This window comes from Pseudobacteroides sp. (genome assembly GCF_036567765.1).
Lineage (GTDB): Bacteria > Bacillota > Clostridia > Acetivibrionales > DSM-2933 > Pseudobacteroides.
Map to the genome: position 1 here is coordinate 1 of NZ_DATCTU010000094.1, position 45,683 is coordinate 45,683.

50 protein-coding genes and 1 riboswitch are annotated in these 45,683 nt (G+C 36.7%); of the genes, 25 read left to right on the forward strand and 25 right to left on the reverse strand.

Annotated elements, in window-relative coordinates; genetic code table 11:
- The first annotated feature begins 93 nt into the window (after positions 1-93).
- Positions 94-1,164 (forward strand): HD-GYP domain-containing protein, encoded by a 1,071-nt coding sequence (locus VIO64_RS14465; RefSeq protein ID WP_331919451.1) that lies wholly within the window; start codon positions 94-96, stop codon positions 1,162-1,164.
- A 263-nt stretch (positions 1,165-1,427) separates the two neighbouring features.
- Entirely contained in the window at positions 1,428-2,075 is a 648-nt protein-coding gene (locus VIO64_RS14470; protein WP_331919453.1) for a response regulator transcription factor, read from the forward strand.
- 30 nt (positions 2,076-2,105) lie between these two features.
- Here VIO64_RS14470 and VIO64_RS14475 read toward each other — a convergent pair whose 3' ends face one another.
- On the reverse strand, positions 2,106-2,561 hold the full coding sequence (locus tag VIO64_RS14475; protein ID WP_331919455.1) for a hypothetical protein: 456 nt from the start codon (positions 2,559-2,561) through the stop codon (positions 2,106-2,108).
- Between the two features lie 311 nt (positions 2,562-2,872).
- On the opposite strand from VIO64_RS14475, the gene VIO64_RS14480 reads away from it, so the two are divergent.
- The 4 genes from VIO64_RS14480 to VIO64_RS14495 all read left to right on the forward strand — a co-directional run bounded on the left by VIO64_RS14480 (position 2,873) and on the right by VIO64_RS14495 (position 6,543).
- On the forward strand, positions 2,873-3,091 hold the full coding sequence (locus VIO64_RS14480; RefSeq protein ID WP_331919457.1) for a heavy-metal-associated domain-containing protein: 219 nt from the start codon (positions 2,873-2,875) through the stop codon (positions 3,089-3,091).
- 248 nt (positions 3,092-3,339) lie between these two features.
- Positions 3,340-3,508, forward strand: a riboswitch (cobalamin riboswitch).
- A 140-nt stretch (positions 3,509-3,648) separates the two neighbouring features.
- The gene (locus VIO64_RS14485; protein WP_331919459.1) at positions 3,649-4,590 is read left to right on the forward strand and encodes an ABC transporter substrate-binding protein; all 942 of its coding nucleotides are present in this window, start codon (positions 3,649-3,651) and stop codon (positions 4,588-4,590) included.
- Between the two features lie 76 nt (positions 4,591-4,666).
- The gene (locus VIO64_RS14490; RefSeq protein ID WP_331919461.1) at positions 4,667-5,722 is read left to right on the forward strand and encodes a FecCD family ABC transporter permease; all 1,056 of its coding nucleotides are present in this window, start codon (positions 4,667-4,669) and stop codon (positions 5,720-5,722) included.
- Entirely contained in the window at positions 5,722-6,543 is an 822-nt protein-coding gene (locus tag VIO64_RS14495; RefSeq protein ID WP_331919463.1) for an ABC transporter ATP-binding protein, read from the forward strand. The genes VIO64_RS14490 and VIO64_RS14495 overlap by 1 nt, the downstream gene beginning before the upstream one ends.
- A 165-nt stretch (positions 6,544-6,708) precedes the next feature.
- On the opposite strand, the gene VIO64_RS14500 is transcribed toward VIO64_RS14495, so the two are convergent.
- A complete protein-coding gene (locus VIO64_RS14500; RefSeq protein WP_331919465.1) occupies positions 6,709-8,850 on the reverse strand; it encodes a LamG-like jellyroll fold domain-containing protein in 2,142 nt (713 codons plus the stop codon).
- A 119-nt stretch (positions 8,851-8,969) separates the two neighbouring features.
- Positions 8,970-9,953 carry a polysaccharide deacetylase family protein gene (locus tag VIO64_RS14505; protein ID WP_331919467.1) on the reverse strand — a complete coding sequence of 328 codons (984 nt, stop codon included), beginning with the start codon at positions 9,951-9,953 and terminating at the stop codon, positions 8,970-8,972.
- A 366-nt stretch (positions 9,954-10,319) separates the two neighbouring features.
- On the opposite strand from VIO64_RS14505, the gene VIO64_RS14510 reads away from it, so the two are divergent.
- From VIO64_RS14510 to VIO64_RS14560, 11 genes are all read left to right on the forward strand, one after another.
- Entirely contained in the window at positions 10,320-10,571 is a 252-nt protein-coding gene (locus tag VIO64_RS14510) for a DUF2975 domain-containing protein (protein ID WP_331919545.1), read from the forward strand.
- 16 nt (positions 10,572-10,587) lie between these two features.
- Complete coding sequence (locus tag VIO64_RS14515) at positions 10,588-10,800, forward strand: helix-turn-helix transcriptional regulator (protein ID WP_331919469.1); 213 nt, start codon at positions 10,588-10,590, stop codon at positions 10,798-10,800.
- Between the two features lie 53 nt (positions 10,801-10,853).
- A complete protein-coding gene (locus tag VIO64_RS14520) occupies positions 10,854-11,639 on the forward strand; it encodes a DUF4153 domain-containing protein (RefSeq protein WP_331919471.1) in 786 nt (261 codons plus the stop codon).
- Positions 11,636-12,364, forward strand: a complete 729-nt coding sequence (locus VIO64_RS14525) for a DUF4173 domain-containing protein (protein WP_331919547.1) — start codon at positions 11,636-11,638, stop codon at positions 12,362-12,364. Before VIO64_RS14520 ends, VIO64_RS14525 begins: the two co-directional genes overlap by 4 nt.
- A 136-nt stretch (positions 12,365-12,500) precedes the next feature.
- On the forward strand, positions 12,501-14,756 hold the full coding sequence (locus VIO64_RS14530) for a WG repeat-containing protein (RefSeq protein ID WP_331919473.1): 2,256 nt from the start codon (positions 12,501-12,503) through the stop codon (positions 14,754-14,756).
- A gap of 121 nt (positions 14,757-14,877) precedes the next feature.
- Complete coding sequence (locus VIO64_RS14535; RefSeq protein ID WP_331919475.1) at positions 14,878-15,630, forward strand: response regulator transcription factor; 753 nt, start codon at positions 14,878-14,880, stop codon at positions 15,628-15,630.
- Entirely contained in the window at positions 15,614-17,020 is a 1,407-nt protein-coding gene (locus VIO64_RS14540; RefSeq protein WP_331919477.1) for a HAMP domain-containing sensor histidine kinase, read from the forward strand. Before VIO64_RS14535 ends, VIO64_RS14540 begins: the two co-directional genes overlap by 17 nt.
- Before the next feature lie 129 nt (positions 17,021-17,149).
- Complete coding sequence (locus VIO64_RS14545; RefSeq protein WP_331919479.1) at positions 17,150-17,605, forward strand: hypothetical protein; 456 nt, start codon at positions 17,150-17,152, stop codon at positions 17,603-17,605.
- Positions 17,606-17,628: 23 nt separating this feature from the next.
- Complete coding sequence (locus VIO64_RS14550) at positions 17,629-18,792, forward strand: ABC transporter permease (protein ID WP_331919481.1); 1,164 nt, start codon at positions 17,629-17,631, stop codon at positions 18,790-18,792.
- A complete protein-coding gene (locus VIO64_RS14555) occupies positions 18,785-19,456 on the forward strand; it encodes an ABC transporter ATP-binding protein (protein WP_331919483.1) in 672 nt (223 codons plus the stop codon). The genes VIO64_RS14550 and VIO64_RS14555 overlap by 8 nt, the downstream gene beginning before the upstream one ends.
- A gap of 9 nt (positions 19,457-19,465) precedes the next feature.
- The gene (locus tag VIO64_RS14560; protein WP_331919485.1) at positions 19,466-20,122 is read left to right on the forward strand and encodes a DedA family protein; all 657 of its coding nucleotides are present in this window, start codon (positions 19,466-19,468) and stop codon (positions 20,120-20,122) included.
- 85 nt (positions 20,123-20,207) lie between these two features.
- On the opposite strand, the gene abc-f is transcribed toward VIO64_RS14560, so the two are convergent.
- A complete protein-coding gene (gene abc-f / locus VIO64_RS14565; protein WP_331919487.1) occupies positions 20,208-21,818 on the reverse strand; it encodes a ribosomal protection-like ABC-F family protein in 1,611 nt (536 codons plus the stop codon).
- A gap of 413 nt (positions 21,819-22,231) precedes the next feature.
- Positions 22,232-22,606, reverse strand: a complete 375-nt coding sequence (locus VIO64_RS14570) for a CoA-binding protein (RefSeq protein WP_331919489.1) — start codon at positions 22,604-22,606, stop codon at positions 22,232-22,234.
- 207 nt (positions 22,607-22,813) lie between these two features.
- Between VIO64_RS14570 and VIO64_RS14575 the strand changes: the two genes are divergently transcribed.
- Genes VIO64_RS14575 through VIO64_RS14585 form a run of 3 tightly spaced genes read left to right on the forward strand, consistent with a single transcriptional unit; the run spans position 22,814 to position 25,784 of the window.
- On the forward strand, positions 22,814-23,314 hold the full coding sequence (locus VIO64_RS14575; protein ID WP_331919491.1) for a DUF6323 family protein: 501 nt from the start codon (positions 22,814-22,816) through the stop codon (positions 23,312-23,314).
- A complete protein-coding gene (locus tag VIO64_RS14580) occupies positions 23,311-24,705 on the forward strand; it encodes a DUF6179 domain-containing protein (RefSeq protein ID WP_331919493.1) in 1,395 nt (464 codons plus the stop codon). Before VIO64_RS14575 ends, VIO64_RS14580 begins: the two co-directional genes overlap by 4 nt.
- A 47-nt stretch (positions 24,706-24,752) precedes the next feature.
- The gene (locus VIO64_RS14585) at positions 24,753-25,784 is read left to right on the forward strand and encodes an alpha/beta hydrolase-fold protein (protein ID WP_331919495.1); all 1,032 of its coding nucleotides are present in this window, start codon (positions 24,753-24,755) and stop codon (positions 25,782-25,784) included.
- Positions 25,785-25,854: 70 nt separating this feature from the next.
- Here the strand turns inward: VIO64_RS14585 and VIO64_RS14590 are convergent, their stop codons facing one another.
- The 10 genes from VIO64_RS14590 to VIO64_RS14635 all read right to left on the reverse strand — a co-directional run bounded on the left by VIO64_RS14590 (position 25,855) and on the right by VIO64_RS14635 (position 31,974).
- Positions 25,855-26,157 (reverse strand): spore coat protein, encoded by a 303-nt coding sequence (locus VIO64_RS14590; protein ID WP_331919497.1) that lies wholly within the window; start codon positions 26,155-26,157, stop codon positions 25,855-25,857.
- Between the two features lie 42 nt (positions 26,158-26,199).
- Positions 26,200-26,439: a spore coat protein gene (locus VIO64_RS14595; RefSeq protein ID WP_331919499.1), complete on the reverse strand. Its 240-nt coding sequence runs from the start codon at positions 26,437-26,439 to the stop codon at positions 26,200-26,202.
- A gap of 99 nt (positions 26,440-26,538) precedes the next feature.
- Positions 26,539-26,724, reverse strand: a complete 186-nt coding sequence (locus VIO64_RS14600; protein ID WP_331919501.1) for a type Z 30S ribosomal protein S14 — start codon at positions 26,722-26,724, stop codon at positions 26,539-26,541.
- A gap of 132 nt (positions 26,725-26,856) precedes the next feature.
- On the reverse strand, positions 26,857-27,243 hold the full coding sequence (locus VIO64_RS14605; RefSeq protein ID WP_331919503.1) for a YbaN family protein: 387 nt from the start codon (positions 27,241-27,243) through the stop codon (positions 26,857-26,859).
- A 24-nt stretch (positions 27,244-27,267) separates the two neighbouring features.
- Positions 27,268-28,590, reverse strand: coding sequence for a TerD family protein (locus tag VIO64_RS14610; RefSeq protein WP_331919505.1), 1,323 nt, complete (start codon positions 28,588-28,590; stop codon positions 27,268-27,270).
- A 144-nt stretch (positions 28,591-28,734) separates the two neighbouring features.
- Complete coding sequence (locus VIO64_RS14615) at positions 28,735-29,550, reverse strand: sulfite exporter TauE/SafE family protein (RefSeq protein WP_331919507.1); 816 nt, start codon at positions 29,548-29,550, stop codon at positions 28,735-28,737.
- Positions 29,551-29,726: 176 nt separating this feature from the next.
- Positions 29,727-30,320: a rubrerythrin gene (gene rbr / locus VIO64_RS14620; protein ID WP_331919509.1), complete on the reverse strand. Its 594-nt coding sequence runs from the start codon at positions 30,318-30,320 to the stop codon at positions 29,727-29,729.
- Positions 30,321-30,525: 205 nt separating this feature from the next.
- A complete protein-coding gene (locus tag VIO64_RS14625; RefSeq protein WP_331919549.1) occupies positions 30,526-30,966 on the reverse strand; it encodes a hypothetical protein in 441 nt (146 codons plus the stop codon).
- Positions 30,967-31,044: 78 nt separating this feature from the next.
- Complete coding sequence (locus tag VIO64_RS14630; protein ID WP_331919511.1) at positions 31,045-31,518, reverse strand: hypothetical protein; 474 nt, start codon at positions 31,516-31,518, stop codon at positions 31,045-31,047.
- A 93-nt stretch (positions 31,519-31,611) separates the two neighbouring features.
- A complete protein-coding gene (locus tag VIO64_RS14635; RefSeq protein ID WP_331919513.1) occupies positions 31,612-31,974 on the reverse strand; it encodes a hypothetical protein in 363 nt (120 codons plus the stop codon).
- Between the two features lie 230 nt (positions 31,975-32,204).
- On the opposite strand from VIO64_RS14635, the gene VIO64_RS14640 reads away from it, so the two are divergent.
- The 4 genes from VIO64_RS14640 (at position 32,205) to VIO64_RS14655 (ending at position 34,113) form a co-directional block, all read left to right on the forward strand.
- On the forward strand, positions 32,205-32,567 hold the full coding sequence (locus VIO64_RS14640) for a hypothetical protein (protein WP_331919515.1): 363 nt from the start codon (positions 32,205-32,207) through the stop codon (positions 32,565-32,567).
- Between the two features lie 109 nt (positions 32,568-32,676).
- Complete coding sequence (locus VIO64_RS14645) at positions 32,677-33,480, forward strand: YhcN/YlaJ family sporulation lipoprotein (protein WP_331919517.1); 804 nt, start codon at positions 32,677-32,679, stop codon at positions 33,478-33,480.
- Positions 33,481-33,492: 12 nt separating this feature from the next.
- Complete coding sequence (locus VIO64_RS14650; protein WP_331919519.1) at positions 33,493-33,747, forward strand: hypothetical protein; 255 nt, start codon at positions 33,493-33,495, stop codon at positions 33,745-33,747.
- Between the two features lie 51 nt (positions 33,748-33,798).
- Positions 33,799-34,113, forward strand: a complete 315-nt coding sequence (locus VIO64_RS14655) for a demethoxyubiquinone hydroxylase family protein (RefSeq protein WP_331919521.1) — start codon at positions 33,799-33,801, stop codon at positions 34,111-34,113.
- Positions 34,114-34,208: 95 nt separating this feature from the next.
- Here VIO64_RS14655 and VIO64_RS14660 read toward each other — a convergent pair whose 3' ends face one another.
- The 8 genes from VIO64_RS14660 to VIO64_RS14695 all read right to left on the reverse strand — a co-directional run bounded on the left by VIO64_RS14660 (position 34,209) and on the right by VIO64_RS14695 (position 42,835).
- Positions 34,209-35,054: a TerC/Alx family metal homeostasis membrane protein gene (locus tag VIO64_RS14660; RefSeq protein ID WP_331919523.1), complete on the reverse strand. Its 846-nt coding sequence runs from the start codon at positions 35,052-35,054 to the stop codon at positions 34,209-34,211.
- Between the two features lie 90 nt (positions 35,055-35,144).
- Positions 35,145-35,804 carry a VTT domain-containing protein gene (locus VIO64_RS14665; protein ID WP_331919525.1) on the reverse strand — a complete coding sequence of 220 codons (660 nt, stop codon included), beginning with the start codon at positions 35,802-35,804 and terminating at the stop codon, positions 35,145-35,147.
- A 288-nt stretch (positions 35,805-36,092) separates the two neighbouring features.
- Positions 36,093-36,629, reverse strand: coding sequence for a carbonic anhydrase (locus tag VIO64_RS14670; protein ID WP_331919527.1), 537 nt, complete (start codon positions 36,627-36,629; stop codon positions 36,093-36,095).
- Between the two features lie 99 nt (positions 36,630-36,728).
- Positions 36,729-38,609: a DUF4914 family protein gene (locus VIO64_RS14675; RefSeq protein ID WP_331919529.1), complete on the reverse strand. Its 1,881-nt coding sequence runs from the start codon at positions 38,607-38,609 to the stop codon at positions 36,729-36,731.
- Between the two features lie 144 nt (positions 38,610-38,753).
- Positions 38,754-39,131 carry a DUF2294 domain-containing protein gene (locus tag VIO64_RS14680; protein ID WP_331919531.1) on the reverse strand — a complete coding sequence of 126 codons (378 nt, stop codon included), beginning with the start codon at positions 39,129-39,131 and terminating at the stop codon, positions 38,754-38,756.
- A 263-nt stretch (positions 39,132-39,394) separates the two neighbouring features.
- Complete coding sequence (gene zupT, locus VIO64_RS14685; RefSeq protein ID WP_331919533.1) at positions 39,395-40,207, reverse strand: zinc transporter ZupT; 813 nt, start codon at positions 40,205-40,207, stop codon at positions 39,395-39,397.
- A gap of 84 nt (positions 40,208-40,291) precedes the next feature.
- The gene (thpR, locus tag VIO64_RS14690; protein WP_331919535.1) at positions 40,292-40,843 is read right to left on the reverse strand and encodes an RNA 2',3'-cyclic phosphodiesterase; all 552 of its coding nucleotides are present in this window, start codon (positions 40,841-40,843) and stop codon (positions 40,292-40,294) included.
- Between the two features lie 201 nt (positions 40,844-41,044).
- Positions 41,045-42,835 (reverse strand): phosphoenolpyruvate carboxykinase (GTP), encoded by a 1,791-nt coding sequence (locus VIO64_RS14695; RefSeq protein ID WP_331919537.1) that lies wholly within the window; start codon positions 42,833-42,835, stop codon positions 41,045-41,047.
- 561 nt (positions 42,836-43,396) lie between these two features.
- On the opposite strand from VIO64_RS14695, the gene nfi reads away from it, so the two are divergent.
- The gene (gene nfi / locus VIO64_RS14700) at positions 43,397-44,071 is read left to right on the forward strand and encodes a deoxyribonuclease V (RefSeq protein ID WP_331919539.1); all 675 of its coding nucleotides are present in this window, start codon (positions 43,397-43,399) and stop codon (positions 44,069-44,071) included.
- A 113-nt stretch (positions 44,072-44,184) separates the two neighbouring features.
- On the opposite strand, the gene VIO64_RS14705 is transcribed toward nfi, so the two are convergent.
- Together VIO64_RS14705 and VIO64_RS14710 are read right to left on the reverse strand one after the other, a co-directional pair.
- On the reverse strand, positions 44,185-44,640 hold the full coding sequence (locus tag VIO64_RS14705; RefSeq protein ID WP_331919541.1) for a DUF6985 domain-containing protein: 456 nt from the start codon (positions 44,638-44,640) through the stop codon (positions 44,185-44,187).
- Positions 44,637-45,335, reverse strand: coding sequence for an HNH endonuclease (locus VIO64_RS14710; RefSeq protein WP_331919543.1), 699 nt, complete (start codon positions 45,333-45,335; stop codon positions 44,637-44,639). Before VIO64_RS14710 ends, VIO64_RS14705 begins: the two co-directional genes overlap by 4 nt.
- Between the last annotated feature and the right edge of the window lie 348 nt (positions 45,336-45,683).

Below are 45,683 nucleotides of genomic sequence, written 5' to 3' on the forward strand. Positions count from 1 at the left end.
ATATCTATTATAATTTTTATTCAGCTAAATAGTTTTCATTTATGCACCGATAGTATATTTACAATAATAATTTTTGCTCTTGGAGGTTAGTCTATGAGGGTCGTTAATATTTCCAATCTAAAAGGAGATGAAAAGATCGGCAAGCAGGTATTTGACAATACCGGAAGAATTTTGCTAAATGCAGGCACTAAATTGAGTCAGTTCTCTATTGATAAACTTATTAGCTTAGGTATCCAATCAGTTTATATAGATGATGAGATTTCAAAAGAAGTTGTTATAGATGAGGCAGTATCAGAGAATATACGTCAGATGGGTAAATATGCTCTTAAGGAGACAATGGAAAAGTATAGTAAAATCGGTACATCTGATAACAGCGATATAGTTAAAGCAGTAAACTCAATAATAGATGAAGTGTTTTCAAATAAAAATACACTAGTAAACGCTACGGAAATACGGACTTGTTGCAATTCTGTATTCTCTCACTCGGTAAATGTATGTGTATTGTCAAGCTTGGTAGGAATACACATGGGATACAACATGCTAAAACTCAAGGATATTGCTTTAGGAGCAATCCTACATGATATCGGTAAAATAATAATACAAAACGATAAGAAAACCCTTTTGGAGTTTAATTCAAAAAAAGATTCAGATATTTATATTGAATCAATGCATCCTAAAATTGGGCATGACTTTTTGGGGAGGGAAAATTTCTGCAGTACCCACTCAAAAATGGCAGTCTTAATGCATCATGAAAAGGTCGATGGAACTGGATATCCACTTAAGTTAAAAGGTAATGATATAAATGAAATAGCAAAGTTAGTTTCTGTTTGCAATACCTTTGTAAATTTGATTTCAGGAAAAGGGAATGAGCCCTCCAAATCGGTGAATGAGGCAGTTAAGCAAATATCCCAAATGAGCGGATACAGTTTCGATGACACTATTGTTAAAACTCTTACAATGAACGTAGCTACCTACCCATCAGGCACAGGAGTAGTACTAAACACTAATGAAAGCGGGCTGGTTTTACGGCAAAATTTATCAATGCCCCTAAGGCCTGTAGTTAAGGTTTTGTTAGACAAGGCAGGAGAGCCAATAGCAGAGCCCTATGAAATGGACTTACTAAAGGAGTCCAATATCCTTATAAAAGGAAATTGTGAACTATAAGTAGCTTATTGTATTAAAAAAATACCTCCCCAGCCTTAATCGTTTCCGATCATTGCTAAGAAGGAGGTGATGAGTCATTTTAATTGCACAACTTATACCAGTATATAATTATCAACACACTTATAATAAGTGATAATGCTCACTATTTTTTAAGTAAATGCTCACTATTTTTCCCGAAAAAAGTGAATATTATCATATTTCTTTTACAAAATATTACTGTTAGTATATAATAAGTAATTGAATAATATTGGGGAGATGGAAATATGTATCGAATTTTAATTGCTGAGAATCAGCCGCTTGTTAGAGAAGGTATTAAATTGATTCTTGAGCAGGATAGTGAAATAGACGTAATGGGTTTTGCATCTAATGGCAATGATGCTTTTAATATAATTAAACACAATAAAGTAGATTTGGTGCTAATGGATATTGTAATAGATGATTGTAATGGAATTGAGGCTACCGAAAAAATTAAGAAATTTGACCCATCTATTAAAGTACTTACCCTAACCTCCTTTTGCAATGAAGTTGACATAATAGAAATTATAAACGCTGGAGCTGATGGCTGCATATCAAAAAATATGGAATCTCTCAACTTAATTCTTGCTGTAAAAGGAACATTGAGTGGCCTTAAAATCTTTCACCACGATATATATGAAACTCTAATAAACAATTCAATTAGGCTTGGATATGAAATCAACAAATCACAAAAAGCTTGTTTGCATAAATTAACCCAAAATGAACTTGATATACTAAAGCTTATTGTAGAAGGAAAAAAGAATGAAGATATCTCAGAAGAAATCTGCTTAAGTGAGGGAAGGGTAAGAAACGTAATAACCGATTTGCTCTTAAAATTCAATGTGGACAACAGAACCCAACTGGCAGTGTTTGCAGTAAAGAACAAATTGATATAGGGGGGTAGGTTCAGCATATGCTATTATCCCCTAGGTATCAAGAAACTTACGTGTTTCATTAAGTGAATTATATATTGCAATTTCTTCGTCATTCTCCAAATGAGGCTTCTTAAGATTAGGGCTTTCCAACTCGCCCCCCATGTCCCTTATTATTTGCTTTGCCTTATCCTCCTGTCCCTCATTTGATTCGGCAATTACCTTACAATTTGCATCGGCTACCTCTTCAAATTTACCAATCCCGCTTACCATAGGGCTGGCTGCCACTAAAGGTGCCTTATCCCTGATTTCGCCATATGCACCTGACTCTAAAACTAATCCCGATAGGCTTACAGAAGTTTCAGTACCAGGAAGGTTTGTCTCTACATTCCTGTCATCACGGTAATGCTCATTCATATCAACAACAACTTTATTAAATCCCGCTTCCTTGAGTTTTGCAACAGTTTCATTTGCTGTTTTAATATTGCTGAAATATCCTTCAATTTTCATAGCTTATCCTTCTTTCATAATCACTTTTAATTTATTTTTTCATTTACATAAAAAATTATTCATTAAAGATTTATGACTTTTAATCTAAAATTAAATTTGAATAAATATCAGTAATCATGCAAAGCATATATAATGGTAAAACCGATTTGTAAGTTATGGAGGAACCGGATGAAAGCAATAGTATATGATGGTATAAAAGATGTAAAAGTCACAAATGTAGGTGATAACTGTATAAAGGTAGTATTAAAACCATCGTGATTTTCTTATGTATACTACCATAAAATTTATGAAACCAGGAGGCAATGTACTTCATGAAAGCAAACAAATTTGTAATTTCAGGTTTGAATGACCCTAAGGACATAAGAAATATCGAACAGACAATACTTCACTCACATGAAGGTATAAACGCAGTAAGAGTAGATATGGAGGCCAGTACAGTTACTGTTGACTACGATGAAGGCAGATATACCGAAGAGGATATTAAAAGCTTTGTAAGCCACACTGGTTTAAATGTAATAAAAGTTAAGTAATGTTAATGCTTACAGTTTAAAAAACGCACTAATCAACTATAATATTAGTGCGTTTTTTTATATGTCTTGACTTAATATGATTAAAAGTTTTTTCACATTTTATCCTATTCCCTTAAATTCCCGTTTCTTTATTTTGACAATACCGATTTGTTGTGGTATTGTAATAACAATTGAATACTGTTATCAAAGGTTCTTGAACACTAGATTGATAGTTCTTTAACTATGTTAAAAATGTTAATAATCTTATCACTTTTAATATATTAATAAGTTCGAGACTAAGAGGGAAACAGGTGTAAGTCCTGTACGGTCCCGCCGCTGTGATTGGTGAGGTTTCGCAAAATGCCACTGGATTAAATCCGGGAAGGCGTGAATCCTATGAACCTGAGTCAGAAGACCTGCCTTTGAATTAACACCAAAACTCTACGAGCGATAGGGAGGTGTAGGAATGCTTATTTATTATAACGATAATTATCCTTAAGTCTCTTAACCCTCTGGTTTAGAGACTTTATTTATGCTTATTGCCTTGACATTAAAAATGAATTGGAGTGAAAATTGCAATGAAAAAAAGAATACTGACTTTAATTTCTTTAGCTATACTGGCGTTTTTGCTTGTTGCATGCAGTAATACCCAGACTTCCGATGATGCTGCAAAACCAACAAGTACACTCGCAAATGCCCCTTTATACCCATTAACAATAACAGACTCATATGGAAGACAGGTAGAAATAGATGCAGAACCACAAAAAGTAATATCCATTGCCCCCAATATTACCGAGATGATTTATGCATTAGGCCGGTCTTCCAAACTTATAGGCCGGTCTGAATACTGCGATTATCCTGAAGATGCTAAAAAGATTGCATCAGTGGGGTCCTTGGAGGACCCAAGTATTGAAAAAGTTGTTGAGTTAAAGCCTGATCTTGTTATAGTTTCTACTCACTTTAAAAAAGAAGTAATCGAAAAGCTTGAAAGTATGGGTGTAAAGGTAGCTGCTTTCTATGGACAGGAAAGTTTTGAAGGTGTTTATTCTACCATTGAAAATGTGGGTACAGTATTAAATGCAAAGGATAATGCCGATAAGCTCATAAAAGGTATGAAGGCCAAGGTACAAAGTGTAACTGACAGAGTTAAGGACAAGCCTAAGCCAAGCGTTTACTATGTTGTTTCGTACGGTAAAATGGGTGATTATACCGCAGGAAAAGATACTTTCATTGGTCAAATGATACAAATTGCCGGAGGTAAAAATGCTGCTGACGATGTGCAAGGCTGGTCATACAGTCTTGAAAAACTGGTCGAGAAGAATCCTGAAATACTTATCTGCTCAAAATATTATAATTCAAAACAGGGAATTGAAAGTACCAGCGGTTATAAGGATTTATCCGCCGTTAAAAACGGAAAACTCCTTGAGATTGACAATAACCTTCTTGACAGGCAGGGTCCAAGGCTTGCAGACGGTCTTACACAACTTGCCAAAGCTATACACCCTGAAGCATATAATTGATAAGTGATCAAGACTGTAAGTTTAATAAAGCAGTAAAATCAATTTACATGTGTGGAGCATAACTAGAGGTAACATTATGGTATATGTAGAAAAGAGACCATTTATAAAGTTAATTTTATGTCTGTCATTTATTGGCTTGCTGGCTGCGATTGTTCTTTCAGCCACGTTCGGAGCTGCACATATATCATTTATGGATGCGGTTTTGATTATGTGTTCTAAAATCCCCATTATTGGAAACTATATACCTATCCACAATATAGATGCAGCACATACAATGATTGTATTGAACTTAAGGCTTCCAAGGATCATTCTCTCAGCCCTTGTTGGATCGGCACTTTCAGTAGTGGGTGCAGCACTTCAGGGAATGTTTAAGAATCCCATGGCAGACCCCTATGTTATGGGCATATCATCCGGGGCCTCCCTTGGATCAGCAATTGCCATTGTAGCAGGGCTGGAATACACGTTTTCAGGTATTGGCCTCATAACAATGTTTGCTTTTACCGGGTCTATATTGACAATTATTTGCATTTACAATATCGCAAGGGTGGGTAATAAGATTCCTTCAACCACACTATTGCTGGCAGGGATTGCAATAAACTTTATGCTGTTATCGATGGTCTCTGTTATTATGGTATTTAATCGTGATCAGGTGGAGAAAATAGTATTCTGGGTAATGGGAAGCGTTTCCGCTGCAAGCTGGAATCAAATCGCGTTTCTATTTCCTATGGTATTAATAGGTATCATTGTAATACTGGTATTCTCAAGAGATCTTAATCTTATGTCAACTGGAGAGGAGACTGCAAAAAGCCTTGGAACTGAGGTAGAGAATGTTAAGAAAATACTAATAGTTATTTGTTCAATATTGGTGGCGGCTTCAGTATCGGTCAGCGGTGCGATTGGTTTTGTAGGACTTATCATACCTCATGCCGTCAGATTGTTATCCGGCTCTGACCACAGATCATTGCTCCCATTTTCAGCAGTTGGGGGTGCTTTGTTTATGGTGATTTGCGATACTATTTCGAGAAGTGCTGCTGCTCCCATGGAAATTCCGGTAGGAGCAGTTACTTCCATTTTAGGGTCGCCATATTTTATATATCTGCTGTATAAGAATAAGAAGAAGGTGTTTAGGTGATGAGTGCAAAGAAGCTTATAACCATAGAAAAACTTAATTGGGTTTATGGTCACAATAAGGTGCTTGATGATATAAGCCTTACAATATATGAAGGTGGGGTATATGGAATAATAGGACCTAATGGCTCCGGCAAAACCACTCTTTTAAAGAATATGGCACGGTGCCTTATGCCTGAAAAGGGTTCCATTCACCTAAATGAAAAAGACCTTACTCAGTTTTCCAACAATACGCTGGCAAAGGAAATAGCCTATGTGCCTCAAAGCACAGATATGGAGTTTGAATTCTCCGTTATGGATATGGTTTTGATGGGGAGAAGCCCATACATAAAAAGGTTTCAATCTGAAAGTACTTCAGATATTAACATAGCTGAAAATGCTATGAAAGTGACCAACACCTGGCATTTAAGGGACAAAAATATAAACATGATAAGCGGAGGCGAGAGACAAAGGGTAATAATTGCACGTGCCCTAGCCCAAAAGACCAATATCATGCTTCTGGACGAACCTGTATCCCAGCTGGACATACACCACCAGATTGAAATTCTTGATATATTGAAAAGGCTGTCTATGGACAAAAAGGTCTCGGTTATACTAAGTCTCCACGATCTCAACATGGCCGCACAGTTCTGCGACAAGCTTATACTGATGGATAAGGGAAAAATATTTAAGGAAGGCCTTCCCCATGATATTATAAAAGAAGATATTGTTTACTCGGTTTATGGTGTAAAAGCAATAGTTATGAAAAACCCTGTTACAGGTACGCCTCATCTGATACCATATAGCTGTACGGGAAACACTAAAGCAAGTTCTGCCGGCTGTTGATGCAGATCTAAATAATCTTGCATACATAAAATCAAAACGCAGCAAATGGTACTAAATTTCAGCACCATTTGCTGCGTTTAACTCAATGTAACCAATAAACTGAAAGAAATTGAAGTTGTTTTAGATGATACCTATATAGTCAGCAACTATAATTGGTATACAGGATTAATACTGTATTGTAACAGACTTTGTAGGTCCATACCAGTTTACCTTACAGCCAGGAATATTTTGGATTATAAACCTTAAAGGCAGCATTGTTCTGCCTTTGATTATCTGAGGACCAATATCAAGTGCTTTAACTACACCGTTTACTTTGGCATTAGTCTTATCTACCCATAGCTCAATTTTAGTATCTTTTACGTTTATGGTAATTTTCTTTTCGTTTCCATCCCAGCTTGCAGTTCCACCCATAGGTTCAACTATTGCCCTTATAGGAACTAAAGTTCTTCCATCCACTACGAGAGGGCATGTTCCGGTGGAGTCAATCTGTTTTGTTACACTATTAACTATTATGTTTGGATTCCCTACCTGAAGTGCCAAAACATTTTGGCCTGATGTGGTCGCAGATACTTCGTTTGAGGGCTGTGATTCCTTGCCTTTCTCATAAACCGCTTTAACAACATAGTAATAGGTTTTGTCTTTTTCTATCTTGGTATCAACATACCTGGCTTCAGTAAGAGGAAAATCAAGGGTTGGCGTAGTAAAGTCTTGCTTACCTGGTTCTGATCCTCTATAGACATAATATCCTGTAAGACCTGTTGTTAAGCTTGAAGGTACTGTCCAGACTATATCTACAAACCCATTTGATACTTCTGCTACTTTGAGGCTGATACCATTTACATTGTCTTGGGATGTGGAAGTTTGATCAGAAGCAGGAGTAGTTGTTGCAGTGCCATTTGTTGAATTATAAAGCGTCTTGATTTCTGAGTCTCCAAGTGCGTAGTTGTATATTCTCAAATCATCCATAATACCTTTAAAGTATTTACTTCCACTAGAGCTTATATCAGCACCTATGTTGAGTTTCATGCTTGAATGAGGAAGAGTATCTTTAAATGTTTCACTATCTACAAGAGCACCGTTTATATAATACTTGACAGTATTTCCATTCCATGTTGAGGAAAGGTATGTCCATTTCTGGATATCTACTTTTTGGCTATCACACCAATAACTATTTTCAGTTATTTCCGACCAGCTTGTTAGCTTCATGTAGGGATAGTAGCCATGGTCAAGCAATGAATATGGTGCATTATCGTTTATTGATTCATCCCCCAATTTTTTAAGGATAGGAGCCAATTCATCAGAATCGTAAGCATCCTTATATAACCACAATGAGAGCGTAAACCCTGTATCCAGGTCAAGGTAGTCACTATCTTCAACTTCTATGTAGGTTGCACCATCAAATTTGGCTCCTTTTCCCGCCTTTGCATCAACAAACGGAATGCTTCCCCCAACAACTGTACCATTGTTGTTGCATCCTGAATAGTCCTTATAGTCTTCATCAAATTTGTAGTGTGCTACAAGCATATTCTTTTTATTACCTGATATGGCTGGATTATCCGATACCACAGGGTTATTGCCTTTTGCTGCATCGAATAATGCTTTGATATCATTATCTGCAAGTGCATAATCATAAATCCTAAGGTCATCTATAACTCCATTGAGGTATTGTGAGCCATTCGTGCTTATAAATGCCCCTATAATGAGATTGGATCCTGAATAAGGCAGAGTGCTTCTAAAAACTTCAGAATCCGATAGAACACCATCAATATAATACTTTATAGTATTCCCGTTCCAAGTCGCAGTAAGAAGGGTCCACCTCTGTATATCAACTTTTTTACTGTCACACCAGTAAGAGCCCTCGGCGGCGTCACTATCAGTAAGCTTCATATAAGGATAGTATCGGTTATCAAGAAGGGAATATGGTGTGCTGTCATTTATTGATTCATCCCCTAATTTTTGAAGTATCGGGGCATTTTCGTCTTGGTTATACGTGCCTTTATATATCCATGCAGAGAAGGTAAATGATTTGTCTAAGTCAAGAGAATCACTGTCAGGTACTTCTATGTAGGTAGAGCCGTTAAATTTTGCTGCCTTTCCTACTTTTCCATCAACAAACGGTATAGCCCCTCCTGCAGTAGTACCATCATTACCGTTGCCTGAGTAGTCCTTGAAATCACCGTCAAACTTGTAGTGTGCTACAAGTTTACCCGTTGATGCTGCATAACCTACGGACATATTAATAGGCAGGAATACAAAAACAAAAGACAATACAAGCAAACAAGAAATAATTTTACTAAGATTTCTCATATTCTTTCTCCTTTTTATGAAAAGTTTAGGATACATAGTTAAATTATGTATCCTCGAATGAATATCGTCAGAAAGTCAAATTCAAAATATACCTTTTTTCAAAAATCAAGCAGCTTTACTTATTTGTCATACTGGTCCAACGTCTTAAATACAAATCCCTTTTCCTTTAGAATGGAGATAATTTGAGGAAGAGACTCAACAGTTGTTTCCTTTCCCGAGCTGTCATGCATAAGTACAATTATGCTGTCCTTACCCTCTATCGACTTTACAATATTGTTAACCAGCTTCTTAGCAGGTACCTTTATGCCTTCCGCATCACCGTTTAAAGCATTCCAGTCATAGCTGATATAACCTTTCTTTTTTATTTCTTCCTTGATCGGAGCTAGTTTTTTATCAAAAGACCCGCCTGGGAACCTTATGATTTTATTGGCATTCCATTGATTTCCCAGTACTGATGCTATTGTCTCCTCACATTTGACCAACTCGCTTATAAAAGTATTGGGACTTTTATAAATTTTGTCATAGTCATGGGAATAAGTGTGATTTGAAATCAAATGCCCTGCTGCTTGCACATCCCTTAAAATCCCGGGATTTAAAGAGCACATTTCCCCAAGTACAAAAAAGGTTGCTTTTATGTCAAATCCATCTAATATTTTTAAAACCTGGGGCGTTATTTTATACGTTGGACCGTCATCAAATGTCAAATAGGCAACCTTTTCATCTTTTTTTAATGATTTATTGTCCTGGTTTGCAGCCTTATACACATTTTGTACACCAGCCTGACTACCCATTTCTTTAATAGCTGACTTTCCGTACTCTGCAGCCATACTGTACTTATACATAAAGCTTAGTTTTAAATGGTCGGAGTGGTACTGGTTTTTGTATTCATCATTAGCTATAATGCTTTTATCTGTTTTATTCATATTTATAGCATTGACATCATAAAATCTTAGTATAATAAACACAATATTCGCAATTATACTGGAAAACAGTATAATGGTTTTAATTTTTATTTTCCTTTTCCTTGGGTAAACTTCCAAAGAGCAATAATATTTTTGGTTTAAGCTGGCTCCTAAACCTTCTGCAGTATATTTATAAATCATTTTTGTTCCCCCACACCACAAACAAAATTACCTATAATTTAAAAATATACCTTTCGAGGCAAAAACAATTTAACAATTGGTTAAAAATAGTTACAAAACCATTACACGATGAAATGAAAGGGCTCAAACACGATTATCAGCAACTTTTTATTGTTTTTCAATAAATTTTTATTGATTAGCGTCTATATTTGTTTTATAATGCTTAATATAAAGATAATTCAGCAAAATATAATGCAGGAGGTATTATAATGGCAATTTTAGACAGAAAGGGCCTTCAGAACTTATATTTTCCATGGAGAGGACTTTACTTTTGCTATGGTTCTGCTGTACATAACAGGAATAATGTGCCTGTTTATACTGCTTGAGATGAAGCGTATTTTTAAAGCCCTCAATCAAAAAAATCCATTTATAATGGGGAATGTTAAAAGCCTCAGGATTATATCTATAATGTGCTATACAATATCAGCATGTTACATAGCAAAGATTATTTTTTACAATTCCTTTTTGACCATTATAATTACAATGATGTTTATAATAGCCAGGCTGTTTTGCACCATTCTCTCCGAGGTATTCAGACAGGCAGTAATTGTAAAAGAGGAAAATGATCTGACAATATAGATATGGAGGCAAATAAATGGCTATTGTCGTAAACCTGGATGTAATTATGGCTAAACGTAAAATAGGCTTAACTGAGCTTGCATCAAAAATTGATATCACACTTGCAAACCTTTCGATACTTAAGAATAATAAAGCCAAAGCAATAAGGTTCTCAACACTTAAAGCCATTTGTAAGGCTTTGAACTGCCAACCTGCAGATATTCTTGAATATATTCCCGATGAGGATTAATAAATTGGAATAGTAATTATAAACACATTTAATATGAATAAAGGAGTGATTTTATGGAAGCAGGTATCAACTGGGAGGAAAATCCCAATTCCAACAAAGATCAAGTGCCAATAACCAAGGAAGCAGTTCTGCTTCTGCTTTGCAGTATGGGTTTAGGCCTTGCAGGAGACATACTCTTATTCAAAAAACACTTTGGTATATCCTACCCGATTTTTATTCTGGTTTTTTATGCAGTATTTATTTGGAGATCAAAAGATTTATTAAAATTCAAGCTTGATTTCGGGTGGCTTTTAAGTGCTCCTATAATAGGACTTTCATCAACCTATGCCATATACTCCAATAATGTTTTCAAGGTTTTAAACTTTCTTGCCATACCTATTCTAATTATCTCTCAAACTTTAATTTTATCAGGCTGCAATAAAAACAAGTGGTTTTCAATAAGTTTCGTAGTAGATATATTGGAGGGTATGTTTATTAAAGTATTTCAGCATATGGGAAAACCTTTTGCAATTATAGGCAAAATATCTTTTTTCAACACACAAAGGAATAAAAATATTTTTAAAATACTGGCAGGGTTGGGCATATCATTACCTTTAGTTCTCATTGTCCTCACACTGTTAGCATCTGCCGACAAAGTTTTTAAACATTATATTGGTAATATTCCCAATATTTTTGCAGGCTTGAGCCTGGAGGATACATTCCCCCGTATTATATTCATAGCTATTATATCGCTTGCATCCTTTAGCTATATTTGGAGCCTTAGCAACAAAAAACGCCTGAACAATCAATCGATGAAAAAAAGAATAACGATCGATTCAAAGTATGGGACCCAGTTATAGTTTTAACTATACTGTTTTGTGTAAATCTTATTTACGCGGTGTTTGTTATGATCCAATCCACCTATTTGCTAGGCGGCGTAAAACCCCTTGATTTCTCATTCTCCGAATATGCAAGAAGAGGTTTTTTTGAACTTGTTGCTGTCTCACTCATAAATTTCAGTATATTGCTTTTAAATATCAATTTCACAAGAGATACCGATAAAAAGCAGTATTTTATGGTCAAGTTACTAAATACTTTCCTAATATTATGCACCCTTATTATGCTGTATTCGGCACATTACAGGATGTGGCTTTACGAGGATACGTACGGCTACACCTACCTTAGGGTATTTACCCACAGCTTTATGGTGTTTATATTCATTCTTCTTGCGGTTACAGCTTTTAAGGTGTGGAATGATAAGCTGCTGCTCTTAAAATATTATATTGTTATTGGGCTTTTTTGCTACATGGCAATCAATTTTATAAACGTGGATAAAATAATAGCATCCAAAAATATTGACAGGGTTACAAGTGGCAAGACTTTGGATGTGGTCTATTTTAACAATTTATCCTTTAACTCGGTAAAATATCTGGAAAAATATATTAACCACAGGAATTATGGTGCACAAATCAAACAGGTCTTTTTAAACAAAAAACAGACACTAGAAAGAACAAGTGGCTGGCAGAGCTTTAACGTTTCTGAGTATATGGCTTCTAAAATATTGGCACAATACAAGCTGGACTAAATAGCCTCTCTGATCCTTAATTATTTCTTAACCATTCGGTAATTACTTTTTTATTTCAAACGGTTAAAATATATATTATAAGTGATAAATCTATTAAATTTTATTTTATGTATGTTTAGTATACAGGAGGAGAACTATGAAAAAACTAATCGCTCTAATTATGTGTTCCATACTTTGCCTGTCTTCCCTGCCCTTATATTCAGAAAGTTCAGAGAATGCAATGCTTCTACCTGCAGTAGTTCTGCAAGACAAGGCTGATAAATGGGGTTTTATAAACTTGTCAGGTGAGTTTGTGGTGCAGCCCAAGTATGATAATGTTAATAATTTCAATTCTAAAGGTATAGCTATTGTGTCTAATCAATCGGCTGATACAGGAAGCAATGTTTCATACTTTATAAACAAAGAAGGAAAAACCGTTTTGGGGCCATTCAATTGTTTTATAGGTGATTTTAAAAGCGGTTATGCTATTGTTAATGAACAAGGGAAAGCAAGCAAGTTAGTGGATGAAGGAGGTAAAGTTGTTCTTACCAGCAAGTATAAGCTTAATGGAGTTTCAGAGGGAATGATTTCGTTTTCAGAAGACCAAAAACCCGCTATTAAGTATGGCTACATGGATATGAAAGGAAATATAGTCATAGCCCCAAAATACACATACGCCGGAGATTTTGAGAATGGTGCTGCAAATGTCTATCTGACCTACAACAAGTCTGTCTTCATAGATAAAAAGGGTAATATTTTAAAAGACTATGCAGTAAAACCTAGCGGTAATACAAACGACTATCCGATGCCTTTTTTGGATGAAAAGTCCAAAAAATACGGTTACAAATCATCCAGCGGAAAAATAGTAATAGGGCCAAAATTTAAAGAAGCCGAACAATTTGCTTATGGTGCAGCCAAAGTTGTTGTCCAGACAGGCAAGGACGAATATCAAACAAAGCCTGCCGTTATAAACACAAAAGGCGAATATATTATCAAGCCTGAGTATATAAGTATTCACTATATAGGCCAGGGCCTTTTTACTGTTAACAGGAAAGGCTACAGCGATTGGGAGTATCAGTACTATCCCAACGCAATATTCAATAGCAGCGGAAAGCAGTTAACAGACTTTTCCTACTACGACGTGCAACGCTTCAATGGAGATTATGCCTCTGTATGCAATGGTACACAAACTTTCTTTATAGATAAAACCGGCAATAAAGCAGCTGCTCTCCCCACGATAGACGGCATCGGTACTTTAGAACTGATAGGCGACATTATAAAGTCACAATGTGATGAGTACCTCTCTTATTATCGCAAGGATGGATCTTTGATATGGATGCAAAATAAAGACTACACCTTTGATTCAGGCATCACAGTAAAAAATAACAAGTTCAGGCCAGATTATTATACATATGTAGAATACCCTGAGGTTATGGGAATTTCCGATTCAGGTATTGAGGAAAAGGTTAACAAAAAACTGTATGACATGTTCCTAAATGATATAGTAAAAGCTCAAGACAAAGAGGAAAACAAGGAAGAGTTAGAATACATTAGCACTGAAACTAAAAGCTACTCTGCCGAAAAGAACAAAGATCTTCTTACAATAGAGGCCTACGGATATTCTTACCCATTAGGAGCTGCTCACGGAATGCCTTACTCCGAGGATTATCCAATTAACCTTAAAACAGGTGAAATTTATAAGCTTAAGGATTTATTCAAGGCTAATTCCAAATACAACGAAAAGCTTACTTCAATCGTAAGGAACCAAATTGCTCTTAACAAAAAAATAACCGATAAAGAGTACTTTGAACATATCTCCTCAACCGCAACAATTACTGACTCAATAGGTTTTACAATAACAAAGGACGCCTTGAGATTAACTTTTGCCCCTTATGAAATAGCGGCTTATGCAGCAGGCTTCGTATCATTCGATGTACCATACGGGCAAATAATTGACATCATAGATACAAAAGGTGCCTTTTGGAATTCATTTGATAAAGAAATCAAAAAAAGCAAAGTCAAACACCTGGATTATTTGACTGACGAGGCCTCCATCAGTATCCAAAACACAATAAAATCATATGAAAGCAAAATTATTGAGGCTATTAACACCAATGATTTTAAAAAGGTTGAACCTGTACTTGTAAAGGACAGCAGTTTATACAATGATCAAAAAAGTCTGGTAAAGAACCTTTATAAAAAAGGGATTAAGGAAAAGCTAATTAACTTTGAAATCTACGCCATAGGCTATCTGAATAATATGCAGGAAGTAAAGGTTTATGTACTAGAGGATGTAGGAATTATGTATCCACCGAAGAAGAGTTATGAAACCCGCAAATTCAGCTGGTGCTATACAGCAAAGTATGATAAGAACACAAAGACCTATAAGCTTACTAAAATCAGCAAGTGGTAAATGATAGACTATTCATAATAAAATACTTAATTGATTTTTCCGATATTTTTGCTATGATATGCTTAGGTGCATCATTTTTGATGCACCTAAGCGTCAAGCAATATAGGAGGAATTTAACAATATGCCGGACAAGAAAAAGGTTTTAGTTGTTGATGATGATGAATCTATAAGAGAGCTGATTCAGGTGTATCTCGAAGATGATTATCAAGTTTTTCAGGCAGCTTGCGGTACTAAAGCCATTGAACTGATGAAAAAAGAAAAACCCTTTCTCATAATCCTTGACATCATGCTGCCCCAAAAAGCAGGCTGGGAGGTATGCAAAGAAATTCGAACTTTCAGCAATATTCCCATAATTATGGTTTCTGCAAAAGGAGAGGAAATTGACAGAATCCTCGGTTTGGAATTAGGTGCCGATGATTATATATGCAAGCCCTTTAGCCCTAGAGAGCTTTTAGCCAGAGTAAAGGCACAGATACGGAGAAGTACCCTGCAATCAGAACCGCTGTATGATTGGATAGAGGAAATTAATGAAGGAAAAAGCACCTCCCCCCAATGTGTAATAGAGTCAAATCACTTAATTATTGACGATAAGAAATATAAAGCTCTGCTTAAGGGACAATTCCTTGATTTAACCACCAGGGAATTTCTGCTTCTGGCTTTTCTGGCAAAACATGAAGGGCAGGTATTCAGCCGCGAACAGCTTCTTCAGAATGTTTGGGGTTTTGACTATGTTGGAGATTCGAGAGCCGTTGATTCTGCTGTAAAAAGATTAAGAAAAAAGTTAAATGAAATAGATAACAAAAATGAGTATATCCATTCCGTAAGAAGCATCGGATATAAGTTTGAGGTGGCAGATAATGAAAACTATTTTTAGCAAGCTCCTTACAAACTTTATCTTAACAATAGTAATATGTCTTGCAATAGCGGGTATAAGCCTATCGTTTGTGATAAGGAACTATATCTCAGAGCAAAAAGAAAACGAGTTGGTACTAAAAGCCCAAGTGATTGCACAATCGACAAAGCACTTCTTTGTAAAGAACGAAAACCCTCATGATTATATCAATACTATTAACCATCTTGACTCCAATCTCGGCACAGAGGTTTGGGCCGTAGATGAAAACGGCATTGTAATTGCCGCAGCCGCAGAGCATCTAAACTGTGAAGGCAGTAAATTAAGCAGTGCCGAGCTTAAGGAGATGCAATCCGGCAGGTTAACCGTCAGTAACGGCTATTCGGAGTACTTTAAGGATCCCGTTATCAGGGTTACAACCCCTATTATTGATAAGAACAAGGTTATAGGTGCTGTAATTGTTTATTCTCCTGTAAAAGGCATAGACGAAGCAACAAGACGACTGGTATTTATGATGATTTTTGCGGCAATAATTTCTCTTTCTATAGCATTGATATTTTGTATTTACACATCCAAGAAAATAGCAAAGCCTGTACAAAAGATGGCAGAAGCTTCTATGGAGGTAGCTGACGGAAACAAATTTACTCATGTGCCGATAAGTACAGAATTTAAAGAGTTTAACCAGCTTGCAGGCTCCTTTAACCATATGCTTGAAAGAATCGAGCAAAACGAGAAGAGAATGAAGGATTTCGTTGGAAATGTGTCCCACGAGTTGAAAAGTCCTCTTACATCAATCAAAGGCTTTATTGAAGCTCTCATTGATGGAAAAGGCAAGACAGCAGAGCGAACTCAAAAGTTTTTAAGCATTATGGACAAAGAAGCAAACAGGCTGATTAAATTGATTGATGATTTGCTGATCCTATGCAAGGCAGATAGCATTGTGAAGGTTGAGCCTCAGAAAATAAATATTATTAAACTAATCCAAGAGGTTATCACCAATTTTGAAGTGAACGCCCATCAAAAACTCGTCAGTTTTAAGCTGGATTGTGCCAGCAAGCTGCTTTATGCAAAAGTTGAACCCCACTCCTTAAAACAGATAATGATAAACCTTCTGGACAATGCAATCAAGTACTCTCCGGAAAACAGCCAAATTTTAGTAACTGTAAGTCCTAATTCTAATGAAGTGGAAATATCGATTACAGATAGAGGTCCCGGAATACCTGAAGAGGATATTCCAAATATATGGGATAGATTTTACCGTGTTGATAAGGCCAGGAGCAGAGAAACAGGCGGGACAGGCTTGGGGCTTGCAATAGTAAAGGAACTGATTGATAAAAACGGCGGTGAGATAAGCGTAAAAAGTAATATCGGAAAAGGAACAACATTCAAATTCAAACTCCCCATAGCAGTTTAATCTGCCGGGGAGTTTTCTTATAATTATTCCATTCCTGACACAAACCTGACTTTATCCTGACACACAAATTCTGTAGAATACTGATAAATATATAATTAAATGCGTATTAAGTTTGAAGGAGGAAGTTTTGTGTACAAGAAGATATGGTTTCTTTTACTTGCATCATTATTATTGCTGTCAGGGTGCGGTGCCCCGAGTGAATTTGCAGCAAGTCAGGCGGAAGTTACATCGGTAGCAATCAAGGACTTGACTGCAGATCCAACTGCGTACACCGGAAGGATTGCAATAAAGGGTGTAGTTCAGTATGTTGATGAAAAACAATTTGTATTCAGATTAATTGATGAAGAGGAATATAAAACTTGTGGTCTAAACCCATGTGGTGCTGCTGGTATTATGACGGTATATACTCCTGATTCTTCCAAGCCTGCAGGCAAAACCCCCTCTGATTATTCTTATGATGCAAAAATGCCTAAAGTTGAAGAACGTGTAACTGTTGAGGGCGACGTAGTAAAAACAGATCAAGGATACTTTTTTGAAGTTGATAGAGTATTGAAGGGCTCTGAGCTCATAATAGTGAAGAAATAATACAAAGGGGAAGGAAAATAGGTATGAATTTATATAAGTTGGTTTTTCGCAACTTATTAGGACGAAAAAACCGTTTCATATTCACTTTAAGCGGAATTACGTTAGGAATAATTGCCTTAGTGGTTCTTATCAGCCTGGGGGCAGGTCTTCAAACACAAATACACAAGCAGGCCAATGATTTAGGAGCAAACCTTATTGTTACTGCCAAGGGATGGTGTGCATACGAACAGGTAAAGGTACTTAGCGGCAAACAGCTGCCTGATGCTATACCACCTGAAGAGCTTTCAAAAATTGAAAAAATTCAAGGGATAAAAACCTATCCATATCTGACAGTAGGGTCTGCCATTAATAATGAACCTGTTTCAGTAACAGGAGCTCGTATAACAGAGATAAAAGAACTAAAAAAATGGAAAACCGCTCAGGGAGATTTTCCAAAAGCCTCCGATAAGTATGGGATAGTAGCAGGTTCTGCAATTGCCGAGAACTTCAAGCTCAATATAGGAAAAGTAATTACACTGCGAGGAAAAGAGTTTAAGGTAACAGGAATACTAGAGGCAACAGGAACCGGAGACGACGGTGTTCTGTTCATAGATTTGGATACTGCACGTGAAGCTTATGAAACAAAAGGCAGGATATCATTTATCGGTATAAAAGTTGATGATATTAATAAGGTTGATTACTATTCAAATCTGATCACTGACTCTGCTAATGTGGCAGTCCTTTCAGACCGCCAACTGTTAAGCTCAGTATTAAGCGTGGTAAGCTCAGTAAGCACAACACTCAACATCATTGCAGTTATAGCTGTTTTAGCCGCAAGCTTTGGAATTATAAATACCATGCTAACCGCTATATACGAAAGAAAAAAGGAGATTGGAATATTAAAGTCTATGGGAAGCTCCAATATCCAAATATTCAATATTTTTGTGGTCGAATCAGGTTTATACGGCCTTATCGGCGGAGTCCTCGGTTTGCTTATAGGAACTTTAACAGCGTTTTTTATCACTCCGCTTATAGCACAAAATGAATTTACAGCGTTTATACGTTCAACTGAAGTGTCGGGTATAATAGCTACATCTGATATGATGTTGATTCTGGTTGGTTCTATCATTGTCGCAATTCTATCAGGCATATATCCTGCATTAAGAGCTGCCAAACTAACTCCTGTGGAGGCGATAAGTTATGAGTAATATAATTGAAATAAGCGGTTTGCATAAAACTTATAGCAGAGGAAAAGTCCCTACACATGCCCTAAGAGGTATTGATTTGGTTATAGAAGCAGGTAAATTCAACTGCATCATAGGCCCATCCGGACATGGCAAAAGTACATTACTCCATTTGATAGGAGGCCTGGACAGGCCAAATCAGGGATCCATAAAAGTATCGGGTGAAGAAATCAATAAGCTTTCCGACAGAGATCTGGCCAAATTCAGAGCAAAAAAGCTAGGGTTTGTGTTCCAGTTTTTCAACCTCCTAAATAGTTTAACCGTATTAGAGAACGTGCAGACGCCAATGATGTTTGCCAAAATTCCCAAGGAACAGCAATTCAGTCGGGCTATCGCACTATTAAAGGCTGTCGGGCTTGAAGAAAAGATAAACAGCCGTGCCAACGAATTAAGCGGTGGTCAAATGCAAAGAGTAGCAATTGCCAGAGCTTTGGCCAACAATCCGGATATCCTTTTAATGGATGAGCCTACTGGAAACCTGGACTCAACCTCAGAAAAGGAAGTTATGGATATAATCTTTGATTTGCATAAAAAGGGAAAAACTATTGTTATGGTCACACATAATCCTGACATATCAAGCTGCGGCGAAAGAATAATAAAAATAAAGGACGGAATAGTCCAAAATTAAGGAGAACCCATGGAAATAATTACCGGACTAATAGATTTTATATTGCATATTGATACGCACTTGGCTCAAATAGTACAAACCTATGGAACATTGACATACCTAATACTTTTTCTTATTGTATTTTGTGAAACCGGCCTGGTTGTCACCCCCTTTCTCCCAGGAGATTCGCTTTTGTTTGTTATAGGAGCACTAGGTGCCTCAGGTGCTTTGGATGTAAAGCTTGTAACAATTCTTTTGATTGCGGCTGCTATACTTGGAGATACCGTGAACTACCATATCGGTAAATTTATAGGCCATAAAGCCTATAGGTTAAAGGACAGTAGATTCTTTAAAAAAGCTTACCTTGAAAAAACTCATAATTTTTATGAGCGACATGGAGGAAAAACAATTATTATTTCCAGATTCATTCCAATAATACGAACCTTTGCACCATTTGTTGCAGGAATGGGAAACATGACCTATTTGAAGTTTATCAGCTACAACATAATTGGAGGAATCGTTTGGGTTTTACTTTTTATAGCAGGAGGATATCTGTTTGGTAATATGCCTGTAGTAAAAAGCAATTTTACCCTGGTAATATTTGCAATCATATTCATCTCACTGCTTCCAGGCATTATGACATTCCTCCGAAGCAAAATACAAGCAAGGAAATCAATAAAGGCATAAAATGGCAAAGTATAGGTATGAAGTCTGATCTAAGCCTTCATACCTATACTTTTTATTATTAAAGCTCCATTATAGATAATACGCTTTATAATTTAATCAACCGCTGATATTCAGCCTCCAAGGCCGCTCTATCCGCTCCCGGCATTGAAAGCTTTGACAATATCTCAGTAATCTTTAGTTCAATCACAATGCGGTCCATTTTATTTGTCTCTTTTGGCACTGCTTTTTGCCTTCCATAAATAAAATCCTCAAGGTTATCTTCAATCTCCCTTACAGTTCTGCTACCAAATGCTATAACCCTGTTTGCCACCTTGCTTACAAATTCCCTGTCATGAGAAACAAAAATAACAGTCCCTTCATAATCACAAAGCACGTTCTCCAAAGCTTCTATTGACAACATGTCAAGGAAGTTAGTAGGCTCATCCAATAGCAGCACATTTGCATCTGAAACAAACAGCTTGGCAAAGGAAACCTTAACCCTTTCACCGCCGCTAAGAACCCCCACCTTTTTAAAAACATCCTCGCCTCCAATAAGAAGCCTGGCTAATACAGTCCTTGCCGCTGCCTGGCTCTGTACACTGCCATCCATAACATTCTCAAGAACCGTTTTGCTATTGTCAAGGTTCTCAAATCCCTGACAAAAATATCCTATTCTGGCCTTAGGAACTATATACAGGTTTTTATCTGCTTTTTCATATATGAGGTTTAGAAGCGTGGTCTTTCCAGTCCCGTTTTCTCCCCATAGTGCAGTTTTGGAGCCGTTATATATGTCGAACTTTACACCGTCAAACAGCTTTTTGTCTCCGAAGCTGCAGGACAAATCTTTAGCCGATATGACAATTCTGTTTTCCGGGGGATTTGTCAGAGAAAAATCCAATTTAATTGTAGGCAATTCATTCGGCTTTTCCTTTACCTCAAGCTTATCAAGTCTGGTTTTCATACTGTTTGCTGCATTGTAAAGCTTTTTCTGAATCTGGGTGGTCTCCCTTTTATGAAGCCTCGCCTCAGAATTACCCATCCTTTTTGGCGTCTTTTTCATAGCTTTTGATTTGCTGTATCTATCATTTATTGCTTCAGTAAGCTTAGCCTTTTGTGATACATACTTTTCGTATTCCTGTTCCTTATGCCTGAAATCAGTATCAAGCTGCTCTTTATAGCAGGAATAATTCCCGCTAAATACAGCTATCTCTCCATCTTTCACCTCAAGGATTTTATTGCAAACACTGTCTAAAAGGTCTCTGTCATGGCTTATAAGCAATAAGGATTCAGCCTCTAAAAGCTTTTCTTTCAAAAGCCCTACACCTTTATAATCCAGATTTGCCGTAGGCTCATCTGCAAAAAGTATTAGATTGTCTTTGCTTATAGCATTGGCGATCTTAATCCTTGTCCTTTCGCCTCCGCTTAGCCTGTCATGTTGAGGTAAATTGTGTAATTTAAATTCCTTCAAGGCTTTTGGGTCAGCTTCCATCTTTTCATCGGAAAACTGCTTTATATATGAAATGTCACTATATTGCTTTACAAAACCCTCGTCCGGATCGATAATTTTTGATAGTATGTTTAAGAGTGTTGTTTTTCCTGAACCGTTTTGCCCTACAATTCCAATCTTGTCACCTTTATATACTTTTAGATTGTCAAAACCTACTATAAGCCTGTCTTTATAATATTTTTTTATATTTCCTGCCTCTAAAATAAGCATAAAAAAACTCTCCTCTCACATTTTACTTGAATGTGCCGGAAAGTGCTGACTTGTAAAGGATACAAATCCTCAATAAACACAATTTATCATATACTAACTATTAAAGATTAATCGCCTTTAATATCAGACAATAACTGCTTATACTTTATTTACAAGCTAATCCAGCACACCAAACCACAATGCGATTCTAAAACTTATTTGCTGTAGCATCACAAAATGATTTTACCAATTATAAAATTGATTTTGCCGTATTAGCCAATTCTCATCAGTAGATACCTTACCCTTTCTTAATGTTGAATCCTTATAGCTGCAATTTTTATTTACCGCATATAACCATTTTACTTTCCTATAAAAAATTAGTCAACCAATAATTATTTACAGTAACTGCTATAATTTTTATGCAATTCATCACATCATATTGTGGCTACAAGTACACATGCCTGAACCGACTTTAGCCCTAGATCATCAATCTGCTTCATAATCTCATCATCATATGTCCCCGGTTGAAGCCAAATATAGCTTATTCCCAGCCTTGCCGCTTCTTCTAAAAACACCTTTCCTCTTTTAGGAGAGACAACCATATTGATTACCTCAGGAACCTTAGGCAGGGATGAAAGATCCTTGTAGCATTTGTCCCCTTCTACTTCATCGTATACCGGGTTTACCGCATAAACCTCGTATCCTTTATTCTTTAGCTTGCAGTAAATCATATTTCCATACTTCTCCTGTCTTCGGTTGGCACCGACAACAGCCCACACCTTTTTTTCAAGCATTGTTTCCTCCAGCATATTATCAACTCCTCCTAAAGGTTATACCTTAATTTACCCAACAAAATTATGTTTTAGACATTAAAAAACCATTGAATTTTTCCCTTTTCAATGGTATTATAGATAGGTCTATGTATTATGAAAAATTTGCGTAACTCCACATATTAACTATATCACAAACAAATACTGTTGTCAATAGTTTTGGGAAATATTTTAAGGAGGTATATCATGGATAAAAATTTTCTTCTCTCACCAATTTCGGATATGCATCTAGCAGCTGTAGATGAAATAATAAAGTGTAATGAGATCACATCCCGTTATGGACTTGTTTTATCACTTACTGAAGCAAAAGAGCTTGTCGAGACAAGAAGCCAAACCCTAAAAAGCTATGGAAGGATTGAATTGGGGGGAGGCATAATAAATAAGCTGATTGATGCCTTCTGCGATTCGCCTTATATTTCACAAAAAGACTATTCAAATATTCTAAACGAGCTTATTGAAACCTTCTACTACTTTAAAAATGAAACCCTGGATCAATTAAGTGATGATGAACTGATAAACTTGATGAAGGACAACTTTAACAACAGGTGTCATGGTTCCCTAGAGCTTTTACAAAACAGGGACTTGGATAAAATAGCACGGAGTATTCGGTATGGTGAGGACGACTATGATAACCTGGATGTAGATGATGGTGCGGAAGAGTACTACTTCGGGGAGGATTACGAATGAGTAAAGGTATTGAAAAACAGTATCCTATAAGTGAAGAAAATTTAGATAAGGCTAACTATCTGCAGTCTTTGTTAAATGAAGCTATGAGGCTTAAACTGCTATCCACAGAAGAAATTGAAGGTCTCAGAATACAGCTGGCTCAAATGCTTGCTATGGAAACCAGTTCATATACTCAGGGCGACAGCAGCTCATTGAAGGTTGAAACAGCCCAGGAGATCATGATGTCTATTATATACACTCTTGATTTTTATCTTAAAAGCTTACCCAATACTGATGAATGTTTGGCATCACTTAAGTCCATGAAGATCATGGAGATTTATGCAAAAGGAAAAGAGCTTATAAAAACTGCATTTGAACAAGCAAAAAAACTATACGAATTAGTCGGAAAAAATAAAATCTCTACCGATAATTATGCTTATAATGACACCATCGAAGCTCTTTCAGGCTTCTTTAAGGATTATAATCCCATGTTTGCCGCACATGATTCCAAGGTGTCCATAGATTACCCTCTGTGTATAGACAATATGGATACATGCGGTGTTGAATATATCGTCACATATCTTAAAAAGCTGTATTATGAAAATGAGTTTTGCAGAAGGTTTCCAGATGAAAGTATAGGATATTTGCTAAACGGCTACAGCAATGATAACAAACAACTGCTGGTTAATATTTTTGAACTTATACTTGCAAACTCATTAGGCTCTGCACTTCTCAAAAGAAGCCCAAAAGATCTGAAAACAGATAAGGATGACTGCATATACCTGCAGACCTACTTGAGCAGTATGGCCCCAGATGATTATGAACTGGCAATAATTCAAGCATCGGATAAAATTATTTATGAGCTGGAAATTTCAAATGAATTTCTATTAAAATACATTCCCCAAGCTGTTAAATATTTATCAATCAGAATAAAGGGATTACTGGAGTTAAACAAGTTATCAACTTTTTTTATTGAGCTAAAAGAAAAAATTGATGAAGCAGATTATCGTTTTGAGGATGGAGTTAGTATGGATGATGAGTTATTCAGGAAGGTAACAGAGAATATACGTGATTGCAGTAAAGTTTCACACAAGTTGGAAATTATATGGAAAGAGGTCCGCAGCTTCAGGGATTTGGTAGATGTGCTTGGAGCAGACTGCATATTTGGTGATGAATATGATGAGGTATTCTCCTCCTTCAATGACCTTGAACTGGCAATGCTTTTAAGTGAGATTCCGTCCGACAAATTTTATAAAGACATTTCCTCAAATCCCGAGGATTATGATTTACACATGTCTGAAAGTGAAAAGGAATGGCAGACAAGGTTAAAAGCATTCGTAGAGAGACTTGAAGATGTCCATAAAGAAAAAATTATTCAACTACGGGAAAACCTTCATGGGTATTTCTCCTGAAATACGAAAAAATATAGAATAGCATAGCTTAGTATAGGAGTGTTTGAATGAATTTGAAAACTGATATAGAAAAATTAAATACCGACAAGTCACCTTTGATAGACGGGGAAACGGTTACTTTTACTTATAAAGGCACTGCCAGGGACATTTACCTTGTTGGAGATTATAACAATTGGGAACTACAGGATAAGATGAAAAAGCATCCGCATATGGACCTTTGGTATATAACAAAGCAATTTCCCGAAAATGCACGATTTGATTATAAATATGTGGTTGATGGGAGCTGGATTACAGATCCGTTAAATCAAAACATTACGGCTGGCGGTGCAGGCGATAATTCCACGCTCATTATGCCCAAATACAAAAGTGATTATGAACAAATACTATCAAAAAATGTTCCCCGAGGCAGAGTTATAAAGGATCTTAAGTATAATAGCATCTCTCTCAGCATTGAAATGAAATACCACATATATCTTCCCTTCGGATATGAGAAGGCGAAAGTAAATTGTATGCTTTATGCACTTGATGGCTCCGATTACTTAAATTTCAGCAATATGAACCTGGTTCTTGATTATATGATCCATATGGGAGAAATCCCAAATCTAGTATGTGTACTTTTAGATCCCCATGACAGGACAAAGGAATATACTGTTTATGAACCCTACTACAATTATGTTATTAAAGAGTTGATTCCCGAGGTTGAGACTCAATACACCAATAATTCAGGGTACTTGGACAGAGCAGTTATAGGTGTTTCATGGGGTGGATTAACATCTATCTACCTTGCTGCTTGTACTCCAGGATATTTCAAAAGGGTATTGTCACAGTCAGGCTCATTCTGGCCAAAAGATTGGTTAATTTTTGACCTTGTTAGTGAAGCGGTTACACCACAAATAAAGTTTATTCTTCAAACCGGGACAATACAGGATACAGAGGAAATGAACGATGCTATGGTAAATATACTTAAGGCAAAAAGTTATACAGTGGATTATACTAAATATGCAGAAAGCCATAGTTGGGGAAACTGGAAAGGCCATATCAGCGAAGGATTGAGAAAATTATACCAAGAGAGCAATTAGCTTATTATAAGGCATCGGTAAAATCGACTTACCGCCAAATAAAACTTTACCGATGCCTCGATTTGTAGCGTTATTGACCTTGCTGCATGTTTACAACCGTATCGGCAGCTTTCATGTCAACCTTTATCTGTTCCTGAGGATTATACGCATGGTAATATCCCTTATTCATCATATAATTTGTGATTCTTTCATGAGTACCAATAGCAACATCCAACTGTCTGCGTAAAGTATCCCTTACTTCAGGTGTTGCAGTTTCAGCCAATGCTGCTGCATATCCCTTTATAGCATTTTTTGAAGCAAGTAGAAAATCAGTCGCAATCACCTGTTCTGTCATATTTCCCATACCTGCCAAGTTCTGAATCATGTTTGTCATAGTTCACCTGCTTTCTCCAGCTTTTGTTTTGTCCGTTAAATCCTAATGACTTGTTGTACCTGTTGTATTACCTGTTGCCCAGGTTGATCCCTGCATCAGGCTCTGCAGCTCCTTTATATGTCCCTGAGAGATAGCAAAATCCTGATCCAAAAGGCTCTTCAACTCCTGATCCTTAGCAAGCCCGGCCATTGTTGCAGATTTTGTTGCACATACGTTTTTGAATGTCAGAATCTCATGTAGTTCAAATGCCTCATGTGGTGCTATAGTTTTTCCTTTAGCCAAAAAAATCACCTCCGATTAACTCACAATCATTACTTATTATCCATAAAAAAACAGATAATATACGTTTGCTCAGGTTTTATATTTAATCCTATATTATGGTTACCAGCTGGCCTTTCTTATGCCAGGAATTTGCCCTTTATAGGCCAAGGTTCTAAAGCATAGTCTGCAAATCCCAAATTTTCTCATGTATGCATGAGGCCTTCCGCATAGCTTACACCTGTTATACTTTCTGACTCTGTATTTGGGCACTCTACGCTGTTTTATTATCATAGCTTTTTTTGCCACTTGTTTATCTCCTCTTATTATTTTTGTTATCGTATATATTTTTTGTATACACAAATTTTCTATACTTAGTTATGTTGCGAAAAAGACATTAAAAAAGCTATCCATAAAAGACAGCCCTATTAAATCTAAATCCTATTTTCTATTAAGAGTTTTTATTGAAAGAATATGAGTTGAAACAGCCAATGCAATTATTACCATCAAAATTTTTAACCATATTATTTTTATAATAACTAGAGCCGTAAAGCCCATTGTTATCCACAAAGTCAGCAAAGACAATACCTTGGCTCTTTTGGGGATACCCTTTCCATCCCTGTAATTCTTTATGTAATTTCCCACCCACTTATTACTCAGAAGCCTGTTATAGAACTTGTCCGAGCTTCTGGAAAAACAAGCTGCAGCCAACAATATAAAGGGTGTCGTTGGAAGTAAGGGTAAAAATAATCCTGCTATCCCCAAAAACAGGGCAACACATCCGCATACCATCAATATGGCTCTGGTAATACTTTTAATACCTATCATACTAATTATATTATCATCCTTATATTACTTAAAGTCATTTTCAGGGCCAGCATCCATAAAAACCTTAACTTTGCCATCTGTTCCCAATTTGAGTTTTGGCCTTTTCTCTGAGCCTGGCCTGCTATACATTTCAACAGGATCTATTACAATTCCTTCAGGTGTATTCAGGATTATCCCCGGAATACATGTATAAATTAAGTCATCATCATTAGCATTTTCAGACGATATAGAAACTGTAGTTCCCTCGTTATTATCTATAGTCATTGATGCACGATAACGATAAAAGGAACCTGTGCCGTTGCTCTGGGCTGAGTAAACAACAGGAACAACCGCAAGCACATTGTCATTTGGCCTTATTTTAATAATTTCTGTCTTAGTGTCAGCCTTGCCTTTTTTAGATGAGCGGAAGAACAAGAACCCCCTGTCATTATCTGATCGTCCTACGTCTCCCATATGCTCTACAGTGCCGTTGCCAAAGTTTTGTAAAGGCAGCACGCCTTCAGCACCAAACATGGCTACGTCAATCTGCTTTCCTTCTTTAGTTAGCACCAACGCATATATATCATAATCCGTTCCGGAATCCCAAGTTACATAGGAAGTTATTTCTGCAGTTTTGTCAATAATAACAGGATTTTGTCCCTTGCTTAAGTTAACTTTTCCCGTAACCTTCTGTAGATTAACCGTTGGTTTTTCTTCTTCTATTACATTCGGAACTTGTGCATCCTGCACTTTTACATCCGGTGCTTTTAATTCCGATACTTTTACTTGCTGAACTTCAACTTCCTGGGGTTTAACTTTCTGATGTTTAGCGGCCTGAGAGTCATCCTTTGCCACTTCTACACCAAAATGCTTGCACAAACCATCCAATCCCGATGAAAACCCCTGCCATACAGACTTTACTTTCGGCTGGCCATTCCTTATATATAACTCCAGCACAACAATCCCTTTTTCCTCTTTAAATGTTATAGGCATCAGCTCTATAACATCATTTCCCACCTGTACACTTGCTTTAAGGTTTTGAACTTTTGCAAATCCATTACCCTTATCTTCAGTTAATGTAACTGCAATCCTGGTAATTCCTGCTTCTGCCTTTGAGATATCAAAGCTGATTTTATGGGCTCTCTCCCCCGCTTCATCCTTTGGAGGATAGTAAACCGCCATACCTCCAGGTCCCTGCGGTTGATTATAAAAGACAATATCACCGTCTCCTCTTACCTTATAATTATCAGCAAGTAAAAAAGCTGTCAAAGAAGTATCTACTTCTTGTGACAGTTTATGTGTTATTATTACAGTCCCTTTCAAAGCACCCAGAGTGATATTTCCTCCAGGCTGAAGTGATTGGCTCATAAGTTTATCTCCTTAGCATAAAAAATCACTTATGTATTGACATAATTATATCATATAAAGTCAAATTTGTTTATAAACATTACTTAGCCCATATATTTAGCAAAACACCAATGTTCCCAATTAGCTGTTTAAAAGAAAAGTCAATCACATCAGCTCTGCAATTCCGGAAATAATAATCTTCAAGGCTGCAACCATCAATAAAATTGCAAATATTCTTACAACCCAAGCACTTTTAAGTCTTTTAGAAATATGTACCCCGAAAAATGCCCCCGGAACTACCCCAAGACTTATTACAATTGCAGTTACAGCTCCTCCGAGGATAACACCGGAAAACATATTTGTTATGGTCCCTGAAAGGCAGCTGAATATTACGATAAACTGGGATGTTGCTGTGGCGATTAACACAGGAAAACCAAGAATCCGTATCATCATAGGTATATGGAATACCCCGCCTGCCAGGCCTACAATACTGGAAATAAAGCCTGCTATCGCACTGCATACCACCCCAATCCTTACATCATAGGACCATGTTTCAACTGTTCCATCCTCTTTTTTATAGCTTCTTTGCATAATAAATGAAGAGTTAGAATTTTGAACTACTTTTTCTTTCTTTGCCTGATTTTTTACAAACATAAGTATGGAAACCATAATCATAATAGAACCTAAAGTTATCTGAAATAAATAAACCGGTAAATATTGGGTCAAATATGTCCCTAAAACCGAGGCCGGTACTGTAGCAGCCGCAAAAATCAAACCTGATCTCAAATCCAATCTCCTTGTACGCCTGTGTGCCAAAACACCTGTAGAAGCATTGATAAGTCCAATTAATAATGTTATTGACGTGATAACTTCATGGTGCATTTGGGGATAAACAGTAAGTAAAACCGGAAGAAGTATAAACCCTCCGCCGACTCCAACTACTGTTCCAATAGCCCCTACACTAAAACCCAAAACAATCAAAAGTAAATATTCAATAACTATCTCCTCCTATACGCCAATAAAAATAACATAATTTTATATACAAGCTTATATTATTGCATAAACAAACAGTGCTGCATAAGGCAATTTATCTATGCCGTCTACAGCACTAACCATAGTATTTCCAAGTTATTTAACTTTATAGTTCAATTTAAAAATTAATAGCTTTCTACAAACGCTTCAAAATATGATTTAGGATGAACGCATGCAGGACATTTTTCAGGTGCTTCTGTGCCTTCATGAATATATCCGCAATTGCCACACTTCCATAGGATCTTCTCATCTTTTTTAAATACTGCACCATTGGCTATATTCTCTGCCAGCTTTTTGTATCTTGCTTCATGGTGTTTTTCAACAGATGCAATAAGCTTAAACGCTGCTGCAACCTCTGGGAATCCTTCCTCTTGGGCGACCTTTGCAAAAGCCGGGTATAGGTCTGACCACTCTTCGTTTTCTCCCTCTGCTGCTGCTTTTAAATTTTCTATGGTAGTACCCTGTGCAACAGGATATGATGCATTGATTTCAATCATAGCCGGCAGTTCACCCTGCAACCCCTCAAGTAGGAACTTATAGAACCTTTTTGCATGTTCCTTTTCGTTGTCTGCAGTTTCAATAAAAATATTCTTTATCTGCTTGTAGCCTTCTTTATCTGCAACCGAAGCATAAAACGTATATCTTGTACGTGCCTGCGATTCACCAGCAAAAGCTTTTAATAAATTTTCCGCAGTTTTTGTCCCCTTTAAACTCTTCATAATTAGCCTCCCTTATAACAATGAATAATTTTTATAAAATCTGATTTATATAATTCTACCACAATTTTTTATAATATCAAATTCAAAACTGTTGTATCCATAAAAAACAATATTCATCATCAAAAACCTAGACAATAGTAAATAGCCGACAGATGACCTGCCGACTATTTACTATTGTACTATATATAGCTTTCTTGACCTTAAATTATACCGCATTGTGAACAAAGGATACGATAGCTGAAATAGGTATATCGGTTACTGAACCTACAGTTGCCACAGGATAACCATTCCAGCCTCCAGCTGTGGCTGCACCATTTACATTTGCAGGGAGCACAGGCCCATGGCCATATCCTGCACCTGCTGAACCCATATTTGCAAGACCCATGTTTTCTCCACATTGACCAGCACCATAGTCATTACCTACGTTAAACCCTGAGCAGGCATTACCTAGTGAACATCCTGGAGGAGGTCCTATTCTTGTTATAAGTCTTACAAAGCATTCATTAACCGATAATACAACACCAGTAAACCCTGTTCCTGATTGTCCGCCGCTTGCTGTAAAAATTGTTACAGTCTCACCGATATAATTTGCTAGAAGTCCTGCAAAACCTCCACCTGAAAAGCCTCCAACAAATCCATCCGCCATATTATTCATTCCTTCCCTCTCATAATATTTTATCATAATAATATTTTATGTTAACCATGCTACTTTTGTTACCTGCTGCTAAACAGCATTATGAACGAAGGAAACTATTGCATCAATAGGTATATCAGTTACAGAGCCCACTGTTGCTACAGGGTATCCATTCCAACCTCCTGCTGTCATAGCACCTACTTCACTTGCAGGAAGTACTGGGCCATCTCCCCATCCATCAAAACTGTTACCATAACCAGCACCATGCCCATTTCCATAACCATTGCCAAGTCCGCCTTTGTTATTATCCCAGTGACCGTTGTATCCGGCACCACCTACATTAAATCCGTTGCATGCATTTCCAAGTGAGCATGCCGGAGGTGGTCCTATTCTTGTAATAAGGCGTACAAAAACTTCATTTACAGATAAAACCACACCGGTAAAACCTGCTCCTGATTGCCCGCCACTAGATGTAAAAATGGTTACAGTTTCACCGATATAATTTGCTATAAGTCCCGCAATTCCAGTTTCTCCTGTACCAAAACCGCCAATTCCTTTAGCCATATTTATCCCCCTTAAACTTACAATTTTTATTAAATGCACTTTTTATATATTATGTTAACTTTTTTTGTTTTGTTACAATCTTTAAATCAAGTTCTATCTAATGTTATGTACAATTGCTGCTATTTTATCTATCGGCATACATGCTATACAACCCAGCGTCATGTATTCACAGTTATGTAATGGCCTTGTAATCAATTTAATATAAGAGCAGTTCACAAACATCAATACTCCGGTAAAACCAAACCCGGAAGTTCCGCCCCCTTTTACAAAAACCGTTATAGTCTCTCCTATATATTTATCCATATGTGCTGCAAAACTATTTTTCGGGATTCTACCAGCTGTATTAATTTCGACTGCCTGTCTGTTATTTTCATCAGCTTTTAGTTCCTGCACCTGTACGATGTTCCCTGCTTTTATCTTCTGCTGCCTTAGTCGATTTCTAATAAAAATCCGCATATCCTATAACCCCCTACAATTAATCTACAACAGTATTCTTGTATCATGATATAGAAAATTTTAGCAACTTGCTACTATGAGACGCCCAATTGTAAAGCGAGCTATGGTTAGTTCTATTTATGCAACATAATAAGTTAACCAACATATAATTAATATTGACAATAATTTTTATTTACATAAAATAACTTATAGCACATATAATAAATTTTATATAACAGGGTGAGTGAACTATGAATTATATGGAAATTGAAAATTTTAAATCATTATTATTGAAAATGATCAAGCAAGGCTGCCAAATAAAAAGCCATACATTTGGTGTTGATGGAAGAGCAATAGGAGTAGGATTTAAGCCATATTGGACAAATCCCGGTGACTCAAAAATAGATAAGATAGAATTCAACGTTCTTGATAGACGCGGAAGGATAATGCCATTTTATCTAAATAATGTAATAGGATGCGAAATAATGCCCCAGGATGATGAAAATATAGGTCAGTGTAAAAATCTGCTCTTTGATTTGCATATTTTTTCCTCGGCTAAAACACGAGAGAAAGAACCATATGACAAAATCTCAGTTGAAATTTATATAAAATAACCTGATATATTTACCATCTCCGTATTTCTATTGCGTTATAGACTTTATCAGAAACTGGCTTAAATAAAAAAGTTTATTTCGATAAAAATAATGCTGGAGGTGGATGATTATGAAAAGAAGATTTCCAGTAATTTTATCTGTATTGTTAGGAGTAGGACTATTAACTGTCCTATTAGCAGGAGGTAATATCCTTAGAAGAGGCAACAATGGCACAAACCGCAACTATACAACTCAACAGGGAAGGAACCTTTCAGGAACAAGCATGAATGGCCCAAGCCCTATAGCAGGCCCAAATGCAAGAAATATGGCCGGCACCAACGCTGATAGGGGACTTAATAAAACCTCACCGGATATAATGAAGATGGGTGCAAAAGACATAAACAACAACACTAATACTAATAATAGCACTAATAATAACGCTAGCAACAATAACAACACTGATAACATTAATAACATAAGAAAAGGCATAACTTTTGACAGAAACAATATTAACAATAATAACAACAATGCCCATAACAATAATTTTGGTACTGATACAGCAAGGCTTAACACCACTGCTCAACATACAGGCTTTAACAGTAAAAAAGCAGATAATATATGTACTCAGTTAGACAAAATTAATGGAATTGATAATGTAAAAGCAGCCGTAAGCGGTAATACAGCCCTTGTTGGGTATGACGCAGCTAATAACAATAGCGATATCGGAGCAACAAAAAAATTGATCTCCGATAGGGTAAAGCAAATGGATGGCACTATAACAAATGTTGTCATTACAGACTCTAAAGATATATCTACAAGAATAGGAAATTTGGCTGATAATATTAAGAATAAAAAACCTATTACGCAATTGGACGATGAGTTTAACAGGATTATGCAGAGCATTAATCCTGCAGGAAACGTGTTTACGCGTTAGGGAGGTATTGCAATGAACCGAAGGGAAGCTTACGACCTGATTAATGGGATGCTTGAGGATACGGACTACCCTATAACAATAAGAAGCATTGCCGAAATCGAGGATTTTCTCCTTGACGACAGCAGCAGAAGGTTCTCAGATCAATATGCAGCAATCGGAAGAATTTATGATGACTTGATCGATAACCCTGATATAGATAGGTATCCGGAGCCGCCTATTGGCAAGCAAGAGGAAGAACACCGAAGTGCTTTTAATGCAAATTTCTAATTAAATAAAAGTTTTATTTGAGAATAAAATTTTTAGAAAGGATGTGTTTTAATGGCACAGTTCGCAAACCCGTTTGTAGGTAATCCCCCAAAGTTAATGTCAAACGAGGAATTAGCCCAAGCTCTGCGTTTTGATATTGCAGGAGAGCTTGAAGCAATAGTCGGGTATGAGGCTCATGCAATGGCTACCAATGATGAAAGAATAAAAAAGAACCTTTATCATATTGCCGATGAGGAAAGAAGGCATGTAGGAGAACTACAACAGCTTCTCTATATGATAAGCCCACGAGAGGCAGAACACGTAGAAAGAGGAAAGCAGAAGATAATAAGGCAGCAGGAAATGAACTTTCAGGCCCCTATTCAATAAATAAGCTGCAACCGATTTTGCATCCTTAATGGTTATTGTGAGAAATAGAAGAACCAGCGAAAAGCTGGTTCTTCTATTTCTTCATTATATATAACTTATAGTTCACTTTGTACAATTGCTTTGCCCATTCTGTTGGAAATCGCAGAAAATATTATACTTAAAGCTAATATTAATGCAATAATGCCTATAGATAGCAATATTGGGATATGTATACCAAAGAACAATATAGCTAACTTCACACCTGTAAAAATAAGGATTACCGCAACCCCATGCTTTACATATTTGAATGCACCACTTACCTTTTCCAGGAGGAAGTAGAGGCTTCTTAGTCCCATTATTGCAAAAATGTTAGAAGTGTAGACTATAAATGTATCCCGAGTGATAGAAAAGATCGCTGGAATCGAGTCTATAGCAAATATTATATCCGACCCTTCCACCAACACAAGGATGGCAAACAGCGGGGTTGCATAAAGCACTTTATTTTTTCTGACAAAAAATCTATCCCCTTCAAGTTTGTCGGTAAATGGAACAAACTTGCCCATAAATTTTAGAAGCTTAGAGTTCTTGTGATCCTTTTCTTTTTCTTTCTTTAGAAGTATTTTTAAACCTGTAAACAAAAGAATAAGACCAAATATATACAATATCCAATTGAACTTATTTACTACTGCAACACCAAGCACTACAAATATCAATCTCAGAATAATTGCACCTGCAATGCCATAATTTAAAACCCTTCTTTGGTATTCCGGCCCAATGCCAAAGCTGGAAAATATAATGAGGAATAAAAACAGGTTATCCAATGATAAGCTCTGTTCAATTATATATCCTCCAAAAAACTCCATGGCCTTTTGTGAACCGGAATAAAAGTATATCCCAACATTAAACGACAAAGCCAAACCTACCCAGAACAAAACCCAAAACAACGCTTTTTTTGTAGACATCAAAAACCCTCTCCTTACATATTATCTATATGAAATCATAAATTATTAAATACTCTTCATATTGTCGTAAAAATTATATCGAGCCTATACTCATTTTTGTGCAGCAGCTCTTTTATTCCTCAACATCCTTACAAGCCATGTTACAATACCTGGTATAATGCTTATTCCTATTACCGCTATTATGACCAGAAAAAAATTTCTCTTTACCATTGGGATTTTGCCGAAAAAGTAACCCATAAACACATTTATGGCTACCCAGGCAATACTGCCAATAATGTTGTAGGAAAGATACTTTTTATAAGGCATGTTTCCCATACCAGCTGCAAAAGGTGCTACAGTTCTGACTAAAGGCAGAAACTTTGCTATTATTACAGTCTTTCCGCCGTGCCTTTCATAAAAAGCATGTGACTCATCCAAGTGTTTTCTGTTTAACAACCAGGCGTTTTGCTTTTTAAAAATTTTGGGTCCAAAATATTTTCCAAAGTTATAATTTACTGTATCCCCAAAAATAGCTGCCAGCATAAGTGAAATTGTTACCACCCATATATTCATAGTTCCCGATGCCGAAAGTGTACCTACTACAAAAAGCAGTGATTCCCCTGGAAGAAAAGGTGCTAAAAAAAGCCCTGTCTGGCAGAATACAATTAAAAATAAAAACAAATAAGTCAATGATCCGAATTTGTGAATCATATCAATTATCTGTGTATCCAGGTTGGATAAAAAACTAATAGACTGCAATACTATTCCCATTAACCCCTCCGATTCAAAGCTACCTGGATAATAAGCCATTAATGACTTATTATCCAGCCTTATAATCTCTTAGACACTAAAAAAGACTTATAACATAACCTTGTATACAGATTATGTTAAAAGTCTCGTTAACCATTCAGGTAAATAAGCCAGATGCAAATATTATTGACTATACCAACAAACTAATATAAGCACCACGATGTTGACTTAGAACTTTATAACTACTCCCTTTTAACAATATCATTGTATTATAATAACTGCATAAATGTCAATAAAATTGTCAGCAAATCATTCTAAAATCACATTTAGCATATTGTCTTCAATAGAATAAATAAGCGGTGCCACTTTTATTCCAGTGTATTTTTGAGACAATCTTTTGGATTCATTCAATACAAATTCTAACTCATTATCAATTTCAAATAACGGAGCATAATTCACAAAGTGCTCTTCAGCCCTCTGCCTGCTCCAGTTTGCATTTTGACACAAGCCTTCAATAAACTGCTCCCTTTTTGAAACCAGGTTTACCATCCCGCAATTGTCATGAGCAATCAACGCAATATGCTTGACTCCACCAATAGCAATAGCATAGGATACTTTGAATTCCGAATACCTTAAGTTGGCACCGCCTGTTCTTATAATATAAGCAAAATTTTCCGGTATACGCAGTTGTTTTCTATTATCCATACACATCCCAACAAGGAGTTGAGCTGAGGTGTATGATTTAAATTCTGCACCCAGGTTTTGATATGATATCAACTCCCAGATAGGTGTATTATAATAAAAAGAAGGTATTTGTTTTTCTTCTGTCACCTTAATAAGTTGCACTTTATCGCCTCTCTACTTTCACTTATTAACACTCTTCAATCTGCAATAAAAGTTATAAATCTATTTACATTTGTCTGTCGCAAGTCCCGCTAATATATATTACATCCTTATAGGAATAAGTTCAAGATATTCTTCCAATTTACCATCATTCAAGCAGCACATGATGATATCCTTCCCAAGCGGATTGAGATCTGGAGTTAAAAACTTTTCCAGTTCTTTTTTAAAGAAGGATGCGAGCATTTTAGCACCTTCATCATAACCGCTATTACCTACTTCAGGCTGAAGGTTGGGCTGAAGGAAGCCTTTTGCCAGGAATGTACCATCCACCTTCAGTGTCTCCAATGAATATCCCATAAGGGAGCACCTTGATTCAACTAGCTGATCAGCCCTGAACTTTGCTGTCCCTCGTCTGGCAAGATATTCCCTTGCAACCCATTGAGGCATAAAGCCCACCTTATAAGCACCTATATGCTGATTGGGTATCAATATATACCTTGTCGCTGATGCTGATATAATCTGGTCAAGCAAAAGATTTGCCTGATCAACCATCTTTCCGGTTGCAAATGGCCAGTACGATCCTACACCTTCACTGCTCATACCTTCTGAATCAGTAATGCTTGGATTGTCATGCCCCCTTGGAGCAACCAACCTCCACAACCACGCAAGGCTTGGTGGGAGGATATGAAACACTCCCATTATACCATAAGACGGCTTTTCTTTTGTGCATGGAGGAGTTCTTACCCCAAAGCTTCTTACATCAATTTCAACCGATTCATCCACGATATCGGGTATAAATCGTCTTGGCATGATTACTCTTGGGTTTGGACATGGCTTTCCAGGTTCATCCATTGTATGCTCCCATATCAGGCATGTAGATCCCGGCATGCCTTGCAGGTTTAAAAAGATAAGGGGCTCTTTTGGATGTATGCACAATTTCTCATAGTGAGGATCAGTTCCATATTTACTTATATGATTTATTCTAAGAAACCATCCTGTCTCTGCATCTTTGACAACAAGCTTCCTGCTGTCATTCTGTATTGCAGGATGACAAAGTGCCATATCATCGGTAACAGGCTGCAGCTGACATGTTTCTTTCAATTCCAGATATGTTTTTTCCTTTGTAACGGTGTTTTGTGCAAGTATAATTCTCCCGTCCAGTTCTTTATGAATTTGTTCGAGCATCTCGCTTTTACCGCCGCCGCTTGCCCCTTCATGCATTATAGTTATTATATTCTCATAAGGAGTAATAACTTTAACAGTAGATGCATGAACAGTGACCCATCCTTCAAGCTCCCCAATATGGAGCAGTACGCCATATATACCCTTTTTCGCACTGGGCCCTGGATACAAGTTATATGAAAATAGTTCGTGCATATCGTCAAGCCTGTTATGGACCACTACCTGCTTACCCTCAAAGTGAGTATGTCTGTAAGGAGGAGCCAGATATATAACTGCTTTCGGCTTAAACCCATAAGGTATTTGATCTCTTGGAATAAAGCCTTGCAGATCGGCCAGTCCTGCAGCAAAGAAACCTGCATTTGCCGGTGCAACCAACAGTGCCGGGTACCCGAACTCAGTACCACCTGCCATAAAAGGCATAATTATAAGCTCCTGGCCTCCAAGCCAGTCAAATGTCAAGCATCGAAGTGGCAAAAAGTCCTCACCGAATATATCCCTGTATCTGGGTTTGTCTGTTTGTCCGCTGTCGGCAACTACCATACAGTCAGGATCTCTCCTTCTCATGTACATATCCATATAGTTTACAGCAGCACCGTTTTTGCATTTTACAACAGTAGCTTCAACTATTTTACCCTGTCCCGGAACATCATATGAGACCTCATAGGTCATATTTCCCTCGTCACCTGTGGCAAGAGCCAGCAAGTGGCTTCTATTTTCAGGAATAATAGCATTGACACCACTTTGGATTATTTTTTCCAATTCATATGGCAAAACAATTCTCTCTAAAAATTTATTATTCATATAAAACTCCTCCTCAAAATTTCATTGTTAATTTTAAAACATCAAAAAAGCCAATACTTAAAAACCTGAATCATCAGGTAATAAATATTGGCCTACACTACAACAAGTACTCTGTACCCTTTGTCTGGTCAACCAGTGTATATTTTATTTTACTTCCGGGAACTCATTTTCCAAGGTAAGTACCATTACCTTCTCGCCTGTCTTTGTACTAACATCGGAATGCATGCTGACAATCTCTGAATTAACAATATCCTTTATAAGATCTTTTAGATGACTGCTTGCGTTTTCAAACAAAGCTGTCCGCATATCCTTAATAAGCTTTATACCCTGGTTGTTTTCAGCAAGCTTTTGCTCAGATTGACTAAGAAAACCATCAATAAATATCAGAATATGATTTTTAATAATTGTAGTCTTAATGTCCTTAGGGCCGCGACCCATATATTCCTTCTCAAACTTACTTACTGCATCGCTTATCTGTGCTTCAATTTGACCCCTTGTGAATTTAGGTGTACCGAATTTCAATTGCACCATCCTCGCTATAGCTCAATTATACTAAAGCTAATTCTTTAGATATAATAGCAATTTGACTTAATACAATAATACATTAGAACTGGAGATATGTCAAATGGTTATTTGAATATTTTATCGCATTTTCTTGCATATTTTATTTATTATACTGCATGACGCCAGATGATTATTACCTTTTTTGCAAGTTTATGTGGTCCATATTGCATTTTATTTCTTTGGTATATTGATTCAAATTAAGCATAAATACCATATCAGCCTTATATAAAAAGGAGCAAACTTACAGCCATAACCATCATACCAGCTACAAGACCATATATGGAAAGATGGGCTTCCCCATATTCCCTTGCAGTTGGCAAAAGTTCATCCAATGAAATAAATACCATTATACCTGCCACTGAAGCAAATAACACCCCAAAAACCACATCATTGAAAAACTTGAAAAGTATCAGATATCCTATAATTGCACCTACAGGCTCCGATAGCCCCGAAAGAAATGAAAGCTTAAATGCCTTTTTCTTGTCATCTGTGGCATAGTAAATGGGTATAGCTACTGCAATTCCCTCAGGCACATTATGGATTGCTATTGCAACAGCAATTGCTATACCAAGGGAAGGATCCTTGATAGCTGATGTAAATGTTGCAAGGCCTTCGGGAAAGTTGTGAATTGCTATTGCAAGGGCAGTAAACGTTCCCATCCTCATAAGCTTTCCGCGATCCACACTTGATTTGCTTTTATTTATATCTTCTACCCTCCTGGTCTCATGAGGATTTTCTACAGAAGGAACAAACTTGTCAATGGCTGCTATTAGGAATATTCCTCCAAAAAACGCACCAACTGTAGCCCAAGATCCGGCAGTCACTCCCAAGGATTCCACCAAAGAAACTTTTGCCTTAAAAAATATTTCTATCATTGATACGTATATCATTACTCCTGCTGAAAAACCAAGAGCAACGGAAAGGAATTTTGTATTGGTTTTTTTGGTAAAAAATGCAAGCACGCTTCCTATACCTGTTGATAATCCTGCAAATAGCGTCAATCCAAATGCCACTATAATATTATGTATATCCATAAACTCACTCTCCTGATGAATACTGCTTTAATGATCCCCTAACTAAATACCCAGAATTATATAAAATATAACAATCAAATCTATTTATACAAGCTTATAATCCGCTACTTTTGTATATACTCTTTTATTGGCGATTTGCTCACTCTTAAACAAATGTAGATTTCTCACATCTACAGTACTAAAATCAAGCTCCCCAATTGATTTGCGTATCTCCTCAAAACTACATTCGAAAACAATATCCTGACCAATGGTAACATGAGGTTTATAGCTTCTTTTTTCAGGTACAAAGCCTATAGTTTCCATTGCTCTATCTATATCCATATGCAAGGCTCCCAGTTCCTTAATATCTCCGCCGAGCCCCAGCCATAAAACACGGATTAAATCTCTTCCGTTAAAAATCCCCATGTCCTTTATGATAAGTCTAAATGGCTTTAAGTTATTACAAATTTGATTCATAGCACTATCTATTTGTGCTTGCTGGCTTAAGCTTATATCATCTAAAAACTTCAACGTCAGGTGAAAGTTATCGATATGTTTCCACCTACCGCGTACTGCATACTGTCTTAGCCTTTGCTGAAGCTCATATATTTTATTTCTCTGGTCCTTATCAAAATCAATCCCAATAAATGCTCTCATCTCCATCTCCCATACAATAGATGCCTAATCAATTACTATTATTGCTATTATTACTATTATATCAAAATACTATTACAGTTCAGAATTTTTCATGTAAAATACACCGCAATTTACAAGACATAAATAAAAACGATTAATACGCCGTCCTTTGACAACCTATTAACCGCTTTTATATCTAAATGACTTTAATTATGTTTGAAATTACTCCTGAAGTCTTTTTTCTAAAGCTTCAAGCTGTGCACTTAACTCCTTAGGCAACTTCGCACCGTATTTAGCATAGTGATCTTTAATGGAAGCCACTTCTTTAAGCCACTCATCCTTGTTAACCTTGAGAAGTTCAGCCATATCTTCTTCACTTACCTTGAGTCCTTCAGTGTCAATTGCATCAGTTGTAGGCATATAACCGATAGCAGTCTTAACTGCTTTACCTTCGCCTGATACTCTCTCACAAACCCACTTCAACACACGGCTATTCTCACCAAATCCAGGCCACAACCATTTTCCGTCAGAATCCTTACGGAACCAGTTAACATAGAACAATTTTGGAAGTTTGTCAGCAGATGACTTTGTTCCAATATTGAGCCAGTGTTGTAAATAGTCACATACATGGTATCCCATGAATGGAAGCATCGCAAATGGGTCACGACGAACCTGGCCGATATTGTCAGATATAGCTGCAGCAGTTATTTCTGAACCCATTATTGAACCCATGAATACACCATGGTTCCAGTCAAAGCTTTCATGAACCAATGGAATAGTACTTGGACGACGTCCACCTACCAATATTGCTGAAATAGGCACTCCTGCAGGATCTTCCCACTCAGGAGCTATAACAGGACACTGGCTTGCAGGTGCTGTAAAACGTGCATTAGCATGTGCAGCTACCTCTTTTGAATCTGGAGTCCAGTCATTTCCTTTCCAATCTATAAGGTGTCCAGGTGCATCATAACCTATACCTTCCCACCAAACATCACCATCATCAGTTAATCCCACATTCGTAAAGATGGTGTTCTTTTCTATACTATACATTGCATTTGGATTTGAATCCATGGAAGTTCCCGGAGCAACACCGAAGAAACCTGCTTCAGGATTTATTGCATACAAACGACCATCAGAACCGAATTTCATCCATGCTATATCGTCACCGATAGTTTCAACTTTCCAACCAGGAATAGTTGGTATGAGCATTGCCAGGTTTGTCTTTCCGCAAGCACTTGGGAAAGCTCCTGCAACATATTTTTTATTTCCTTTTGGATCAGTTATGCGCAAGATAAGCATATGCTCAGCGAGCCAGCCTTCATCACGAGCCTGAACTGATGCAATACGAAGTGCAAAACATTTTTTACCCAATAAAGCATTTCCGCCGTAACCTGAACCATATGACCAGATTGTTCTTTCTTCTGGGAAATGACTTATGTATTTCTGTTCAATTGGAGCACATGGCCATGATGAATCCTTTTGCCCTTCAGCTAAAGGAGCACCTATTGAGTGTACGCATTTTACAAAGTCTTCATCTCCAAGAACATCAAGAACTGCTTTCCCTATACGAGTCATGATACGCATATTCACAACAACATATGGGCTGTCTGAAAGTTCAACACCAATTTTAGAAATAGGTGAACCTATAGGTCCCATTGAGAAAGGAATAACATACATTGTTCTTCCCTTCATACATCCCTTGTATAAGCCTCTCATTGTTGCCTTGAGTTCTTCGGGATCAACCCAGTTGTTTGTAGGTCCAGCGTCTTCCTTATTTTTTGATGCTATATAAGTCCTGTCTTCTACACGAGCGACATCGGAAGGATGGCTGCGGAAAAGATAACATCCAGGACGCTTTTCAGGATTTAATGGAGTTGCCATTCCGCAATCAACCATTTCCTTTAATAAACGATCATTTTCTTCCTGTGAACCATCGCACCAATAAATTTTGTCCGGCTGACACATATCAGCTATTTCTTTTACCCAATCAAGCAATTTTTTATTAGTTGTCATTCAGAATCTCCTCTCAAAATAATTGTTTGATAATTTTCTAACAATTAAAATTAAATTTTTATACATTGATATACCTACTTTTCAGTGGTTATCCTATGTGCTTTAATAAATTTTAATACAATCCTAACACAAAAATATGAAATTTTCAATAAATAATTATGCAAAATCCATTGAATTTCTTAATTTTAACAAACACAAGGTATTCTATGCAACTTTGTGCCAATAGTTCCAAACAATACCTTGTGAAATAAAGTTCATAATTACAATTTACATTTCCGCATTTTTACTTATTGTCCTCCAACCCCTCTCCGACCTCGAAAGCTACCCTGATTCTGGAAACTGAAGCAAATCATTGCCACGGAAGGCTGCCTGGATTGGTCAGACGGGCCCTGTACCATTCCTAAGCTACCTGCAGCTATCAGCACGCCTCCGTTTAATAAAAATGAGCTTAAATTTTATCTCTAGTTGGTACCTTGCTTCACTTTTGCCGCAAAACTATAAAATTTTAGGCTTAAATGTGTTATAATAATCAACAATATTAAATAGAGAGGTACTGATATTATGAATCCCGTATTTCAACATCCTTGGGATTTGAGCGAACCTGAGGCATTAGTTCTTCAGCAGGAACTAGCTAAGAAAGTAATAATGGAGGATGATTTGGATGATATCAAATACATAGCCGGAGTTGATGTTGCCTATGATGACAAAAACGATCTTCAAATTGCTGCTGTAGCTGTTTTAGATTCTAAGACGCTGGATATCGTGGAGGTATCAGTAGTTGAAGATGTTTCACATTTTCCATATATACCTGGCTTATTTTCCTTTAGAGAACTTCCTTCCCTTGCCAAAGCTTTTGGAAAACTCAAAACCACTCCGAATCTTGTGGTTTGTGACTGTCAAGGAATAGCACACCCAAGAAGGTTTGGACTTGCATGTCATTTGGGCATATTATTTGATGTACCAACTATAGGGTGCGGGAAAACAAGGCTTCATGGGCAATCGGAAGAGCCTGGATTAAAAAGGGGTGACACTGCACCCCTTATAGATAATAAAGAAATTATCGGTAATGTTTTAAGAACTCAAGATAATGTTCGGCCTGTCTATGTATCGGTTGGACATAGGATATCCCTTAAGACCGCCTGCGATTGGATCATCAGGTTATCTCCTAACTATCGTCTGCCTGAAACCACAAGGCATGCCGATCATGCTGTCCGCATAGCTTTAAAGGAAGAATAGTTGTCGTTTCACCCAAATTTCCTCTTGATGACTAACTCCTTTAAATACATACTGAATCCTACTATTGGAGCAAAACATTGTCTATATGAACTCTTGTATGCTTTTTATATGAGCTAAATAAGTACATCTTGTTCATCAATTGAAATTTCATTATTTGTAAAAATAATAGCAATTCCATGTTCTTGTTCCCAAGCACAATCACATAAATAACCATACTGTCCTTTTCTAGTAAAGTAAATGGTCCTCACCTTTATAAGTTTTATAATTAAATCCCGATTAATATGATCCTTGTCTATCTTTTCCGGTATTTCTATCATTTCTGAAATGCTTTCATAATTATTTAAATAATACTCTAGTAACTTATCTGGTATGTCTTGCTCTAACTGACTAAACCTATTTTGAAATTCAAGGAATGCTTTTCTTTGAATTTCCAATATCTCCTGTCCTTCATATGCCTGAGCAACTATCCTTACATCTAATTGTCTTCCTAAAATAGTATATTTCTCTATTCTGACCCAAGATGAATCATACTCCATTTTGCCAAAAGCTTCATCGATTATTTCACTCATAACCATTCCTCCAAAATAATTTCTTGCTTCTTTTCTGATATACCTCCCGAATGAGACATATTATTGTGGACTGCAGAGGGCACTTTATCCATTGTTTTGCAATCTCTTCTTTCATGCCATGTATAACCGTTTTCTTTTCTCCAGTCGTAAACAGCTTCGGGAGAACAGTTTCTCTTCTTTGCTTCAGCTTCATCTGCCTTTGTAAAATTCTTATCACGATCCTGAGAAAAACCTTCTATACCAACAGTCCCTCTTGACAGTATTGAAAAATCTGGTTCTCCTTCTCTATATTCAATACCGTCAATTCCATAAGTGGCAAGTATCTGTCCCCATGTTTTATTATGTGGATTGGCTTTACCAGGAATTTTATCACTATTTGGTACCCATTTTGAATTTCCTATAGCGTTTGTCCAATAGCCCTCAGATTTTGGAATATACTTACATTTAGATGTGGCTATTAAATCAGCAACTAATGCTGCCAAATCTTCTTCTGGCAAACTATCAAATCCTTTCATTTCTTCTGAAAGCACTTTTTTGACTTCTGCAGCACCCTTCTTTTTTATTCTCTTCTTTACAGCTCCAACCATTTTATTAATATCTTTACTAGGTACATTTGGATTAAGCTTTTTTACAATTATATGCAACATACATCCTTTTCCAGGTGTTGCACCAACTATAGATTTTTTTGCCCCCATAATTCACCAACTTTCCTCATCAAATATAATATTGCTGGCGATTACATTCTTTATCTATGGCTTATTCAGCCTAATATCTATTATTTTCTATATAATATCATTTTCCTTACTTCATTTCAATAATAACCCATTTATCCAATAATTCGACGAAAATTTCAATATGCCAAACTTTTGATTGTCAATAAATACAAAAGATATATAATAGTAATTATTAGTGTTGCATAAAAAACTTTAATAAAAATCAACTGTAATATTTACCTGTAAAAATGTGAAAGCTCCTTTGTTAATATCAAGTGGGTTGGCCTGACAAGCAACCACAATAATTAACTAAGGAGCTAATGATATGGT

Bases quoted from the DNA above. Each gene is read 5' to 3' on its own strand.
- VIO64_RS14475 (WP_331919455.1), bottom strand. From the start codon at position 2,561: ATGAAAATTGAAGGATATTTCAGCAATATTAAAACAGCAAATGAAACT.
- VIO64_RS14585 (WP_331919495.1), top strand. From the start codon at position 24,753: ATGAATTTGAAAACTGATATAGAAAAATTAAATACCGACAAGTCACCT.
- VIO64_RS14485 (WP_331919459.1), top strand. From the start codon at position 3,649: ATGAAAAAAAGAATACTGACTTTAATTTCTTTAGCTATACTGGCGTTT.
- VIO64_RS14640 (WP_331919515.1), top strand. From the start codon at position 32,205: ATGAATTATATGGAAATTGAAAATTTTAAATCATTATTATTGAAAATG.
- VIO64_RS14470 (WP_331919453.1), top strand. From the start codon at position 1,428: ATGTATCGAATTTTAATTGCTGAGAATCAGCCGCTTGTTAGAGAAGGT.
- VIO64_RS14495 (WP_331919463.1), top strand. From the start codon at position 5,722: ATGAGTGCAAAGAAGCTTATAACCATAGAAAAACTTAATTGGGTTTAT.
- VIO64_RS14520 (WP_331919471.1), top strand. From the start codon at position 10,854: ATGGAAGCAGGTATCAACTGGGAGGAAAATCCCAATTCCAACAAAGAT.
- rbr (WP_331919509.1), bottom strand. From the start codon at position 30,320: ATGAAGAGTTTAAAGGGGACAAAAACTGCGGAAAATTTATTAAAAGCT.
- VIO64_RS14580 (WP_331919493.1), top strand. From the start codon at position 23,311: ATGAGTAAAGGTATTGAAAAACAGTATCCTATAAGTGAAGAAAATTTA.
- VIO64_RS14695 (WP_331919537.1), bottom strand. From the start codon at position 42,835: ATGACAACTAATAAAAAATTGCTTGATTGGGTAAAAGAAATAGCTGAT.
- VIO64_RS14635 (WP_331919513.1), bottom strand. From the start codon at position 31,974: ATGCGGATTTTTATTAGAAATCGACTAAGGCAGCAGAAGATAAAAGCA.
- VIO64_RS14590 (WP_331919497.1), bottom strand. From the start codon at position 26,157: ATGACAAACATGATTCAGAACTTGGCAGGTATGGGAAATATGACAGAA.
- VIO64_RS14480 (WP_331919457.1), top strand. From the start codon at position 2,873: ATGAAAGCAAACAAATTTGTAATTTCAGGTTTGAATGACCCTAAGGAC.
- VIO64_RS14705 (WP_331919541.1), bottom strand. From the start codon at position 44,640: ATGAGTGAAATAATCGATGAAGCTTTTGGCAAAATGGAGTATGATTCA.
- zupT (WP_331919533.1), bottom strand. From the start codon at position 40,207: ATGGATATACATAATATTATAGTGGCATTTGGATTGACGCTATTTGCA.
- VIO64_RS14605 (WP_331919503.1), bottom strand. From the start codon at position 27,243: ATGATAGGTATTAAAAGTATTACCAGAGCCATATTGATGGTATGCGGA.
- VIO64_RS14625 (WP_331919549.1), bottom strand. From the start codon at position 30,966: ATGGCGGATGGATTTGTTGGAGGCTTTTCAGGTGGAGGTTTTGCAGGA.
- VIO64_RS14665 (WP_331919525.1), bottom strand. From the start codon at position 35,804: ATGGGAATAGTATTGCAGTCTATTAGTTTTTTATCCAACCTGGATACA.
- VIO64_RS14630 (WP_331919511.1), bottom strand. From the start codon at position 31,518: ATGGCTAAAGGAATTGGCGGTTTTGGTACAGGAGAAACTGGAATTGCG.
- VIO64_RS14510 (WP_331919545.1), top strand. From the start codon at position 10,320: ATGAAGCGTATTTTTAAAGCCCTCAATCAAAAAAATCCATTTATAATG.
- VIO64_RS14560 (WP_331919485.1), top strand. From the start codon at position 19,466: ATGGAAATAATTACCGGACTAATAGATTTTATATTGCATATTGATACG.
- VIO64_RS14710 (WP_331919543.1), bottom strand. From the start codon at position 45,335: ATGGGGGCAAAAAAATCTATAGTTGGTGCAACACCTGGAAAAGGATGT.
- VIO64_RS14465 (WP_331919451.1), top strand. From the start codon at position 94: ATGAGGGTCGTTAATATTTCCAATCTAAAAGGAGATGAAAAGATCGGC.
- thpR (WP_331919535.1), bottom strand. From the start codon at position 40,843: ATGAGAGCATTTATTGGGATTGATTTTGATAAGGACCAGAGAAATAAA.
- VIO64_RS14555 (WP_331919483.1), top strand. From the start codon at position 18,785: ATGAGTAATATAATTGAAATAAGCGGTTTGCATAAAACTTATAGCAGA.
- VIO64_RS14530 (WP_331919473.1), top strand. From the start codon at position 12,501: ATGAAAAAACTAATCGCTCTAATTATGTGTTCCATACTTTGCCTGTCT.
- VIO64_RS14660 (WP_331919523.1), bottom strand. From the start codon at position 35,054: ATGTCTACAAAAAAAGCGTTGTTTTGGGTTTTGTTCTGGGTAGGTTTG.
- VIO64_RS14540 (WP_331919477.1), top strand. From the start codon at position 15,614: ATGAAAACTATTTTTAGCAAGCTCCTTACAAACTTTATCTTAACAATA.
- VIO64_RS14505 (WP_331919467.1), bottom strand. From the start codon at position 9,953: ATGATTTATAAATATACTGCAGAAGGTTTAGGAGCCAGCTTAAACCAA.
- nfi (WP_331919539.1), top strand. From the start codon at position 43,397: ATGAATCCCGTATTTCAACATCCTTGGGATTTGAGCGAACCTGAGGCA.
- VIO64_RS14500 (WP_331919465.1), bottom strand. From the start codon at position 8,850: ATGAGAAATCTTAGTAAAATTATTTCTTGTTTGCTTGTATTGTCTTTT.
- VIO64_RS14535 (WP_331919475.1), top strand. From the start codon at position 14,878: ATGCCGGACAAGAAAAAGGTTTTAGTTGTTGATGATGATGAATCTATA.
- VIO64_RS14655 (WP_331919521.1), top strand. From the start codon at position 33,799: ATGGCACAGTTCGCAAACCCGTTTGTAGGTAATCCCCCAAAGTTAATG.
- VIO64_RS14610 (WP_331919505.1), bottom strand. From the start codon at position 28,590: ATGAGCCAATCACTTCAGCCTGGAGGAAATATCACTCTGGGTGCTTTG.
- VIO64_RS14550 (WP_331919481.1), top strand. From the start codon at position 17,629: ATGAATTTATATAAGTTGGTTTTTCGCAACTTATTAGGACGAAAAAAC.
- VIO64_RS14645 (WP_331919517.1), top strand. From the start codon at position 32,677: ATGAAAAGAAGATTTCCAGTAATTTTATCTGTATTGTTAGGAGTAGGA.
- VIO64_RS14650 (WP_331919519.1), top strand. From the start codon at position 33,493: ATGAACCGAAGGGAAGCTTACGACCTGATTAATGGGATGCTTGAGGAT.
- VIO64_RS14570 (WP_331919489.1), bottom strand. From the start codon at position 22,606: ATGCTGGAGGAAACAATGCTTGAAAAAAAGGTGTGGGCTGTTGTCGGT.
- VIO64_RS14490 (WP_331919461.1), top strand. From the start codon at position 4,667: ATGGTATATGTAGAAAAGAGACCATTTATAAAGTTAATTTTATGTCTG.
- VIO64_RS14515 (WP_331919469.1), top strand. From the start codon at position 10,588: ATGGCTATTGTCGTAAACCTGGATGTAATTATGGCTAAACGTAAAATA.
- VIO64_RS14575 (WP_331919491.1), top strand. From the start codon at position 22,814: ATGGATAAAAATTTTCTTCTCTCACCAATTTCGGATATGCATCTAGCA.
- abc-f (WP_331919487.1), bottom strand. From the start codon at position 21,818: ATGCTTATTTTAGAGGCAGGAAATATAAAAAAATATTATAAAGACAGG.
- VIO64_RS14675 (WP_331919529.1), bottom strand. From the start codon at position 38,609: ATGAATAATAAATTTTTAGAGAGAATTGTTTTGCCATATGAATTGGAA.